We start from the raw sequence: 55014 nt of genomic DNA on the forward strand, positions 1-55014 counted from the left end.
CCTGAGCGTGACCCAGAACGGTTCCAGCTTGCAGTCCGGGCGTGATCTTGCGATCAGCGCAGGCCGCGACCTCACCGCCATCGCCAGCCAGATCGAGGCCAAGCGCGATGTGACGATGTCGGCCACGGAAAACCTGAACCTGCTTTCAGCCGCCAATGAGCAGCACTCGGCGAGCAAGACCAAGAAGGTGACGAGCCAGGAGGATCATGTTCAGCAGGTGTCGACCACCCTGGCCGCTGGCGGCAATGTCACGCTCAAGGCCGGTGAAGATCTGCAATTGATTGCCAGCCGGGTGACGGCGGGGAATGAAGCTTATTTGTATGCCGTGGGTGATGTGAACCTGGATGCGGCCCAGAACAGTGACTACAGCTACTACCGCAAGACCAAGACCAGTAGCTCAGGGCTTTCCAGCACTCAGAAAACACGTATCGACAGCAGCAGTTCAACCACGCAGGAGGGATCCTCCGTCAGTGGCGATAAAGTGGTTGTGCGCGCTGGGCAGGATATCGGCGTTACTGCCAGCAATGTCGTATCCACCCAATCCACCAGCCTGGTCGCTGGGCGCAATGTCGCCATCGACAGTGCTACGCAAACCAGTGAAGAAAGTCATTCGACGTCGAAGAAGAAATCCGGCCTGTTGAGCAGTGGCGGTATCGGCTTCACCTTGGGATCGTCTTCGCTTCAGAACACCTCGACCCGCTCCAGCGAGAATGCCAAGGTCAGTACCATCGGCAGTGTGCTGGGCAACGTCGATATCCAGGCCGGCAAGGACCTGGGCATAAAAGGATCTGACGTCGTCGCCGGCAAGGACATCAACCTCGTTGGGCAGAATGTCAGCATCCTTGCGGCGGAGAATCACAACCGCAGCGAGCAGACCTCCAAGAGCAAGACCAGCGGCCTGACCCTGGCCCTTTCCGGCACCGTTGGCAGCGCTATCGATACGGCGTACCAGACAACCAAGCAAGCCAAGGAGGAAGACGACAGTCGGCTCTCTGCCCTGCAAGGCATAAAGGCCGGCCTGACAGGTATCCAGGCCTGGCAGGCAGCGCAGCAAAATGGCGGGATGAACGCTGACAATGTGGGGCAGTTCGTTGGCATCAGCCTGTCCCTTGGGTCGCAGAAATCCAGTTCCAAGCAAACCCAGGAACAGACAGTGAGCCAGGGGAGCAGCCTGAATGCGGGAGGAAGTCTCAGCATTCTGGCTACCGGCAAGGAGAGTCTTGGAAGCGATGGCGACATCAATGTTCATGGCAGTAAGTTGCAGGCTGCCAAGGACCTCAAACTCGTAGCCAATCGCGATATCAATCTGGATGCTGCGGCAAATACCCAAAGGCTGGATGGCAAGAACAGCAGCAGCGGTGGCGCCGTTGGGGCGAGCATCGGATTTGGCTCCAGTGGTGCCGGGCTGAGCATCTTCGCCAACGGCAACAAGGGAACGGGTAATGAGAAAGGCAACGGTACTACCTGGACCGAAACCACCCTAGACGCCGGTAACCACGCCAGCCTGATCAGTGGCCGGGATGCCACGCTCAAGGGCGCGCAGGTCAACGCCGACAAGATCACCGCCAATGTAGGACGTGACCTCACACTGCAAAGCTTGCAGGACACAGACAACTACAAGTCCAAACAGAGCAATGTCAGCGCAGGGGCGAGCTTTACGATTGGCACGATGACGGGCAGCGGGTCCCTCAGTGTCAGCCAGAGCAAGATCGACTCCAAATACCAGAGCGTGCAGGAGCAAACCGGGCTGTTTGCCGGTAAGGGCGGCTATCAGATTGAGGTAGGCAAGCACACTCAACTTGATGGCAGTGTTATTGCCAGTACAGCAGAAGCCGACAAGAACCGGCTGAGTACTGGCACCTTGGGCTGGAGTGACCTCAAGAACAAGGCCGATTACACAAGCCAGATCCAGAGCGCCAGCGTCAGCAGCGGCAACGGCGGTACGGACGGTTTTATCAGCAATATGCCCAGTGGCACGTTGATCGCCTACAACCACAGTGGCAGTGCCAGCGGCACTACTTCATCGGCGATCTCCAACGGCACTCTGGAAATCCGTGACCCCAGCCTGCAGAAGCAAGACGTAACCACCCTCAGCCATGACGTCGAACATGCCAACGGCAGCATCAGTCCGATCTTCGATAAGGAGAAGGAGCAGAAGCGCCTACGGCAGGTGCAACTGATTGGCGAGATTGGCACTCAGGTAACGGACATCGTTCGTACCGAAGGTCAGCTTAAGGCCGACAAAGATGCGAGCGATGAGCTGGAGAAACTAGGCATCCATCGACCTGGAAAAAATGCCAGCAAAGAGGAGGTCGATAACTACCAGCAGAAGTTGATTGCCACTGATGCGTACCAACGAATCATGGGCAAGTACGGTACCGGTGGTGACTACCAGCGCGTCGCGCAAGCGGTAACGGCGGCCCTGCAAGGGCTGGCAGGCGGGGATATTGGCTCGGCACTTGCCGGTGCCTCCGCACCGTATCTGGCGCAGCTCATCAAGAAAACCACGGGCGACAATACAGCTCTCAACGCCATGGCTCACGCAGTGCTGGGAGCCGCGGTAGCCCAGGCCCAAGGTAACTCGGCAATCGCGGGCGCCGCAGGAGCGGCAGGTGGAGAGCTGGCAGCTCGATTGATCACCCAGCAGTTGTACGGCACCAGCGATACCAGCTCCCTCAGCGAAGAACAAAAGCAGACAGTGGCCGCGCTATCGACGTTAGCCGCTGGGCTCGCGGGGGGAATTGCCAAGGGCGATAGCGCGGGTGCTATTGCGGGTGCTGGGGCTGGCAAGAATGCTGTGGAGAACAACTTATTAGCGAATAAGTACGGCGTCGACAAGTTGAATGAAGCCAGCTTGGTAGCGCTTCATGAAAAACTGGTGGCCGCAAAAATCGGCGGTATGAACGACTTGCAGGACAAGTTTTCTGCCTGTGCTGGAGATGGAGGTTGTGAGCGTGCGGTACGCAATGAGTACCGGCAGCGGGAAAAAGAGTCTGGAGAAAACCTGGTTGCGTTGTATCAGGCAGGAGGACTAAACCAAGAGGAGTTGAATCTTCTTTTTGGAAAATACGCACGCATCATGATGGAGGGTGCGAAAGAAGGGCAATTGAGTTCGGGTTGGGGCGGGATTCTTGGAGATATTTATACCCTCAACGGAAATGACTGGACTCCCATTGGAACCATCAGCAACCCGTATCTGGCTCTGGTCAGAAGCAGTGAGCAGATTGCCGAGTGGAAAAAGCAGGGTTTAAGTGACGAAAAAATTCGTGAGCTATCTCTTAAGGACGGTGTTATCAGTTCGGTCCTGGCTCCCGTAGATGTTAATGGTGTCACGAACCTACTAAATAATGGCGCCTCGAAGGAGGAGCTCGTCCGGTTTGCCATGATTGCCGCTTTTGGCAGGGCGGCCAGTGGTAGCAGTAAGCTTTCAAAGGTTACAGACGGATCGAGTGGATCAGGGGGGAATGTAGGACCTACACTTCCAAAGAATTTTAACGAGTCAGTCCTCGGCCATAACACCCAGATCGGCGTTAGAAACAGTAAAGCGGGTACGATTTCCGGTGCTCACAACAGAGATGCGTTTCTGGAATCGATCGAGTTAACAGGTGCAAAAATCACCAATAAAATCACAGATGCACGTTTTCCTGGCCTTATTGAATATAGCTATCAGTTACCTAGAACTAATACTAAGCGTGAATTAATAGGTGGGTATAAGCCTGTGTCCACAAAAACAACTTACGATCCAAAGGTTTTACCAGATGATAAAGTGGCTGACATGTCTAGTCGTGCGGCAATCCAAGCTGATGCTATATTCAAAGCAAAACCGAATGAGAGAGAGGCTAGCATTAAGATTGATGGCTACTATTTTCAGGTGACACGTAATAGCAGAACTGGAGAAATAACAAACTCTTTCATAACTATCCCTCCTAGGACTAAGTGATGAGTAGCTTGTTTTGGCTTGAAGAACTCAAAAATTCATTTGCCTCTACGGGTTTAAATTATGAAGACCTTTATGAGGTAATAAAGTCTTCTGTAGATAGGGGCAGAATTAATTTTCCTGCGTTTATCTATGAGGCTTCGAAGGGTTTTGGTTTCTCTGTCGCGGAGGGATATTTCTATTCTCTTGATCAAGATTGGGATGATCCTGAAGAATTCAATGAGGTCAGTTTTTTTCTGGGAGAAGCGGAAACTTCAAGTATGCCTGTGGCTGAGTATGTCTTCTTGATGAAGATTGCAGCTGACGTTTACTCTTCTTTCTTTCCTGAACAAAGGGATAGTGTTCTACGTTCCGCTAATAAGCTAGAGGAACGTTACTCATAGGGTGGGAAAATGAGAGAGAGGTTTGCTATGTGCTCTAGATAACTCGAAGAGTTAACCTGCCTAGGCTAAAAAAATACCAGTTTTTGAGAGGATTTTTACAATGCCTTAGAGCATGTTTGATAATTATGAGTTTGTCTCTCTTAGAATGACTGGGCGGCTCATTTATTTTGGAAAGTATGCACGCATCCTGATGGAGGGTGCGAAAGAAAGACAGTTGAATTCGGGCTGGGACGGGATTCTTGGCAATGTTTATACCCTCAACGGAAATGACTGGACTCCCATTGGAACCATCAGCAACCCGTATCTGGCTGTGGTCAGAAGCAGTGAGCAGATTGCCGAGTGGAAAAAACAGGGTTTAAGTGACGAAAAAATTCGTGAGCTATCTCTTAAGGACGGTGTTATCAGTTCGGTCCTGGCTCCCGTAGATGTTAATGGTGTCACGAACCTACTAAATAATGGCGCCTCGAAGGAGGAGCTCGTCCGGTTTGCCATGCTTGCCGCTTTTGGCAGGGCGACCAGTGGTAGCAGTAAGCTTTCAAAGGTTACAGACGGATCGAGTGGATCTGGGGGGCACGCAGCAAAAGGAGGCTCTCCGGGAACTGTTACGTACTTTAGGGTTGAGGGCGGTGGATCTGGTACGAAGACCAGTCAGAACCGCATTATTGCCAATGAAGATGGAACCATCACCATCACCCCAGGCTGCGCAGGGCAAATTTGCGTAAGTGTTGGCAATGCTGATCATGCTACGTACTACTTGACGAACAAGCGACCTGATGGCTCTGTGATAGTTTTTGACGTTGATGCTGGCCTTCATAAGGAAATTATGGAAAAGGTGATACCTCAAAGGCCGGTTCCTGGTATTCCAAGAAACCCTGATGCACCAGAAAGAGTAGATCCGGGTCAGCCAGGTTACTCGCTGGAGTTACCTAAGGTTTGGGAATCGCTGCTCGAAAAAATTCGAGTAATGCGCGTGTTTATACCCAAGATGAATTTCTTAAGGCATTCGGGAAATGACATTAAATCAATCTATTTTCGATGATCTCTGGAGTGGCGAAAAAAGTGTCTGCTTTTTTGTTCATTTGGGGAGATGTTTTTGGATTGTGGATGAAAAATATAATTTCTGTCTTGATGCGGAAAAAGATTATCGTGCTTACCTCGAAAATGGGGATATCACCCAAGAACAGTATGATCTTGCTTGTAAGGAGTTTAGAAGGGGCGTTCTGAGGATGAGTGCGGATAATTTTCCGCAGTATTTATATGACTCAAATGAAAAAATTCTATCTCCGTTTGAGCTTGATGGATTTATTGGGGCTGATGCAGAGCTTTTTAAAAAAGTTGAGATGTACTATTTGACGGGTGAAGTATTGAGTTTTTCTGAATTTGAATGTGCAAGTTTTATTTTTTCACGGCTTCCGAAGTTTTATATAAATTTTGACCGAAAAATATATATGCATCTGGACTATGGGCGCTCTCACGAAGACCTTGCTTATTCAGATTGGACCTCCGAATGTGCAGACTTTAGTTTTTTAATTCCTGATAACGAGCGATACTGGGTAAAGGCAGGTAATGACTATTGGAAACTTCGGTTTTTACAACAATTATAGAAAATTGAACGCCTTAAGATTGTTTAAAGTCAAGGTTGATTGGCGTCTATCTCGCTTTACCTTCCGCAATGCTTTTCTGGCACGACTAGTACCGTGTAGTTGTGCATGAAGCTTTCAGTGTAGTAGGAGCAAAACTGAATAAGTTGCTCTCCAACTCCATCAGTTCCGCCATAGAATAATTCAGAAACTATCAAAGGAGGAGCTCATCCGGTTTGCCATGATTGCTGCTTTTGACAGGGCGGCCAGTGGTAGCAGTAAGCTTTCAAAGGTTATAGACGGATCGAGTGGATCAGGGGGGCAAGCGACAAAAGGGACACAAACCGTAGAAACCGCCTTGCAAGTCCCTGGTAGAGTACAAAGCCGGGTAAATCTAAGGAACGGAAGCCAGGCAGAGGGCGCCGGCTGGAATCATCTGACAAATGAGCACTATTCACTAACAAAAAACAAAAGTCAGTTTACTGTTCCGCAAGAGGAACTACGTCAAATTTTGCAAAGTAAAGAGGTTATTAACACACCAATAACTAAGATTCTGCCGAGTGCTGATGGACCTCGATATGTACGTGAGGTTGACTTGGGGGAAGTATTGGGTCTGATAAGTTTAATAACTTCTCTCCGACATCTAAAATGAGCGTGCTGACGGATGGGGCAGGAAATTTGGTTTCCGCATTCCCAGGAGTGATCAAATGAAATTTGTAGGGAGTGCTGCTGAGAAGGAAATTAGAGCGACTCTCATTTCGTCAGCAGCATATATATTCGAAAATATATTTGTTCTGAAGTTTCTTGAGCGAGTGTTTGGCTCTTTATCGTCTGCTTATGTGCTAAGCCATACTCCCGACCAAGGTGAGGATTTTTATGTGTTTCTAGTAAATTGCTCTGCTGTAGTTAAATTTGAGCTTTCTCGGGGTAATGCTGATGCCGAGCCTGAAAATTTTCCATTGTTGATATTAATAGTTATAAAAAATTAGTTCGGGGGCGTCATGCTCAGTTGAAGTTAGCTGTTGCGATAGAATTGGCAGCGGGAAAATAAGCTAGGTTTAGCGCTGCAAAAGGAACTGTTCAAGAAGCGGGAGCCTTAGTCAGTGCATAAAAGGCGGCTTTGGAGCGTATAGGGAGCAACCCGAAGGGACCTGATTTAACGAGTAAGGCGCCGGGTACGGTACTTGAGCAGCAGGCGGCAAAAGGAACTGCAACGGTTAGAAGTGAGTGGACTCCTGTATTTAAGGATGCTGATACAGGCTTAAATACAATTAATCCCGTTGTCTCCAACAATAGAGGCAGGATTCAGGGGCTGGGTCTTGATCCAGACAAAGGAAAGTTTGTGTTGCATGAAAGTCAGGTGGTAGTTCAGTTGGAGAAGTCCTTGAGTGGGCCCTGAAAAGGGTTGACCCACTGATAGTGTCAGGACAGAAGAACCCCGATTTCGTGTTTGTTGATGGGCCTTATGCAAGAAAGACTGTGGACTTTATGTGGACTGATGGCACAAGGTCTGCTCAGATAAATAAATTCTTCTCAAATAATGCCTCTCAAAATCAGAAGTAACTAGTTGATCGCATTGGGAAGGCAGACATTGTTCCGCTGGACTATAGGAATTTAACCCCTGCTAACCAAAGCATGGTTAATTTATGGATAAAGAATCTTATTCCTGAACAGCAGAGCAAGATTCTTATTTTGAGGTGACCCATGGGTATGTATATTTCTATAGGTGAAGATACTGGCTGGTCTGCTTCTGGCGGGGTTTTTGATTGCATTGTTGAAGCGACAAGAAAGCTGTTCAAAGATGATGAGCAGTGTTGCCTGAAATCAATGTATACGCCGCTTGATGAACAGGGACAAAGTTTCATTGTCTTGGATTATGTTGATGAGAATTGCTTTAACCTGTTTTATTCATATTGCAAGAAAGCAATGGATGATTTTTCTCTTTCGGAGAGAGCGGAGCTTATTACAGAGAGTCGCGTTCCTGGAGTTTTATTTGGGTGGTCTGAAGTTTTAAGGATTATGCGAGAGGACCCTCGATACCAAGAGCTTTTATAAAACTAGCCCCAGTACTGCCGAGGCAATTTATTTTCACAACGGTGTAATTACCAAGCAGCCCTTCAATACTCTGGATTGGGAGCTGCAGAGGATACGAGTCTACTATCTATGCTTGGTAGTATGGTGGGGGATTCTCAAAAGCATAAAGGTATTGTATGGCGAGAGATCCTAAAACAGGTTCTCTTGAACACTTCTTGTATTGCGCGATGGAGCATAGTGTTGGCGCTATTTTTTAATTGGTAAATAATAATGAAAACTCTAGGATTTCTGTATGAGAAATTCTTTTGCAAACCTATAGATGAAGACGGGGCTGTAGAGATAGCTGGATGGCTGGTGATCATTGATTTTAGGCTTTTTCTTATTCCTCTTGAATATTGTGATAACTATAAGTATGGCGAGAAAATTGAGTTTTTTGAGTCGGAGTTTATGCTCTCCATAGTGGATAAGATTCTTCCGTTATGAGGATGGGCAGTTTTATTTTGCATAAGGCAAAAGTTATAGGGTTATTGCTTGGGCCCAGCCCGCCTAAAATAAGCCAGTTAACCTTGTAAAGGGCCGTTTCTGAGCGAGTATAAGATTGGGTCGTCATCTGGCATAAAAATATACGAGTTGGTCTTTGGGAACCGCGAAAGGTAGAGCAAGTGAAGATGATATGCTATCGAATAACTGCAGGTTTACAGCTTCTGAGGGGCGTGTTTTGGGTTATATAGATAGCAGAGGTTTATATCTTTAGGGGAATCATCGGCTGGTCGAAGCCCAGGGAATATATAGAAATACAGGAGGCGCTTTATTTGTTGAGCTGTTGTTGAAAAATGACAGTTGCATTCAAACAGCTAGTGCGACTGCCGGGGCTAGATCTTTGCCGACGAGAAAGTGATGGTTTCATGAAAAAGAACTTAATATACGTTAGGATGTTATCTTTGGCTCTACCATATATAAGGAATATCCAGTCTTTGGGTGAGAGAGCAAAAGGCAAGGACCAGTCATGTTTTTTTGAGGCGGAGTTGGTGCACAACCTTACAAATAGTTTGTTGGATTCTGAATTTTCTGAGCATGGTATATGGTTTCTGAATTATCAAGCTAAGAGCTATTTGGAAAACTGTAGCGACCGGATATCGCCTAATTATCATGAGCACTTGAAAAGCATAAAGTCTCTTTTTGAGCTTGTTCCTGACGAACTTAGAGGTAAGTTGTTATGGGCTGGACCTGAAGATAGATGTTGAATGGTAATAGCTTGACTGGAAAAGAGAAGGGTTTGTTTTCCCTTACAACTGCGTCGCAACTGTCAGGTTATATATCGAAGGTAGACGGCAGGTTCAGAAGCAACTATCGGTTATCACTCCAACGCCGCCCGAGGTGGCGCTGACGACAATGCTCGACGAGCTGCAAACGCCCCATGCCGATCGCTGGCCTGGCGCGCCAGGCGGTTTACGCAGCAGGGCCCGCCATGGGGTATTCGCGTTCCTGGGGTAGCAGGCGCCGCGCCTCTTCCAGGTCGCCAGCCAGCACCCGCTCATGGATGCGATGCGCCAGCGGCGTGACGTCGCTGATGCGCTGGATCCACTGGTTCACGTACAAGCCCACCGCTTCCTGGCCAAGGCCGATCTGGATGGCCCGGTGTTCCTGGGGCCGCAGGTGCAGGTCGCGCTCCGGGTCCCACTGGATGCGCACCGGCGACTGGTCTTTCAACTGCAACCATTGCTCTTTGCTCAGCCCCTCCTCGGCATGGCTCGGGCAGCTGTGGGCCAGGGCCCATTCGAAGCCTTCGCGGCTGATGTCGATGGCCAGGATGCGGCTCTGCCCAGCGTCTTTGAAGCCCCAGCCGGCGCGATACATCATCCAGAGGAAGGAGGGCTTTATCCAGGTCATGCGCTCCATCTTGAACGGTGGCGAGACGAAGGTGCCATGGGCCAGCGCCGCATCGGCAATACTTGCCGAGTAGGCCTGGTAGACGCGCAGGGTATAGGCGTCGTAGACCGCCCGGATCTGGCGCAGGGGGATGTTGTCGGCCGTTGCAGGCATGGTGTTTCCTTGTGAAAACGGACGGCTGAGTGGCCGCCCGTGATGCGCTTGGTGCGCTGCGCCATGCACTGTTGCGCGGCATTTGTGTGCTGGTGCAGCAGGCGCAAGGGTATTCAGCGGGAATGCTGTACCGAAAGAATGTCGCCGGTCGCCGCGTCGATATCCACCCTGAACATCGCCTGGTCGCGTTGCCGGCTGAACATGCAGGTGAAGACGCTGGGCGAATCCTGCGGGAACTGTTCGAACCAGCTGTAGACCCCGGTTTCGAGTTGGCCATCGATCAGCAACTGGTCGGTAATCCGGATCTGTTGCTGGCGGTCGCCGGAAACCACGTAGAGGGTCGCGGCTATGCCCGTGTCGTCATCGTTCCACAGGATGGCGAGGTGTTGCCGATCCGGTACCACGATCGCCAGCAGGCCGCGGCTGTTGACCACGCTAAGGAGCTGTTCCTGCCAGCGCCAGCGTGCCTCGACGACCAGGCAAGGAGACCACCCGAGGGCGATCATCCGGTCCACCGTCATGTTTTCGTCGATGACCTTGCCGTCTTCCCGGATGCGTTCGAAATCACTGATCACAATTTTCACTCCACAGGCAGCACTTCAGGCGTGCCGACTATTTTCAGAAACCTCTCGTCGAGGAACTCCACTTGCTTCACCCCGCCCTTGTAGTTCTCCAGCGGACCGGTGATGCCACTGTGAATCTTTTGCGGGGCGGTGGTTTCGACGGTGATCACATGGGACACATCTGTCTTGAACCGATCGAGGATCACCAGTTTATCCCGGGCATAGGCCTGGCTGGGAATCGCATCGGGGGTGGCGAAGCCGCCGAAGGCCTTTTTGCCCTGCATGATGGCTTCGGCCTGGCCCTTGGCGACCACCATCTGGTATTGCGTTCCCGGTGGCACTATCTCGGTCTTGACCTGGGTTCCTTCCAGCCACGCTGGTAAGTCGCCCTTTTCGATCATCACCTTGTTGACCTCCGCGGCCGTGCGCACTTCCAGTACCTGCGACTGGTTGGCCAGGCGCGCGGCGTTGCGTTCCGCGCTCATCTTGGCCATTTTCGGCCCGGCGCCGAGCAGTGCCAGGCCGGCGATGCCCTGCAGCAGGTCACGGTAGCCCGGGCCGAGCCGGTCACCGATCTGTCCGAGCAATTCCATGCCGCCATAGATTGCAGCCCCCACCGCCACGGTGGTCAACAGGGCTGCCACGCCAGCCATGGCCGCCAGCACCAGGGCTCCTGCGGCAGCGACCAGGCCCAATGCCTCCAGGCCGGTATGCAGCCAACCCTCGATATCCAGCACGAACTCCACCCGCAGCGTCGGGCCGCCGATGAATGTGTTCTGGCTACCGGACTTGATGTGCGCCCCGCAGGTCATCTTGCTGGTCAGGCGCGCCGCCGGCTTGCCGTTGATGTACACGGTGGCGCTGCCTTCGGCGATGGTGACCGGGAACGGCCAGGGCGGATGCCCCAGGGGAAAGCCGCTACAGGAACTCGATACATCCTCACCGGCCCGCATGGCGTTGCGCAGGTTGACGAAGACGTTGGGGCTGCCTCTTATGAGCTCGCCGGTGGTTGGCTCGGGCAAATCGAAGATGGTCGACAGGCCTTTCACCAGCTGGAACATCGACAGGCCGCCAGCGGCGACCGAGCCCGCCAGGATTACCACCGCCAGGCCGCCCGTTGCGGCAGTTGCCGCGACGATGGCTGCACCGATGAGAGCCCCGGCGACCGCGCCGGCGATCATCGCCGCAACTCCGAATCCATGGGCGATTTCATCGCCAAACCGCGCTGCGGCCTGTACATCCATGCTGAGACTCCGCCCTGGGTGCGCCAAGCACCTTTTTGAGCTACTGATTGTCGTGAGCGGCGGATTATCGAAGAGCGGCCCGGGGGGCAGCAAGTCCTGGAAGTTACCCGGCATTCGCCAATGCCGCACACCGTCACACCGGCCAGGGCTCGCCGGGTGGGCAAGGCGTGCCAGCGAGCCAATGTCACAAGCCGCAGCAGGGGATGGCGGAAGATTCACGCCAATGATGAAACCCTGTTCGAAGAGCCCTCAGCGCCTGATTGCTGGCTTGAACTCAGTGTTCTGAGTGGTCGTGGCTGGAAAATTCCACTTTTTTTAATTTACAACCACCCCCGCACTCAAGCTCAATCTCCCACCGCGCCTTGCGTAAAGGGGCGCATTCATTCAAGCCGGCTATAGTCTGGTGCTCACCCCGTTTCCACCCGCAAAAAGGTGCTTTCGTATGTCTCGCTTTGCCTCCCGCAATACTTGGCTGGCCGCTGGTGCCGTGCTGTTGTGCCTGCAACTTCCCGTGCAGGCCCAGGAGCGTTTCACCCTGAATGTGCCCGGGGTGTCGGATGATCGGTTGTTCACCACCGGCAACGCCAGCGATGCCAAGGGCTGTGGCGGGCATAACAACTCCCCGGCGCTGAGCTGGACCGCAGGCCCTGCCGGGACCTTGAGCTACGCCATCGTCATGCACGATCCGGATGGCGCCAAGGGCCAGGGTGTCGATCACTGGGTGCACTACGGCATCAAGGCCAGCACCCGGCAGCTTCCGGCCGGCGCCGGCACCAAGCCGAACCTGGAAGGCCTGGCCGGTATCAACAGCCGCAACAGCACCACCTACATGGGGCCGTGCCCGCCGGTGGGCGACAGCGCTCATCACTACATCATCCAGATCTTCGCCCTGGACCTGCCCCCCGAGGCCTTGCCTGCCGGGCTGACCCGCGCCCAGCTGCTGGAGAAGATCAACGGCCATGTACTGCGCAACAGCAGCGTGGTGCGCCGCTACTCGCGCTGACGAAATTTTTTTCCGGGGGCTTAACCCGAATCGCCAAGGCGCTTCGTCTGAAGAGGGGAATGGATCATTTCTTCCCCGAGGTCAGCCCCCATGTCTCTTCCTCTGCATTTCCTTCGCCCGGCCACCCAGGGTTTCGCCATCGCTGGCCTGCTGCTGGCGATTGCCGGTTGCGGCGTGTCGTCCAAGCCTGATGCCACTGCGGAGGCTGTGGCCCAGGGCGCCCTGCAGGCGGCGCCTGAGGCCCAGTACGAGAGGCTGCGTGCCGATACGTCCCTGGCCAAGCGCGGCCTGCGCCCGGTATCGATGATCGCGCCCATGCCGGCCCCGGCAGAGTACCGCGAGTCATTCCAGGCCTACCGGGACGAGCCGCGCGAGCAATACCAGGCCCTGCCGGACAACCCGATCCACAGCGTGGCCGAGGCCCCGGTATCGACCTTCAGCGTCGACGTGGACACCGGTGCCTACGCCAACGTCCGCCGCTTGCTCAACCAGGGCAGCCTGCCGCCCGAAGGCGCGGTGCGCCTGGAAGAACTGGTCAACTACTTCCCCTACGACTACGCCTTGCCCAGCGATGGCTCGCCCTTCGGCGTGACCACCGAGCTGGCGCCCACGCCGTGGAACCCCCATACCCGCTTGCTGCGCATCGGCATCAAGGCTTCGGATCGCGCGGTGGCCCAGTTGGCCCCGGCCAACCTGGTGTTCCTGGTGGATGTCTCCGGCTCCATGGACCGCCGCGAAGGCCTGCCCCTGGTCAAGAGCACCCTCAAGCTGCTGGTGGACCAACTGCGCGACCAGGACCGGGTATCGCTGGTGGTCTATGCCGGCGAGTCGCGGGTGGTGCTGGAGCCCACCTCCGGCCGCGACAAGGCCAAGATCCGCAACGCCATCGACCAGCTCACCGCCGGAGGTTCCACCGCCGGTGCCTCGGGGATCGAGCTGGCCTACCAGATGGCCCGGCAGGGCTTCATCGACAAGGGCATCAACCGCATCCTGCTGGCCACCGACGGCGACTTCAACGTCGGGGTCAGCGACTTCGACAGCCTCAAGGCCATGGCGGCGCAGAAGCGCAAGAGCGGCGTCTCCCTCACCACCCTGGGTTTTGGCGTGGATAACTACAACGAGCACCTGATGGAACAGCTGGCCGACGCCGGCGATGGCAACTACGCCTACATCGACAACCTGCGCGAGGCGCGCAAGGTGCTGGTGGACCAGCTCAGCTCGACCCTGGCGGTGGTGGCCAAGGACGTGAAGCTGCAAGTGGAATTCAACCCGGCCCAGGTCAGCGAATACCGCCTGCTGGGCTATGAGAACCGGGCGCTCAAGCGTGAAGACTTCAGCAACGACAAGGTCGATGCCGGGGAAATCGGCTCGGGGCATACCGTCACGGCGCTGTATGAAGTTGTCCCGGTGGGCGAGAAGGGCTGGCTGGAGCCGCTGCGTTATGGCCAGGCCAAGACGTCCGCCACCAGCGGCAAGGCCGATGAGCTGGCTATGCTGCGGGTGCGCTACAAGGCGCCGGAAGGGGGCAGCAGCCGGTTGATCGAGCGGCCGATCAGCACCCAGCAGCCGACGGAACTGGCCAAGGCCAGCCCCGACTTGCGGTTTGCCGCCGCCGTGGCGGCGTTCTCCCAGCAGCTCAAGGACGGTCGCTACACCGCGGATTTCAGCCTGGCCGACACCGCCAAGTTGGCCCGGGGCGCCAAGGGCGATGACCCCTACGGGTTGCGTGGTGAGTTCGTACAGCTGGTGGAGCTGGCGCAAAGCCTGCAAACTCAAGCCCCCAAAGACCAGGCGGCCGATGCGACGGGCCAGCATGCCGTGCAAAGCCGCCTTGAGTAGAGCCATGACGAGCAGTGAACAGGAGTTCCAGCGCCCTATGTCTGCTCCCCATCCGTCCCCCGACGCCAGCAGCGACGAAGCGCTGCTGGCGCGTTATCGTGCTGGCGAAAGTGCGGCCTTCGAGCTGTTGTACCAGCGCCATCGCCAGGGCCTGTACCGCTTCCTGCTCGGCTTGTCCGGCAAGGCGGAGCTGGCCGAAGAGGTCTACCAGGAAACCTGGCTCAGCCTGATCCGCAGCACCAGCGGGCCAGCGGGTCGGGCCAGCTTCCGCACCTGGCTGTACCAGATTGCCCGCAATCGGCTGATCGACCACTGGCGCAAGCACGGCGTGCGCAACCCGCTGCACGACAGCTATGACGAACAGCTGCATGCCGAGGCTGACCAGGCCCCCGGGCCCGAGCAGCAATTGAGCCTGTGCCGCGACCGGCAGCGCATCGAGGCGGCCCTGCAAGACCTGCCCGAAGACCAGCGCGAAGTATTCCTGCTGCGGGCCCACGGCGAACTGGAATTGCCGCAGATCGCCAGTCTGACCCAGGCACCCTTGGAGACGGTGAAGAGCCGTTTCCGTTATGCGCTGAAAAAACTGCGTCGGCTCCTGGCCGAGGAGGTACTCACATGACTGACGCCCGACAGACTCCATCCACCGAGGAGCAGATGCTGGCCCATGTGCGCGAGCACAGCGCCATGGAGCCACCGGCCCATCTCGATGCCCTGATCCTGGCTGCTGCCCGCCGCGAGGCTCCCGCCTCCCGTGCCGGGTGGTGGCAGCGCTGGCTGCAGGCCTGCCAGCGTCCGCGTTACCAGGTGGCCTTTGCCAGCCTGTTCGGCGTGGCCTTGATCATCGGTATGGTGCAGCGCACTCCGGAGCAGTACCCGACCCAGGTCTTCGCCCCGGCGCGAGCCCCGGCCCCTGCGGCAGCCAAGGCCAGGCCCCGGACCATGGAACAGGCCGAGATGGCCCCGGCCCCCGCTCCGGAACCGGCACCGGCCGAGGTATCCGGTGCCCTGAGCGCTCCCGCCCCGGCGGCGCCCACCAGCAGCTTCGCCATGGCGCCGCACATGGACCGGCTCGAGGAACGGCTCGCGCAATCGGACGTCCCCACCGAGGCCCATGCATCGCACCTGGCCAAGCGCATGGCCGCGACGCTCGGCCCGAGCCCCGGCGAGCGGCTGGACCCGGTGTTGAAGGAGGTGGTGCGCCTGTGGGACAGCGGCCACAACCGCGAGGCGGCCGAGCTGTTGCTCAAGCTCTACGCCGCCTACCCGGACGAGGACCTGGACGGCCGCTTGCACGCCTTGCGTCGGCGGTGAGGCACAAGGATTGGCCCTCAAGGCGGAAAACGCGCACTATCGTGGCCGTTTCCAGAACTTGAGAGGCCGTCCATGGCACCTCGCATCGACCGCATTGCGGCAATGTTGAACTGCCCGATCAAGGGCGCACAGATCCGTCAGGCCATCAAGGAGAGTCGCAAGGACTTCGACCTTGAACAGGCCGAAGAGGACGATGCCGAAGCGCTGGCGCCGCAGGCCCAGGCAGACCCGCCGAAGGCCGACGAGGCTCCATGAGCCCGGCGGCCTGATCCGTCAGGCGTAAGGCGTGGCGGGCAGGTCGAGGAACTCGGCGCAGGCGCCGTCCGCGCTCATGCGCCGGGCCCGCTCCGGCAGCAGCCGATGGTGGTTTTCCACTTGCCAGCGATACCAGCCCAGGCGTTGGACGATCCGCCGCTTGCAGGCCGGCGGCAGTTGCCCCAGCAGGTCGGCGCTGCCAGGCGCCAGGCGGGCTCGGGTCGAGTAGTAGTTGAACAGGTTTTCCCGCAGGCCGAAGCAGTCTTCCAGGGTGTGCTCGATGCTGTAGGCGTACAGCTCGAAGCTGGCACTGAGCTGCTGCGCGCCGTCGGCGTTGTCGCGCAGGTAGCTGAAGATTCCCGGCCAGTTGATGCAGTACAGGTGCTCATCCCAATCGCCGTCCCGGGTCAGGTACTGGCCCTGGCCACGAAAGAACTGCAGCACTTCCTGGCGCTCCAGCGCCTCTTCAAAGTGGCTTTTCATCGTGTGTTCCCTTGACCTGGGCAATGCTCACAGATAGCGCCACGCATTCGATCACGCTGTCGAAGCCGATCTCCAGGCGCACGTAGTAACCGGGGTTCAAGCGCGTGAGCTGGGTGCGCATGGGCCCATCGAAGCGTGTGCCGCTCATGGCCAGCTCGCTGATGCCCAGGATCTCCAGCACCAAGCGGCAATGGCTTGGCCCTGGCGAGCTGTTCCAGCTGGCGGGCAGCAGTTGGCGGGGCAGCTCCCCGGACAGGGCCAGGTGCAGTCGCTCGCCGTGGAACTGTGGGCCGGGCGTCTGCAGTTCGTAGGGCGTGGCGGCGAGGCCGAATTGCGCTTTCCAGGCCTCGGGGTTATCGACACTGAACAGCCAGTCGCGGCTGCCGCGATCGCGTTCGGCAATCTCCTGGCATTGCTTGAGCGAGGGCAGCTGCGCACGGGCCAGGTCGTCGTGCCACAGCTCGCGGGCAGCACGCAGCAGGCGCTGGAAAAAATCGCGGCTATCGATCACTTGCTCCGGCCAACCGCTGGGCCACTGCGGGTCCTCGTAGTCGTCCTCGGGCGGTTCCCAGACCTGCCCGAAGTCGTAGTGCTCATCCGCCACGGCCGCTTGCAGCGCCAGGACCCGCTGCTGTCGATGGCGGAAGTTCTCGCGCACATCGTCCCGCGCCAGGCAATAGCGGCGGATCAACTGCTCACGGTCGTCGGGATCATTGGGGTCATAGCGGCTCAACTCGGCATCCAGCGCCTCGGGCATGCGGTAGCCGGTGAAACAGGCGATCCAGCGCTGCAAGGTTGGCTGGTACGGTTGGTCGAGCAAGGGGTGGCGCAGCATCGGGACCTCCTGTCCTGGGGGCGAGGAATGTAGCAAGTTGCCCACCGCCTGGGCAGGCCCGGCTGGCGATGCCCTTGTCGTCCGGTCTTGGCCGGGCCAACAAAAAAGCCCCGGGCCATGGGCCTGGGGCTTTCTCGTTGAAGCTGGCGCACTCGGCGGGATTCGAACCCACGACCCCTGCCTTCGGAGGGCAGTACTCTATCCAGCTGAGCTACGAGTGCAGTGCGGGCGACATCATACCTATGTCGACCCAAGGCGTCCACGCTGGTTTTCATGCGCGTGTGGTTGTCGGTCGCGATCCCCGGAAACCCCGGGGCTAGCGGTAGTTTTTCCCGCTGAATCGTCCTCGCGCGTCCGCGCACCCTGCAGCCATGTCCGTGCGATCACGGGGCACAGGGAGGTGCGGGGATGAACTGTTCCATGCAAGGGGAGCTGTCGGCGGCGTTGGCGGACCATCTGTTCGAGTCCAGTTGGCGGGCGGTGCTGCCCGGTTTGCAGCGCCGAGCCCGGCAACTGGCCCGAGGCAATGCCGATGGCGCCCAGGAATGGCTGGCCGCCACGGCGATCAAGGCCTTGCTGTTCTTTCGCCGGTCGCCGGAGCGGATCCGCGATCCCCAGGGTTTCCTGTTCCTGGTCCTGGAGCATGTGTTCCTCGACAGCTGCCGGCGGCGGACCCGGGAACAGCGCTTGTTCGTCGACCTGAGCGATGTCGAGCAAGACCCCTTGCAGCAACTGGAAGCCCCGCAGATCTCGGTGCTCGAGCATGTGGAACTGCAAGAAACCCTGGCCCAGCTCAGCCGACGGGTAGCCAGGTTACCCCTCAAGAAGCGCAGGCTGTTTGAACTGAAGTTCGTCCAGGATCTGCCCTACCCGCACATCGCCGCCGAGCTGGGCATCAACCAGCCCCTGGTCCGCAAGCATGTGCAGTTGCTGCGCGAGCAGCTGCGCTGAAGCTCGACGAGGATTCACAACAGGCACGCCGGAGCGTTTTCTTTCAATGAGCCTGTTTTCGACGCTGTAGCCGGCGCCGCCGCCCCTGCGGTGGGCCATTCCATCTAAGGAGAGATGTATGCCAGATCCCATGGTCAACTCGCAGATCACCGATGCCGTCACCCAGACCAACGTCAAGGTGGTGGCCGAGGCTCCCGCCCAGTCCATTGCTTCGCTGTACCAGGTGGCCAGTCATTCCGCGGGCTTGTCGTTGCAGAACGCGGTCAACAGCCAGCAGGCGCTGAACCAGATCTCCAACGCGGTGGTGTCCAAGGCCGTTGCCTTGATCATGGCGATCGGCGAGTAGGGCTGATGGCCCGGGAGAAGCGTCATGGCTTGGTTCAAAAAGAAAACCCCTCGTGCGGATGAAGTCGGTGCAACCCCCGATCCCGTGATAACGCAAGAGCCGGGTCCGCAAAAAGAGCCGGACCCGGCGCCGCAACCTGAACCGACCCCGCACGTTTCGCCGCCCACGGGCGGCGACAAAGTCTCGATCATGACGATGTTGAACGATCAGTTGCTCAAGAAGGCCAACAATCCGGATACCGGCAACACGGCTGCCTTGAACAGCCAGATCGTGCAGGCGGTGCAGTTCACCAATGCGGAGGCCTTCAGCTATGCCCCGGCGCAGATCGCCGTGCCTCCGGACATGATGATCAGCCAGGCGGCCGGCCTGGTGGCGCAGTCCGCCGCCGGATACTTCGATGGGGTCAGCAAGCTGGCCCTGGCGGCCCAGGCGGTGCTGATCAAGCAGATGACCGAAAACATCGTCAAGGAAAACGTCACCGGGGCCGCCGAGGATGCCCTCGGCGTGCTGGCCACCGACTTGATGGTGGGGGCGGCGGCGGCAGTGGCTGCCGCGGCCGGGGCCATGGAAGCCGACGCCGCGGCCGGGGCCATCGACAAGATCGACGCCAGCATCGCCAAGTACGCCGATACCCTGGCCAACCGTTCGGCATCCTGAACACCGCTCCCCGGGCGTACAAGTCGTCCGGGGAGTTTGTACTTGGGGCCCGCGTGGGCTCTTTTTCATCCCGGGCGCTGAAGTCCGACCAAGCCGACAGCCAGTGTTTCAGCGCCGTTCATCGACAAGGAGCATGAGATGGCGAATGAAGACCTTGATCCGCTGGCAACGATCCAGCGTTTTGCCGAAGCCTACCTGAACCGCCCGCTGACCCAGGTCGAGAGCCAGGTGCTCGATGCGTTCGTGCGCGACAAGCCCCTGGACTTTTCCGTGAGTGCCCAGCAGAGCGTCGAGCAGGCCCGCCGACGTGCCATGGAACTGATCCAGTCCGACAGTCAGCGCACCCGCAGCATTCTCGATCAGGTGACCAGCGCCAGGGCCAACGACAGGGCCGATCCCCAGGCCCGCGAATTGGTGCTCTCGCAGTTGCTGGCGGCCATCGCGGCCCAGGGCCAGGCGTCACCGCCCCCACCACCGGCGCCCGCCGGCCCGCTGGACGATCCGGCGCTCAAGGCGCTGATCCGCGACCTGGTACAGGCCGAGGTCAAGAGCGTGCTGGAAAAACAGCTGGCCGAACTCACGCGCAAGGTCGAGGAGGCACTCAAACAGGTGAGTCCGGCATCGCGCTGAACCGGCTCGAACCTGATGGCCGAGGCCGGTTCACAGTCTCCAGGCTGCCACGTTCACTCAATGACACGGAATGCTCCGTGTACCAAACAAAGGAAGTTGAGCCATGCCACTTGTAAATGAACAAATCACCGATGCCGTCACCCAGACCAACGTCAAGGTCGTCGCCGAAGCGCCGGCCATGGCAATGGGCACCATCTACCAATCCATGGCCCAGGCCACCGCGATCCTGTTCCAGAACTCGGTCTCGGCGCAGCAGCAGCAAAACACCCTGGCGCAGGCCGCGACCAACCAGGGCGTGATGCAGATCTACAGCGTCGACACCACCGCCGGTGCCGCGGCTACCGAGAAGGTCGCCCAGGGCGGGGTCGCCGACAACCTCACCAGCCTGCTGACGGTGCTCAAGTCCTTCCAGCCTTGAGGGCCTGACGGCTTAGTCCCGAGTTGATTCTTCCTGCTGAAAAAATGGAGTTTTTATGAGCACAGTTAGTCCGCAAATCACCGATGCCGTGACCCAGAGCAACGTCAAGGTCGTCGCCGAGGCCCCGGCTGTCTCCATGGGTACTGTCTACCAGTCCATGGGCCAGTCCGTGGCCATCCTGTTCCAGAACTCGGTCTCGGCGCAGCAGCAGCAAAACACCCTGGCGCAAGCCGCGACCAACCAGGGCGTGATGCAGATCTACACCGTCGATACCACCGCCGGTGCGGCCACTGCCGAGAAAGTCGCCCAGGGCGGCGTGGTCGACAACCTCGCCAGCCTGTTGACCGTGCTCAAGTCGCTCAACAGCTGATTGTCCCCCTGGCAACATGCCAGCGCCCCCGCTGCCAGCAGGCAGCGGGGGCGCTGTCTTTATGGCGTGGCGATGACGTTGATCCGAAAGTTTTCGCCTTGGGGACGTTTACGTTCTTTTTTTCGAACGGCCTATTGTCCTTTTACCCCCTTTGCTCCTAGGATTCGTTTGAGATTTCAAACGCTCTTGCCTGAATGTCCAGGCGCACGTCTATCCTTGTGTGCGACATTTTTCATGCTTCGACCCAGTGAACGATTTTCCTGACGGCAGCTTTGCCTCGGATCGTTGAATGCGCTGCCGCGCTCAATGGCCGACCAGGCGCCTTTTTTACAATCACAATTTGCCCCGCGTATGCGCGGTGCTGTTAAGGAAGCCGACATGCAGCTCAAAGACGCCCAGTTGTTCCGCCAACAAGCCTATATCGATGGTGCTTGGGTGGATGCGGACAGCGGCCAGACGATCAAGGTCAACAACCCCGCCACCGGTGAAATCCTCGGCACCGTGCCGAAGATGGGCGCCGCCGAAACCCGCCGCGCCATCGAGGCCGCCGACAAGGCCCTGCCGGCCTGGCGTGCCCTGACCGCCAAGGAGCGCGCCACCAAGCTGCGCCGCTGGTATGAGCTGCTGATCGAAAACCAGGACGACCTCGGTCGCCTGATGACCCTGGAGCAGGGCAAGCCACTGGCCGAGGCCAAGGGCGAGATCGCCTACGCGGCGTCCTTCATCGAGTGGTTCGCCGAAGAAGCCAAGCGCATCTACGGCGATGTGATCCCCGGCCACCAGCCCGACAAGCGCCTGATCGTGATCAAGCAGCCGATCGGCGTGACCGCGGCCATCACCCCGTGGAACTTCCCGGCGGCGATGATCACCCGTAAAGCCGGCCCGGCCCTGGCCGCCGGTTGCACCATGGTGATCAAGCCCGCTTCGCAAACCCCGTTCTCGGCTCTGGCCCTGGTTGAGCTGGCCCACCGTGCCGGCATCCCGAAGGGCGTGCTGAGCGTGGTCACCGGCAGCGCCGGCGACATCGGTGGCGAGCTGACCAGCAACCCGATCGTGCGCAAGCTGTCGTTCACCGGCTCCACCGAGATCGGTCGCCAACTGATGGCCGAATGCGCCAACGACATCAAGAAGGTGTCCCTGGAACTGGGCGGCAACGCGCCGTTCATCGTGTTCGACGACGCCGACCTGGATAAGGCGGTCGAGGGCGCGATCATTTCCAAGTACCGCAACAACGGCCAGACCTGCGTCTGCGCCAACCGCCTGTACATCCAGGATTCGGTCTACGACGCCTTCGCCGAGAAGCTCAAGGCCGCCGTGGCCAAGCTGAAGATCGGCAACGGCCTGGAAGAGGGCACCACCACCGGCCCGCTGATCGACGAAAAAGCCGTGGCCAAGGTCCAGGAACACATCAAGGATGCCCTGGACAAGGGCGCCACCCTGCTGGCCGGCGGCAAGCCCATGGAAGGCAACTTCTTCGAGCCGACCATCCTGGTCAACGTGCCCAAGGGCGCGGCCGTGGCCAAGGAAGAAACCTTCGGTCCGTTGGCGCCGCTGTTCCGCTTCAAGGACGAGGCCGAAGTCATCGCCATGTCCAACGACACCGAATTCGGCCTGGCCTCCTACTTCTATGCCCGCGACCTGGGGCGCGTGTTCCGTGTGGCCGAGGCCCTGGAATACGGCATGGTCGGGGTCAACACCGGCCTGATCTCCAACGAAGTGGCGCCGTTCGGCGGCATCAAGGCCTCGGGCCTGGGCCGCGAGGGTTCCAAGTACGGGATCGAGGATTACCTGGAAATCAAATACCTCTGCCTGGGTATCTGATCCGGTTTCAAGCGCGCGGGGCACGAGAGCGCTGTCCCCGCGCGCAGTTTTAAAACCGCACTATTCAAGGTGGCCCGGGACCACGGCGGCAGTCGATCATCGCATGCTGCCACCGTTGCCTCCCCGCCCCGCAACCCTTGAACCGCACCGCGGCCGCCGCGGTGAATGAGGACATTATGAGCAAGACCAACGCATCCCTGATGAAACGCCGTGAAGCCGCCGTACCGCGTGGCGTGGGCCAGATCCACCCGATCTTCGCCGACAGCGCGAAGAACGCCAGCGTCATTGACGTCGAAGGCCGCGAGTTCATCGATTTCGCCGGCGGTATCGCCGTGCTCAACACCGGTCACGTGCACCCGAAAGTCATCGCCGCGGTGACCGAGCAGTTGAACAAGCTGACCCACACCTGCTTCCAGGTCCTGGCCTACGAGCCCTACGTTGAGCTGTGCGAGAAAATCAACGCCAAGGTGCCAGGCGATTTCGCCAAGAAAACCCTGCTGGTGACCACCGGTTCCGAAGCCGTGGAAAACGCCGTGAAGATCGCTCGCGCCACCACTGGCCGTGCCGGCGTGATCGCCTTCTCCGGCGCCTACCACGGTCGCACCATGATGACCCTGGGCCTGACCGGCAAGGTCGTGCCGTACTCGGCCGGCATGGGCCTGATGCCAGGCGGCATCTTCCGCGCCCTGTACCCTAACGAGCTGCACGGCGTGAGCATCGACGACTCCATCGCCAGCATCGAGCGCATCTTCAAGAACGACGCCGAACCGCGTGACATCGCCGCGATCATCATCGAGCCGGTACAAGGCGAAGGCGGTTTCTACGTCGCGCCGAAGGAATTCATGAAGCGCCTGCGCGCCCTGTGCGACCAGCACGGCATCCTGTTGATCGCCGACGAAGTGCAGACCGGCGCTGGCCGTACCGGCACCTTCTTCGCCATGGAGCAGATGGGCGTCGCCGCCGACCTGACCACCTTCGCCAAGTCCATCGCCGGTGGTTTCCCGCTGGCTGGCGTATGCGGCAAGGCCGAGTACATGGACGCCATCGCCCCAGGCGGCCTGGGCGGCACCTACGCCGGTAGCCCGATCGCCTGCGCCGCGGCCCTGGCCGTGATGGAAGTGTTCGAGCAAGAGCACCTGCTGGACCGCTGCAAGGCCGTGGGCGAGCGCCTGGTGACCGGCCTCAAGGCCATCCAGGCCAAGCACCCGGCAGTGATCGGTGAAGTCCGTGCCCTGGGCGCGATGATCGCGGTCGAGCTGTTCGAGAACGGCGACAGCCACAAGCCGAACGCCGCCGCCGTGGCCCAGGTTGTGGCCAAGGCCCGTGACAAGGGCCTGATCCTGCTGTCCTGCGGCACCTACGGTAACGTCCTGCGGGTGCTGGTGCCGCTGACCGCGCCGGATGCGCAACTGGACAAGGGCCTGGCCATCATCGACGAGTGCTTCGCCGAGCTGTGATGCCCGCCTGAGCTGATCGATAAAAAAACCCGCTTCGGCGGGTTTTTTTCATTGCGCCGTGGTCTATAGGCGGATTTGCGCTGTATGGAAGCCTGCGCATTGACTAAGGTGCAAGGGATTGCCTAGGGAGCGTGCCGCATGACCGCTGTTGATCTACCTGCTGTACCCCGCGTGCTGATCGCCGAGGCCGATCCCTGGTCCCGCGACCTGCTCGAGCAAGTGCTGCTTAACGTGCGTTGCGATGCTCGCCTGGATCTGTGCGCCGATGGCCAGGAAGCCATGGACCTGCTCGATGCCAAGCCCTACGACCTGGTCATCGCCGACTGGGAACTGCCAGGCATCGACGGCCTTTCGCTGCTGCGTGCCATGCGCCAGCGCAAGCGCAACCCACCGCAGCCGTTCATCCTCCTCAGCGTGCGCAGCGATAGCGCCAGCGTGCGCGAGGCGCTGCCCCTGGCACCCACGGCCTACCTGACCAAGCCCCTGAACATGGAGGGCCTGACCCAGCGCCTGCAGGGCTTGCTGCTGGACGCTGGCCAGCAAGTGTCCTGCGAGGTTCCGAGCCTGGCGCCCGGTACGACCTTGTACAGCTTTCTCGAACATCGCCGCGAACTGGCCGATGGCGCACCCCTGCTGACCGACGTGCAACTGGCGATCAAGCGCAGCCTGCACCCCGAGGGCCTGGACCTGCGGCTGCTGGAAGAGGAAATCCGCACCGATCCGCAAGTCACCGCCGTGCTGATCGCCGCCGCCAACAGCGCCGCCCAGCACCATGGCGACGGCGTGCAGAGCCTGTCCCAGGCCCTGCAGCGGCTCGGCACCGGGCAGAGCATGAACCTGATTCTCGGCCTGACCCTCAAGCGCAGCGCCCGCCTCAGCGATCCGGCCCTGGCCGACTATGCCGAGCGCTACTGGGGGCTGTCGCTGCACACCGCGGAGTATGGCCGGACCCTGGCGCGCCTGTTGGACCTGGACCAGGAGCGTTGCTACTGCGCCGGCCTGCTGCACCGCTTGGGCGACCTGGCGTTGCTGCGCTGCCTGCAGGAGTGGAAGCAGGCCGGCGGCGAACTGGACGACCAGGAAGAGATCGGCGATGCCCTGGAGCGCTTTGGCGCCGCCTACGGTTCGGCCCTGCGCACCCGCTGGCGCATGCCCCTGGAACTGCGCGAGCTGATCGCCGCGGTCTACCAGCTCGGCGGTGGCGTCTATTCCCGCGAAGCCCTGGCGATGAACCTGGCGGGCCAACTGGCGCACCTGACACCCACCGAGGGTGTCGAGCAAGTGGCTCGGAGCAAGACCGCGCGGCTGCTGAAGATCGGCCTGCCGGAGCTGAGCCGCCTGCGCAAGGGTTGAGTGAAGTCAGTTGCCCATAAGCTCGAACAGCGCGAACCACCCATCGACCGTCTGGTCTTCGGCCAGGAAGGCCAGGTAGAAGAACGGCCAGGCGGCCAGCAGGTTCATCAGCTGCGCTGGATGCGGCCCAAGCTTGACAGCCAGGGCCAGCCCGAACACCACCAGGGCCACGCCGATCAGCAAGCACAACAGGCGCTTGCCCCGACAACCATTGCGTTTGCTGTTGATGCGCTTGAGCAACTGTTCTTCGTTCATCGGGCCGTGCGTCCGGCGCGGGCCGCCATTGCCATGGGGCCGCAGTCTAGCCCGGCCCGGACGGCGAATCAGCCACTGACGATGCGGTTCTTGCCCTGGCGCTTGGCCTCGTACATCGCCGCGTCGGCCCGGGCGAACAGGTTGTCCAGGCTCTCATCCTCCGGCAACAGACTGGTCAGGCCCTGGCTGACCGTGATGCTGAAGGCCTGGCCCTGGTGGCTGAAGTGCTGGCGCTGGATCTCCCGTTGCAGGCGTTCGGCCACCTGGTGCGCCATGTCGGCGGCGCAGCCGGGGAACAGCGCGGCGAATTCCTCGCCGCCGATACGCCCGAACAGGTCGCCCCGGCGCAGGGCGGCGCGTCCGCTCTCGGCGATGCGTTGCAGGACGATGTCGCCCTCGGGGTGGCCGTAGGTATCGTTGATCACCTTGAAATCATCGATGTCCAGCAACAGGAAGGACAGGGGCGTGCCTCGCAGTCGCGCCTGTTCGAACTCGCGATTGGCGCACTCGAAGAAATGCCGGCGGTTGCTGCTCTGGGTCAGCGCGTCGGTGGTGGCCAGGCGCTGCAACTCGCTCTCCAGTTGCTTCTTTTCGCTGATGTCCTCGGCGATCCCCACCACGATCAGGCGCTGTCCGGGTTCGGCATTGCGGTTGATGAAGCACTTGTCGCTGAGCCAGCGCACCTGGCCCGTGGCGTCGATGATGCGGTACTCGCGGTCTTCCACCGCGCCTTTTTCCACGACCTGGGCCAGGCTGCGCTCGGCGTATTCCAGGTCGTCGGGGTAGATGCTGTCGCGCCACTGGTTGTAGTCCGCCAGCAGCAGGCCGGCGGGGCGGCCGAAAATGCGCTCGTAGGCCGGGCTGACATACAGCACCTGGCGGCTTTCCCAGTCGAAGGCCCAAAGCACCGCGTTGACGCTGACCAGCAGCGAGTTGAACAGCTGCTCGCGCTCGGTCAGGCGGGCGACTTCGCCCTGGGCATGCATCAGGGCCATGAGGGTTTGCGCGGCCTCGGGCCACAGGGGAAGCGAAGATGGAATATCCGGATTCTTGTTGACCATCGGCACTGTTCTCGAAGGGTGTGCCGCGCGGTGTTCGACAGCGACTACAACCAGGCTCGCCTGGGTGGCGAAGTGTTGCTTGAGATAGAGGATGGAACGCTAAGTTCCCGTGCGGCCCGGCGATACGCCGGGCGGTCGGCTGGGGTGGTTCAGGCGAGGCTGGCGAGGGCCAGCTCCCTCGCCACGAAGGTGGCGAGGCAAGCGGGTCAGGCGGCGCTGGGGCGCAGGGAGTAGGTCTTGAGCTGGCTGGCGAAGTCGCGCAGGGACTGGATGCCGCTGGCCTCGGCTTCGTGGACCCAATCCTTGATGGCGGCCAGCATGTCGTGGCCATTGGAGCTGGTCTTGACCCAGATCTGTTGCAGGGCCAGGCGCTTCTCGTAGATCACCTTCAACGCCTGGCTGTGTTCCAGCATGTTCTGGATACGCAGGTGGTGGCGATCTTCCAGCAGGCTGGTTTCCCGGGACAGCAAGCGCTTGGCGCGGTGGAACTGATGGCGTACCGAGTGATCGACCTTGGCCAGTTCCTGCTTGACCAGCGGGCCGATCACCAGCTTGCGGTACTGGGCCATGATCTGGAAGCGGTTGTTGAGGATGGCCATGGCGGTGTCCATGTCCAGGTGGCCCTTGCCTTCGACCCGGTGGGCGATGGGCGCCACCCGCTGGACCTTGGCCAGGCCCAGCAGGCTGAAGAGCTTGATCCAGCCCCAGCCCATGTCGAACTCCCACTTCTTCACCGACAGCTTGGCCGAGTTGGGGTAGGTGTGGTGGTTGTTATGCAGCTCCTCGCCGCCGACGATGATGCCCCAGGGCACCAGGTTGGTGGCCGCGTCGCGGCATTCGAAGTTGCGGTAGCCCACCGCATGGCCCAGGCCGTTGATCACGCCGGCGGCCCAGAATGGAATCCACATCATCTGCACCGCCCAGATGGTGATGCCGATGGTGCCGAACAGCAGCAGGTCGATCACCGCCATCAGCGCCACGCCGCCGAGCTTGTAGCGGCTGTAGAGGTTGCGCTCGATCCAGTCTTCCGGGCAGTTCTTGCCGTAGATACGCAGGGTCTCGGGGTTGCGCGCTTCCTCGCGGTACAGCTCGGCGCCCTTGCGCAGCACGGTGGACAAGCCCTTGATCACCGGGCTGTGGGGGTCGTCGACGGTCTCGCACTTGGCGTGGTGCTTGCGATGGATCGCGGTCCATTCGCGGGTATTCTGCGCGGTGGTCAGCCACAGCCAGAAACGGAAGAAATGCTTGAGGCCGGCATTGAGCTCCAGGGAGCGATGCGCGGAATAACGGTGCAGATAGACCGTGACCGCAACGATGGTCACGTGGGTCATCAACAGGGTGACTGCCACCAGTTGCCAGGCGGACAAGCCAAGTAAACCTTCATACCACATAGGCGATAAGGCCCTCGATAGAGAAAAAACAGCCCAGGCATTATCACCATGCCCGGTGAGAAAACCAGTCGCCCTTTCAGATAAGAGTGGCGGGATGTTTCTTCCTCTATAATCCCAAACTTTTCGTGTGGAAATAGACGGGCTTATGTCGGTTTCTTATCGCAATGGCTTGCGTGCTGCGCTGCTCTACCTGCTGCTGTCCATGGCCTGGCTGCAGCTCAGTGGCTATTTATTGAGCAGTTTCTTCGATGGATCGATCGACCAGGCCCTGTGGCAGCAAACCAGCTGCTATGCCTGGGCCGTGGTCAGCGCGGTGCTGATCTTCTTTGCCCGGGCGCGCTTGCTACGCGTGCTGGGCGCCGACCGCTGGTTGCGCCACCAGCAGAAGGACCGTGAGCGCCTGCGCCAGGCCGCGGCGGTGTTCGACTGTACCCGCGAAGGGGTACTGGTGAGCGACACCCAGGGCCAGATCGTCCACGTCAACCGCGCCTTCATGGAGATCACCGGCTACCAGCGCGAGGAAGTGCTGGGGCGCCAGCCGAGCATGTTCAAGTCCGGCCATCATTCGGTGGACTTCTACCAGGCGATGTTCGGCGCGTTGCGCCAGAGCGGCGAGTGGAGCGGGGAAATCTGGAACCGACGCAAGAGCGGGGAAATCTATCCGCAGTGGCAGACCATCCGCGCGATCCGCGACGAGCAGGGCGAGCTCACCCACTATGTGGCGGTATTCTCCGACATCAGCGCGATCAAGGATTCCGAGCACGAGCTGGCGCACCTGGCCCACCACGATCCGCTGACCGACCTGCCCAACCGCCTGTTGCTCACCGACCGCGCCGAACAGGCCCTGGCCTCGGCGCAGATCCACAAGCGCGGCTGCGCCATGCTGATGATCGACCTGGACCACTTCAAGATGGTCAACGACAGCCTCGGGCATAACGTCGGCGACCAGTTGCTCAAGGCGTTTGCCCAACGCTTGCGCGACATGTTCGGCCCCGGAGTGACCCTGGCGCGCCTGGGCGGCGACGAGTTCGCCGTGCTGGCCGAAAGTTGCCCGCAATTGGTGCAGGCGGCCGCCCTGGCCCAGCGCATCCTCGATGGCCTCAAGGAACCGTTCCAGCTGGACGGCCACCAGGTGCTGATCAATGCCAGCATCGGCATCAGCCTGTTTCCCAGCGATGCCCGCAGCGCCAGCCAGTTGCTGCGCAACGCCGATGCCGCGCTGTTCAAGGCCAAGAGCGCCGGGCGCAATGGCTATGCCTTGTACACCGAGGAACTCACCGCCCATGCCCAGCAGCGGGTGGAGACGGCCTTCGAGTTGCGCCGCGCCCTGGACCGCCAGGAGCTACGGGTCTACTACCAACCGGTGCACGACCTGGCCACCAGTCGCCTGGTGGGCGTCGAAGCCCTGGTGCGCTGGCAGCACCCGCACCGCGGCCTGGTGCCGCCGGCGGAGTTCATCCCCATCGCCGAACGCACCGGGATGATTGCCGAGATCGATGCCTGGGTCATGGGCGAGGCATGCCGGCAGATGTGCCAGTGGCAGGCCGAGGGCGTGGTGCTGTCGTTCATCGCGGTGAACGTCTCGACCCGCCTGTTCGCCCGCAGCGAGCTGTACCAGCAGGTGGCCCAGGTGCTGCACGACACCGGGCTGGACCCGGCCTACCTGGAGCTGGAGGTCACCGAAAGCGCGCTGATGGACGACCCGGAAGTGGCCCTGGAGCAGATGCACCGCCTGCGCGAGCTGGGCATCCGCCTGGCCATCGACGATTTCGGCACCGGTTATTCGTCGTTGCTGCGGCTCAAGCGCCTGCCGGTGCAGAAGCTCAAGATCGACCAGGGCTTCGTCGCCGGCTTGCCGTGGGACGAGGACGATGCGGCGATTTCCCGGGTCATCGTGGCACTGGCCCAGAGCATGGGCATGCAGGTCCATGCCGAAGGTATCGAACAGATGGAGCAGGCCCGCTTCCTCCTGGACCAGGGCTGCGATCTGGGCCAGGGCTACTGGTTCGGCCGGCCAATGCCGGCCTCCTTGCTGGACTGGGACAACGCCCCGCAGATCCTCTGACGCGCCTGATGCAGCTGGCGGGCGCTGCGCCTCCGGTCGCAGCCTCGTTGCACTCGACAGCGGCTACAGGCGCTTCGCGTAGCGGTCGCAAGAGGGCGGGCATGGTCTCAGGGGGCCCGTAACTGCGCGCCCCGCCGAATAATTTCCACTGGTTATATAAACATTCTTAAATAGTATTTTTAAGAATATCCCTGCCTATCTACTATTGCTCCACGCCACCCGCAGTGCCGCCACTGCACGGCACATCCCACTCAGGAGCATCACCATGAGCGCATCTCTACGTAGCGTCGACGGACAGGACGAAGCAACCATCTTGCGTGAAATTCAAAGTGCACTGCGGGACCTGCGCTTCGGAGCGGTGGAAATCACCGTGCACAACGCCCAGGTCGTGCAGATCGAGCGCAAGGAAAAATTCCGCCTGCAGCAACCCGGCAACAAATCCAGCTGAATCAAATCACCCTCTCGCAAGCGAGAGGCCCGACTGGTCAACCGGAGGGCGTCACCCATGACCCCCAGTTCGTACCCCAGCGTTCATCCGCGAATGCGAGCCTGATTCGCCATAAGAAAAATGCCAGCACATTAGAAAATCTCGGGAGCTCTACCATGTCGTCGATTCGCCGTTATGCCCTGGCTGCCCTCGCCAGTGCCGTTTTTGCCGGTTCCGCCGTAGCCAAGGACTATGAGCTGCTCAACGTGTCCTACGACCCGACCCGCGAGCTGTACCAGGACTACAACGCCGAGTTCGTAAGCTTCTGGAAGAAGGAGCACCCCGGCGACAACGTGAAGATCCAGCAATCCCACGGTGGCTCGGGCAAGCAGGGCCGGGCGGTGATCGATGGCCTGCGCGCCGACGTGGTGACCCTGGCCCTGGCCGGCGACATCGACGAAATCGCCAAGCTCGGCAAGACCCTGCCGGCGGACTGGCAGAAGCGCCTGCCCGACGCCAGCACACCCTACACCTCGACCATCGTGTTCCTGGTGCGCAAGGGCAACCCCAAGGGCATCAAGGACTGGGGCGACCTGATCAAGAAGGACGTCTCGGTGATCACCCCCAACCCGAAGACCTCCGGCGGCGCTCGCTGGAACTTCCTGGCCGCCTGGGCCTACGGCCTGAAGGCCGGGGGTAGCGAAGCCAAGGCCAAGGAGTACGTGCAGGAGCTGTTCAAGCACGTACCGGTGCTGGATACCGGCGCCCGTGGCTCGACCATCACCTTCGTCAACAACGGCCAGGGCGACGTGCTGCTGGCCTGGGAAAACGAAGCCTTCCTGGCGCTCAAGGAAGAAGGGGGCGCCGACAAGTTCGACATCGTCGTGCCGTCGCTGTCGATCCTCGCCGAACCGCCGGTGGCGGTGGTGGACAAGAACGCCGAGAAGAAGGGCAACACGGCGATCGCCGAAGCCTACCTCAAGCATCTGTACAGCCCGGCCGGCCAGGAGATCGCGGCGAAGAACTTCTACCGTCCACGGGACAAGGACGTGGCGGCCAAATACGGCCAGCAGTTCCCGAAACTGGAGCTGGTGACTATCGACAAGGACTTCGGCGGCTGGAAAACTGCCCAACCGAAATTCTTCAATGACGGTGGCGTGTTCGACCAGATCTACCAGGCCCAGTAACAGGAGGAGCCACTCTAACCGCCGTCGCCTGGAGCCCCGGAATCACTTCGGGGCTTCGTGCGTTTCACCTGCGTTCAACCAAGGACTCTTATGTCGCGTCGTATCTCCCCCGTCATACCCGGCTTCGGGCTGACGCTGGGCTACACCTTGGTGTACCTCAGCCTGATTGTGCTCATCCCCCTGGCGGCGATGTTCGTCCATGCCGCACAACTCACCTGGGACCAGTTCTGGGCCATCGTCTCGGCGCCCCGGGTGCTGGCGGCCCTCAAGCTCAGCTTCGGCACCGCCTTGTACGCGGCAGTCATCAACGGCCTGATCGGCACGCTGCTGGCCTGGGTCCTGGTGCGCTACAGCTTCCCCGGACGGCGGATCATCGATGCGATGATCGACCTGCCCTTCGCGTTGCCCACCGCGGTGGCGGGCATTGCCCTGACCGCGCTGTACGCGCCCACCGGGCTGGTGGGCCAGTTCGCCACCGACCTGGGCTTCAAGATCGCCTACACGCCCTTGGGCATCACCCTGGCGCTGACTTTCGTCACCCTGCCGTTCGTGGTGCGTACCGTACAGCCGGTACTGGCGGACATCCCCCGCGAAGTGGAAGAAGCCGCCGCCTGCCTCGGCGCCAAGCCCTGGCAGGTGTTCCGCCACATCCTGGTGCCGGCGTTGCTGCCGGCCTGGCTGACCGGTTTTGCCCTGGCCTTCGCCCGGGGCGTGGGCGAGTACGGCTCGGTGATCTTCATCGCCGGCAACATGCCGATGAAGACCGAGATCCTGCCGCTGCTGATCATGGTCAAGCTCGACCAGTACGACTACACCGGGGCCACCTCCATCGGCGTGCTGATGCTGGTGGTGTCCTTCATCCTGTTGCTGCTGATCAATCTGCTGCAGCGGCGTATCGAAACCCCATAAGGAGGCGCGAACCATGTCCCAATCGTCCATCGCCGCCTCGTCGGCCAACGCCGCCCGCCGTGGCAGCGCCACTTCGCGGCGGGTATTGATTGGCCTGGGCTGGCTGATCTTCGCCCTGTTCCTGCTGCTGCCGCTGTTCATCGTCGTGTCCCAGGGGCTCAAGCTTGGCCTGGGTGCATTCTTCGCGGCGATCTTGGAGCCCGACGCCCTGTCGGCGCTCAAGCTCACGGTGATCGCGGTGCTGGTCTCGGTGCCGTTGAACCTGGTGTTCGGGGTCAGCGCCGCCTGGTGCGTGAGCAAGTACTCGTTCCGTGGCAAGAGCCTCCTGGTGACCCTGATCGACCTGCCGTTCTCGGTGTCGCCGGTGATCGCCGGCCTGGTCTACGTGCTGATGTTCGGCGCCCAGGGGCTGTTCGGCCCGTGGCTGTCGGAGCACGACATCCAGATCGTGTTCGCCCTGCCGGGCATCGTCCTGGCCACCATCTTCGTCACCGTGCCCTTCGTCGCCCGCGAGCTGATCCCGCTGATGCAGGAGCAGGGCACCCAGGAAGAAGAGGCCGCGCGCCTGCTGGGGGCCAACGGTTGGCAGATGTTCTGGCACGTCACCGTACCCAACATCAAATGGGGCCTGATCTACGGCGTGGTGCTCTGCACCGCCCGGGCCATGGGCGAGTTCGGCGCGGTGTCGGTGGTCTCCGGGCACATCCGCGGAGTCACCAACACCCTGCCGCTGCACGTGGAGATCCTCTACAACGAGTACAACCACGTCGCGGCCTTCGCCGTGGCCAGCCTGTTGCTGATCCTTGCGTTGTTCATCCTGCTGCTCAAGCAGTGGAGCGAATCCCGAATCAACCGCCTGCGCGCCAGCGCCGCGGAGGAATAAGACATGTCGATCGAAGTCCGTAACGTCAGCAAGAACTTCAACGCCTTCAAGGCCCTGGACAGCATCAACCTGGATATCCACAGCGGTGAGCTGGTGGCGCTGCTCGGCCCTTCGGGCTGCGGCAAGACCACCCTGCTGCGGATCATCGCCGGCCTGGAGACGCCCGATGCCGGCAACATCGTGTTCCACGGCGAGGACGTCTCCGGCCACGATGTGCGCGATCGCAACGTCGGGTTCGTGTTCCAGCACTACGCGTTGTTCCGCCACATGAGCGTGTTCGACAACGTCGCCTTCGGCCTGCGCATGAAGCCCAAGAACCAGCGCCCCAGTGAAAGCCGGATCGCCGAGAAGGTCCACGAATTGCTGAACATGGTGCAGCTGGACTGGCTCTCCGATCGCTATCCGGAGCAGCTCTCCGGCGGCCAGCGCCAGCGTATCGCCCTGGCCCGGGCCCTGGCGGTGGAGCCCAAGGTGCTGCTGCTGGACGAGCCCTTCGGCGCGCTGGATGCCAAGGTGCGCAAGGAGCTGCGCCGCTGGCTGGCGCGGCTGCACGAAGACATCAACCTGACCTCGGTGTTCGTCACCCACGACCAGGAAGAGGCCATGGAAGTGGCCGACCGCATCGTGGTGATGAACAAGGGCGTGATCGAGCAGATCGGCTCACCTGGCGAGGTCTACGAGTATCCGGCCAGCGATTTCGTCTATCACTTCCTCGGCGACTCCAACCGCCTGCGCCTGGGGGAGGACAACCATGTGCTGTTCCGGCCCCATGAAGTGTCGCTGTCGCGTGCGGAGCTGGAGGATCACCACGCCGCCCAGGTCCGCGATATCCGCCCGCTGGGCGCCACCACCCGGGTGACGCTCAAGGTCGAGGGCCAGGATGAACTGATCGAGGCCGAAGTGGTGAAGGACCATGACAGCCTGGTGGGCCTGGCCAAGGGCGAGACGCTGTTCTTCAAGCCCAAGGTCTGGCAGAAGGTCGCCAATCTCTAAAAGCCGAGAAGCATCGCGGGCAAGTCGGATCGCCGCCCGCTCGCTCCTACAGAAGCAGAATGCGTGCTTCTGTAGGAGCGGAGCTTGCCCGCGATTGCGATCTAGATCGCGGCACGCTTCGGATTGACCCGCACACCCCCCGCCCGTGCCTCGATCTGCTGCTTGAGGTCATGGCGCAGGCCCAGCAGGAAGGCCAGTTCGGCCACCACGAACAGCGGGCCGATGATCAGCCCGGAGACGTCATCGACGAAGGCCGGCTTGCGCCCTTCGTAGTAATGGCCGACGAACTGGATCACCCAGCCCACCACGAACAGGCCCAGGCCACTGGCCAGCCAGACCAGGGTGCTCTGTTGCGCCAGTGCCTGGCCAGCCCACACCGACAAGCCCATCAGCACGCTCATCAATAACCCCAGGCGCAGTTCCAGGCGCAGGTAGTACACCGCCGCGAACAGGGCCAGCAGCAGCGCCGGCGAAAGCGTCAGCCCGGCCACCGGCCAGGCCGGGCGGGACAGCAGTACGGCCACGGCAACCACGATCATCGGGATGCCGATGAAGTGGCTGGCGATATTGCGTGGGTCGCGGTGATAGGCCGCGTATTGACTCAGGTGATCGACGAGGCTTTTCATTGTTGTTCCTCCGTTGGGTGGCCGGATCATGCCGCACGCCCGATCACGGCTCTGTCGGCTAGGCGACAATCAAGGCGATGCCCTGGGGAAAACACGGTCCATGGATATGCAGCAATGGCGCGAATGCCTGATGGCCGGCCAGTGGTTCAGCCACTTGCCGCCCTCTCTACAGGATAGCCTGCTCGACAATGCCCGCCTGCGGCGGCTGGCGCCGGGGCAGTACCTGTTTCGTCGTGGCGATCCACCCTGCGGCCTGTATGCGGTGGTCGAGGGCGTGGTGCGGGTCGGCGCGGTCAGCGCGCAGGGCAAGGAGGCCTTGCTCAGCCTGATGGAGGCACCCCACTGGTTCGGCGAGATCTGCCTGTTCGACGGACAGCCGCGTACCCACGATGCCTGCGCCGAGGGTGCCTGCACCTTGCTCCAGGTACCCCAGGCGAGCCTTGCGCGGCTATTGGACGAGCAACCCGTCTACTGGCGCCAGTTCGCCCTGTTGATGAGCCACAAGTTGCGCCTGGCCTTCATCAACCTGGAGCAATTGAGCCTGATGCCGGCCCCGGCGCGGGTGGCCAACCGCCTGCTGGCGATGGCCGCCGGTTATGGCGAAGTGACCCAGAGCCGGCGCCTGCTGCAACTGCCCCAGGAACAGCTGGCGCTGATGCTCTCGCTGTCGCGCCAGACCACCAACCAGATCCTCAAGGACCTGCAGCACCAGGGCATCCTGCGGCTGAGCTATGGCGAGATCGAGATCCTCGATGCCGAACGCCTGCGTGCCCTGGCCAGTTCCGTGTAGCCGCTGCCGCAGGCTGCGCACGGCTCGCCATCTGGCGGTGCCTGGTTCCATGCAGGTCAGGGACGGTTCGGGGTCAGCGCAGGCCGTCGCGGAATTGTCCGGGGGTCATGCCGGTCCAGCGCTTGAAGGCCCGGCTGAAGCTGCTGGCGTCGGCGAATCCCAGCAGGTAGCTGATTTCGCTGAGGGAGCAGGCCGGGTCGCGCAGGTGCAGCAGGGCGAGGTTTTCCCGGCACTCGTTGAGCAGGGTGTCGAAGCGCGTGCCTTCGTCCGCCAGGTGCCGTTGCAGGCTGCGCAGGCTCAGGTGCAGGGCCTGGGCCACGCGCTCGGCGGCCGGCTCGCCGTCGGGCAACTGGGCCTCGATCACTTCGCGCACCTTGCGCTCCCAGGTCAATGGCCGTAGCTGCGCCAGGGCGCGCTTGAGCACTTGCTCGTTGTGTTCGGCCAGTTCCGGGTTGGCATCGTCCAGGTGGCTTTCGAAATCCTGCACGCGAAACTCCAGGCAGTCCTCGCTGGCCGCGAAGTGCACCGGGCAGCGGAACACCCGGTGCCATTGGCTGGGGTCCTCGGGCTGCGGCCGCCGCAGGTACACGGCCAGCGGCGCGTATTCACGGCCCAGGCGGCTGCGGCAGGTGCGCACGTGGATCGCGGCGAACGCGTCGATGGCCTCGAACGCCGGCTGCTGGGCGCCTTCGGGCATCTTCAGGACGAAGCGGTAGCGGTCCTGCTCGCGGATCAACTGCGGGACCAGGGCATCGCTGACCACCTGGTGATAGCGCAGGATGCGCTCGAACACCTCGCGCAAGCTGCCGCTGGCCACCAGCGCATACCCCAGGGCGTGGAAGGTGGTGGGGCTGACGAAGCGCGACACCCGCAAGCCGATGGCTGGATCGCCGCTGGCCTGTACCGCCAGTTGCCACAGACGAGTGGTGGCCGACAGCGGATAGCGGGCGTTGGGATTGTCCATCAATTGGGGGTCAAGCCCGGCCTCGCGGCACAGGGCCGCGCTATCCAGGTCCAGGGCATTCAGCTGCTTGCGCAGGGCGCGGGTCCAGCTGGCGAGAGAGGTGGCTTCGGTCATGCGATTGGCGCGTCCGGTCAACAGGTTGGCGTTCACGGCTAGCGCCCAGGGCCAGGGCCCGGGGCAGGATGCACACATCACTGACCCAGAGGATGGAATCATGCAGGGTACTTGCGCAAGCCCCGAACGGATGGACGCACAACAGCGCGCGGCGCACATTCGCGAAGTGGTCGTGGCCCGGGGCGATGAACTGCGCCGGCGCTATCCGCTCCTGCGTCACCAGGACGCCCTGGGCGCGACGATCCTGGCCTTCGCCCTGGCCGGCATGGTCGGCTGCGCCGCGCTCTATCTCAACGGTCACCTGGCCTGGTGGGCCTGCCTGCTGCTCAATGCGTTCTTCGCCTCGCTGACCCACGAGCTGGAGCACGACCTGATCCACAGCATGTATTTCCGCAAGCGGCGGGTGCCCCACAACCTGATGATGGGCCTGGTCTGGCTGGCTCGCCCCAGCACCATCAACCCCTGGATACGCCGCCAGTTGCACTTGAACCACCACAAGGTCTCGGGCTCCGCGGGCGATGTCGAAGAGCGTGGCATCACCAACGGCGAGTCGTGGGGCATCGCGCGACTGCTGATGGTGGGCGACAACATGATCTCGGCCTTCGTCCATACGCTCCATGTGCCGGGCTGGAAGGCCAAGCTCAAGCGTTTCGCCCGGCTGATGGCAGCCTATGCTCCCCTGGCGCAGTTGCACTGGGGCGCCTGGTATCTGTTTCTCGGCTTCCATGGAGCCAATGGCGTCGCCGCGTTGCTGGGCACTTCCATCGAGTGGTCGGCCAGCACCCTGGCGCTGATGCAGGTGATCGACATCGCCGTGGTGGTGATCGTCGGCCCGAACGTGCTGCGGACCTTTTGCCTGCACTTCGTCAGCTCCAACATGCACTACTACGGCGATGTCGAGCCGGGCAACGTGATCCAGCAGACCCAGGTCCTCAACCCTTGGTGGATGTGGCCGCTGCAAGCGTTCTGCTTCAACTTCGGCAGTACCCACGGCATCCACCACTTCGTGGTCAAGGAGCCCTTCTACATCCGCCAGATGACCGCGCCAGTGGCCCACCGGGTGATGGCGCAGATGGGCGTGCGTTTCAACGACCTGGGCACCTTCGGCCGGGCCAACCGGTTTACCCGTAAGGAACAGCAGGCGCCGCAGGCGCTGGGTGCCGAGGCTTGAGGTGTGATGGTTGAGGCCATCGCGGGCAAGCCAGGCCGGTAGGCGCGAGGCTTGCCCGCGATGGCGATTGCCCGGCCGCGATCAATCCGGCTGGAACGGCGACTCGCTGAGGATCACCCCGGTCTCGTCCACGTAGCGCTGCCATTCCTGCAACAGGGTTTGCAGCTTTTGCGGGTGGCTGCTGGCCAGGTCGTGGATCTCCCCCGGGTCGCGCCCCAGGTCGTACAACTGCCAGGTGGCCGGGCCCACGGGGCCTGGAATGTACACCGCCTTCCATTGCCCCTGGCGGATCGCCCGGCGGCCGAACAGCTCCCAGCCGGTGACCGTGTGCTCGTCATGCACCTGCGCCGTCTCGCCGGACAGGAATCCCAGCCACGACTTGCCCCGCAGCGGTGCGATATCGCGCCCGCGCCAGCGCTTGCCCGGATGGCGCACGCCGGCCAGGTCCAAGAGGGTCGGGGTAATGTCCATCACCGTGCCGAAGCCATGGCTGACCTGCCCCTTGAGCGGCAGCTGCGGGTAGTGCAGCAACGCCGGCACGCGAATCCCGCCCTGGGTGGTGAAGGCCTTGAACAGTCGCGACGGCGCGGTGGCGGCCTGGGCCCAGGCCGGTCCGTACCAGACATAGGAATTGGCCCGGCCGATATTCTGAAGGCTGTTGTCGTAATGCTGGTCCAGGTAGCTCAACAGCTGCGGGCCGAACTTGGGGAAGGCTTCCAGCAGAGCCCCTTCGGCTCCGTTGTCGGACATGAACAGGATCAGCGTGTTGTCCAGCTGGCCCTGCTGGCGCAGGTAATCCACCACCCGGCCGATGTTCCAGTCCATGCGCTCCACCATGGCCGCATACACCTCCATGGCCCGGGCCGAGCGCTGGCGCTGATCGTCGCTGAGGGCGGCCCACTCGGCGTCCAGGCCGATCAGCGGGTGCGGCTCGACCTGGGCGTCCACCAGCCCCAGGGCCTTGAGCTTCTCCAGCCGTTCCAGGCGCAGGGCCTCAGGACCGGCGTCGTAGCGCCCGCGGTACTTGGCGACGATCTCTTCAGGGGCCTGTAACGGCCAATGGGGTGCCGAGAACGGCAGGTAGGCGAAGAACGGCCGGCTCTGGTCGCGCTCCTTGAGGTATTGCAGGAGCTTGTCGCCGAAGGCATCGGAGGAATAGAACCCCTGGGGCAGCCCGTCGAGGAAGCGATCGTCCTCGATGTACAGCGCCGGGGTGGATTTGAGCAGGCCCGGGGTGTGTTCGTCGTAGGTGGGTTCGAAACCATAGTGGTTGGCGGCCCCGGGCAGCAACGCGAACGAACGCTCGAAGCCCCGGGCGTGGGGCGCGCGGTCCAGGGTCAGCCCCAGGTGCCACTTGCCGCTCATCAGGGTCTGGTAGCCGGCTTCGCGCAGCAGCTCGGGCAGGGCCGCCACCCGGTCGTTGAGGTGGCCCTCGTACCCTGGCTTGCCGATCAGCTCCGGGGTCAGGGCCTCGGCCATGGTGCCGATCCCGGCGATATGGTGGTCGGTGCCGGTGAGCAGCATGGAGCGGGTCGGCGAGCAGGTCGGGGCGGTATGGAAGTCGGTCAGGCGCAGGCCGTTGAAGGCCAGGGCATCGAGGTTCGGCGTGGCGATCTCGCCCCCGAAGGCGCCGAGGTCGGAAAAGCCCAGGTCGTCGGCCAGGATCACCAGGAAATTGGGACGTTGCGGCATCGAGTCACTCCTGTTCAGCAAGCAATGAAGGTCAAGGGCAGGTCGCTGATCCGTACCGGTGGCGGGGCCTGGTAGTGATCGTCGCTGGTCAGTTCGTGCAGCAGTTCCTCGCGCAGCTGGTGGAAGTCGAAGCGGCTGCGCTGGCGCGGATGGGGCAGGGCGACCTCGACCACGCGCTTGATCCGCCCCGGGCGTGGCTCCATCACCACCACCCGGTCGGCGAGGAAGATCGCTTCCTCGACATCGTGGGTCACCAGTACCGTGGTGATCCGTGCCCGCTCGCGGATCGCCAGCAGCTCATCCTGCATCTGCTGGCGGGTCAGCGCGTCGAGGGCGCCGAAAGGTTCGTCCAGCAACAGGATGCGCGGGCTGGCCACCAGCCCCCGGGCGATGGCCACCCGCTGCGCCATGCCGCCGGACAGTTGGTGCGGATAGGCCTTGGCGAAGTCCTCGAGGCCCACGAGCTCGATGAAGCTGGCGATGCGCCGTTGGCGCTCGGCGGCGCCCAGGGGCTCGTTGACCAGGCCCAGGCCGATGTTCTCGGCCACCGTCAGCCAAGGGAACAACCGGTGCTCCTGGAACACGATGCCGCGTTCGCTGCCGATGCCGCTGACGGCCTTGCCGTCGACGCGTATCTGGCCACGGAACTCAGTGTCCAGGCCGATCAGCAGGCGCAACAGGGTGGACTTGCCACAGCCGCTGGAGCCGACGATGGCGACGAATTCGCCCTCGGCGATGTCCAGGTTGAATTCGCGGATCGCTTCCAGCTCGCCACCGGCGACGGGAAAGCTCTTGCCTACGTGTTCGAAGCTGACCAAGGGTGCGTTCATGCGTGTCTCCAGCGGGTGGCGTGGCGTTCCAGCCATTGCCCAAGGAAGTTGATAAGGGCGCCGGTCAGGCCCACCAGCAGCATCCCGGCCATGATCAGGTCCATGCGCAGCAACTGCTGGGCGCTGATCATCTGGCTGCCGATCCCACCGTCGGACGGCATGAAGTACTCAGCGCCGATGGTGCCCAGCCAGGCGTAGATCAGGCTCACCCGCAGGCCGGCGAAGATCCCCGGCGCGGCCCCGGGCAATACCAGGCGCCGCAGGCGCTGCCAGAGACCCAGGCGCAACACTTGGGCAGCCTCCGCCAGTTGTGGCGAGAGCTGGGCGACGCTGCGTTGGGTGGCGACGAACAGCGGGAAGAAGGCGGCCAGGGCGACGAAGACCCACTTGGCCAGCTCGCCCAGGCCGAACCAGGCGGTAAGCAGCGGCACCCAGGCGAAGATGGCGATCTGGCGCAGGGCGGCCAGGGTCGGCCCCAGCAGGCGCTCGCTCAAGCGCGACAGGCCCAGCAGCAGTCCCAACCCCAGGCCCAGGCTGGCGCCCAGCAACAGGCCGGCCAGGGTGCGCCCCAGGCTCAGGCCCAGGCCGCCCAGCAGGCTGCCGTCGAGCAGGCCGTCGACGGTGGTGGCCAGCACCGCCAGGGGGCTGGGCAGGATGTTGGCGTCCAGCCACTGGCGTTCGCTCGCCAACTGCCATAGGGCCAGCAGCGCCAGGGGCAGCAGCCAGGGTTGCAGGCGCTGCCAGCCCTGGTGGCGCGGGCCACGGCGAAACTCGGCGGTGGCCGGGTGCGGCCAGTACACCAGCTTGCGGTCCAGCCAGCCGATGCCGCGATCCATGGCCATGCCCAGCACGCCGATCACCAGGATGCAGACGAAGACGATATCCAGCATGAACAGCTGCCTGGCCCAGACCATCAGGTAGCCGATGCCTTCGCTGGAGGCCAGCAGCTCCACCGCCAGCAATGAGGTCCAGCCGGTGGCCAGGGCCAGGCGTACGCCCGCCATGAAGGCCGGCAGTGCGGCGGGCAGCACCAGGCGCCGCAGCAGCAGGATCGGTGGCAGGCGCAGCACGATGGCCGCTTCGCGCAGCCGCGGTTGCGCGTCGCGCACGCCCACCAGGGTATGCAGGGTCACCGGGACCACTACCGCCTTGAGCAGCACCACCAGCTTGAGCAGTTCGCCGATGCCGAAAAACACCATGAACAGCGGCACCCAGGCCAGGGTCGGGATCTGCGCCAGGGCACCGAAGGTGGGAAACACCAGGCGCTCCAGGCGGCGGCTGAAGCCCATGGCGCCACCCAGCAGGGCGCCGATGCCGATCCCGACCAGCAGGCCCCAGCCCAGTCGTTGCAGGCTGATCGCCAGGTGGCTCCAGAGCTCGCCGGCGGCCAGCTCCCGGGCGCTGTTCCAGACCAGTCCCGGCGTCGGCAGGATCTGCTCGCTCATCCACTGGTTGCGGCTGGCCAGCCACCACAGGCCGAACAACCCCAATGGCAGCAACCAAGGCAGCAGGCGGTGGACCGCCGGCCAAGGTTGGCGTGGGTCGGAGGGGGCCCACAGGGGCAGGCTGAGCAGGGAAACACGGGCCATGGGTGACCTCCGTCGTCGGGTGCGGCATGGCATGGGACGGGCCACGTCCAGGCGTGGCGAAACCGATCGCTCCTACAATATGCATTTGTGTTCTATTAATAATCACATCAATGCTATTGAGCGATAAGAGAGGCCATTTAAGGCTTCCCATCGCCACGCATCCAATGCATTTGGAGAATATTTTCCATGCATTTTCCGCATGTTCCCGGGGGAGCCCCGTACTGACTGATTTATTTCTTTTTGTTATTAAAATGTGAATTTTTAGTATTTAAATGCCTTGCCCTGCTGGGCCTACCTTGGGCTCCTCAACGCCTTTGCCCTCCAGGAGCCGTCCCCATGAACCTTCCCTTCAAACGTGTGATCAGCCTGTTGGCCGCGCCGGCCCTGGCCGGGCTGCTGGGCTACCTGCCGCTGCTGGCCCAGGCTGGCGAACTCAAGGAAATCCGCATCGCCGTGCCCGACCTCAGCGCCGGTACCCAGCACAGCTCGGGCGGAGTGGTGGATGTGCTGCGCCACCAGCAGATCCTGGAGAAGGCCTTCGCCGACCAGGGCATCAAGATCCAGTGGAATTTCTTCAAGGGCGCAGGGCCGGTGATCAACGAAGCCTTCGCCAATGGCCAGGTGGACCTGGCCTACCTCGGCGACCTGGCGGCCATCATCGGCAAGTCCAATGGCCTGGATACCCGCCTGCTCAGCGCCACGGCCCGTGGGGTCAAGCATTACCTGGGGGTTGCGCCGGGATCGGGGATCAAGACCCTGGAAGATCTCAAGGGCAAGCGCGTGGCGGTGTTCCGTGGCACCGCCACCCAATTGTCGTTCGATGCGGCCCTGGCCAGCCGGGGCCTGAGCGAAAAGGACCTGAAGGTGGTCAACCTCGACTTCAATGCCGCCGTGGCGGCGCTGGCGGCTGGGCAGATCGACGCCTCCTGGGGCAGCACCGGGCTGTCCGCCCTGCGCAGCAAGGGCCTGGCCGAACTGCCCTTGAGCACCAAGGACCTGGGCGACGCCGGCAGCGTGCAGGCGGTGCTGGTGGGCTCGGGCAAGTTCGTCGACGAGCATCCCGAGGCGGTGGAAAAGCTGCTCAAGGCCCAGCAACAGGCGGTGCAATGGCTGACCCAGGACAGCAACAAGGAAGCCTATATCCAGCTGGTGTCGGGGCTGGCCAGCTATCCACCGGTGATTCTCCAGGACGACCTCAAGGACCAGCGCCTGAGCGAGATCTTCCCCTCGACCCTGGACCCGGTGTTCCTCGGCCGGTTGCAGGATTCGGTAGACCTGGCGGCCAAGCAGCGGCTGATCCGCAAGCCGTTCAAGGTCAGCGAGTGGGTGGCGCCGCAACTGGCCGCCGCCGGCCTGTAGCACCCGGTCGCAGCCTCGCGCTGCTCGTCAGCGGCTACAGGGCGATGGCGACTTGCTGTTGGTCCACGCTCACCAGCACTTCGATCATCTTGCGGGCCGCTGGCGACAGGCGAAAACCACTGCGGCTGACGATGCCGCAGCGGGCGTTCAGGCTGTCGATGTTCTGCGGCAGGTTGCGCCAGTGCAGCAGGGCCAGCGAACCCTGGGCGATATCCTCGGCGAACGCCTCGGCGGTGCCCACGCCAATGGCATTGGACTGGCGGACGATCTTCACCAGCGCCGGGAAATGCTCGGTCTCGATGGTCGGTGAAAAATCGATGCGCCCGCTCAAGTTGGCCAGCAACTTGCGAATGCCCGGCGGGATCAGGGTGGTGGCCAGGGGGTAGTCGAACATGTCGTTGGTGGACAGGCTCTCCTTGGCCAGCAACGGATGCCCGGGACGGCAGAAGAACACCCCGCGTTTGGGCGTCAGGGCCTGGGTCTGGTAGTTGGGATCGGCCTCGAAGTGGCGGATGTCGGCGATGAAGAACTCGATCTCCTCGCGGTTGAGGCTGCGGCTGAGTTTTTCCCAGTTATCCACGGCAAAGCGGGTACGCACCCGCGGGTGGGCGCTGGTGAACTGCGCCACGGCGTCGGGCACCAGCTTCACCGCGGGCGCCGGGCCGCAGCCGAAGCGCACCTCGCCGGCATCGAGCTTGGTCATCTGCGTCACTTCACTGCTGAGCAGGGCCGCACCCTGCACCAGGCTCAAGGCATGCTGCAGCACCACCTGGCCCTCGGGCGTGGGGCGCAGGTCCTTGTTGCCCCGGTCCACCAGCACGCAACCGAACTCCTGCTCCAGGCCCTGGATACTGCGGCTGAAGGCCGGCTGGGTGATGCCCATGGCATCGGCGGCGCGGACAAAACTGCGGTGCTCGTTGAGGGCGATGAAGTAACGCAATTGGCGAAGATCCATATGCTTTCCCGGCATCCGAAAAATAGCTCGAAGGCATTTGCGACGAGTGAGGAATGAGGTTTTAAATGCAAGCTCTTATTCCGTCAACGAAGCATGTGTTTATCTATTAGATCTAAAGTGAATATAGATAGAGCGTTGTTTCGCGGCGGTTCCTACCGTGAGCAGTCCACCGAGGGTGTCTTCGATGAGCAATGCCGCTTTAGCTGTCAAACCCGTTGTCCAGGCCCTTGAAATCCACCCAGTGGCCGGCCGCATCGGCGCCGAGATCCGTGGTGTGCAACTTTCCGGCGAGCTCGATGCCGCCACCGTGCAGGCCATCGAGCAGGCGCTGGTGCAGTACAAGGTGATCTTCTTCCGTGGCCAGACCCACCTCGACGACCAAAGCCAGGAAGCCTTCTCCCACCTGCTGGGCGAACCGGTGGCCCACCCCACCGTGCCGGTACGCGACGGCACCCGCTACCTGATGGAGCTCGATGGCGCCCAGGGCCAGCGGGCCAACTCCTGGCACACCGACGTGACCTTCGTCGACGCCTACCCCAAGGCCTCGATCCTGCGCTCGGTGGTGGCCCCGGCGTTCGGCGGCGACACCGTGTGGGCCAACACCGCCACCGCCTACGACGAGCTGCCGCAAGAGCTGCGGGCCTTGGCGGACCAGCTGTGGGCGGTGCACAGCAACGAGTACGACTATGCCTCGGTCAAGCCCGACGTCTCGGCGGAACGGCTGGAGCGCTACCGCAAGATCTTCACCTCCACGGTGTTCGAGACCGAGCATCCGGTGGTCCGCGTGCATCCCCAGAGCGGCGAGAAGAGCCTGGTGCTGGGGCATTTCGTCAAGCGCATCAAGGGCTATTCCCAGGCCGATTCGGCGCACCTGTTCAACCTGCTGCAAAGCCATGTCACGCGCCTGGAGAACACCGTGCGCTGGCGCTGGAACGCCGGCGACGTGGCGATCTGGGACAACCGCTCGACCCAGCACTACGCTGTCGACGACTACGGCAGCCAGGAGCGCGTGGTGCGCCGGGTGACCCTCAAGGGCGACGTCCCGGTGGGCGTCCACGGCCAGCGCAGCCAGACCACCAAGGGGGCTTGAACGCCCTCGACGGTTGCAGGTCACCACCAAACCTGTCGCGGCCGAGCGTGCGAGGCTGCGCAGGGCCCGAAGGCCACACAATCGCCGCAGCGGCTTCGGGACGGTGGCGGATTGGCGTTTTTTTCGCGGGCAAGTCGGATCGCCGCCCGCTCGCTCCTACGCAAGAACGCGTATGCCTTTGTAGGAGCGAGGCTTGCCCGCGATGAGGTCCTTGAAGTCAGCGCCTCACCACACACCGATCTGCACCAGCTTCTCCGCCTCCGGCTCGCCATAACGAAACCGCTGCCCGCGCAAGTCGATCTCGGCGTGGCTGATGGTGGTCCGCCGCTTCAACCCGCGCAGCCATTCCAGCAGGTAGCCCAGGTGTTCTTCGCGCACCGGCGCATAGGCCGGATCGGCCCCCAGATCGTGCAGTTCCTGCGGGTCGTTCTGCAGGTCGAACAGCTGCGGACGGAAGCCGTCGTAGGCCAGGTACTTCCAGCGTTCGCTGCGCACCATGGTCATGCGGCAACGGTCGATGGGCTGGCCCAGGCGCTCCCGGGCCGGGGCCTGGAAGGCATAGTCGTATTCGCTGATGGCGTAGCGGCGCCAGGGCGGCGTGGCGCCATGCAGCAGCGGGATCAGCGAGCGGCCCTCCAGGCGGTGCTCGGCGCCCGGCAAGCCCAGGGCTTGGAGGAAGGTCGGCAGGGCATCGATGGTTTCCACCAGGCGCGCATCCACCGTGCCCCGGGTGCCGTGCGCCGCAGGCCGTGGATCGCGGACGATCAGCGGCACGCCCACCGCCGGCTCCAGCAGGAATTCCTTTTCCCCCAGGTAGTGATCGCCGAGGAAGTCGCCATGGTCGCTGGTGAAGACGATCAGGGTGTCGTCCCAGCGTCCGCTGCTGTGCAGCACATCGAACAGCCGGCCGAGCTGGTCGTCCACCTGCTTGATCAGGCCCATGTAGGTGGGCACCACGTTGGCGCGCACCTCGTCGCGGGAGAAGTTCAGGCTTTCTTCGTGCTGGCGGAAGGCCTGGTACACCGGGTGGTCGCTGGCTTCCTGCGGCGCGGCCCGCACCGGCGCCAGTACCTGCCCTGCACCGTAGAGCGCGTGGTAGGGCGCCGGGGCGATATAAGGCCAGTGCGGCTTGATGTAGGACAGGTGCAGGCACCAGGGACGCTCGCCTTGTTCGCGGATGAAATCGATGGCGCGGTCGGTGGTGTAGACGGTTTCCGAATGCTCTGCGGCGACCCGCGCCGGCAAGTGCGCGTGGCGCATCTGCCAGCCGCTGAGGATCTGCCCCTGCTCGCCGGCCGCGGCGTTGGCCCAGTCATGCCAGGGGTTGCGCCCGGCGTAGCCACGCTCGCGCAGGTAGTGGGTGTAGGGCGCGGACTCGCGCTTGTCGTCGAACAGCGGGTCGTCGGGGTAGATGCCGTCGTGGCGGAACCAGGGCTCGAAGCCTACCTCGTTCAACTGTTCGGCCTGGGGGCTGTCGGCGGCGATGGCCAGGCGCTGCTGGGCATCCAGGTTGGGCGTGGCGTGGGTCTTGCCCACCAGCGCGGTGCGGATGCCGTGGGGGCGCAGGTAGTCGCCCAGGGTCAGTTCCTCAAGCGGCAGGGGCACGGCGTTCCACGCCACCTGGTGGCTGCTGACGTAGCGCCCGGTGTAGGCCGACATCCGCGACGGGCCGCAGATGGTGCCTTGGGTGTAGGCGCGGCTGAAGCGCACCCCGGCGGCGGCCAGGCGGTCGATGTTGGGGGTGTGCAGGTGCGGGTGGCCGTAGCACGACAGGTAATCCCGGCGCAGTTGGTCGCACATGATGTAGAGCACGTTGCGCACGGGTTGGGGAGTAGGGGACATGGGCTTCACCGATCGAAAGACAGGTGAGGGTTTTCGCCTTCGCCGGGGGATGCCGGCAAGCGCATTTGCCGCATGCTTTTCATGCGGGTTATGCATGGGCCTTGAGGATGCCATCGCGAGCAAGCTTCGCTCCTACACAAGCGTGCGCAATCTTCCTCTGTAGGAGCGGAGCTTGCCCGCGATTGGGCCGGATCAGACCGCGAAGTTCTCCAGCGAGCACAGCTCCTCATCCTGTGCGTCGAGGTGCTTGATCTCCTCGATCATCGCCTGGGCCAGCGGCGACAGCCGATACCCGGCGCGGCTGACGATGCCGTAGCGGGTGTAGAGCTCTTCCAGGTCGTCGGCCAGCCCCTCGATTTTCAGGCACACCAGCTCGCCCTTGGCCTGGTGCAGGGCATCGCTGTAGGAGCCGACGATGCCGATGGCGTCCGAGCGCAGCACCACCCCCAGCAGGCTGTAGCTGTTCTCGCATTCCACATTGGGCGTGAAGTCCGGCTTGCCACTGAGATCGACAATGACCTTGCGCAGGTTCGGCGGGCGGATGGTCACCGCCAGCGGATAGCTCATCAGCTCGCTGGCGCTGACGCTGTCACGCCCGGCCAGGGGGTGGCCGGCGCGACAGCAGAAATGCCATTTGCGTGGGCGCAGGCGCTGGGTCAGGTAGTCCGGGTCGGCCTCGAAGTGCCGGGTGTCGGCGACGAAGAACTCGAACTCCTCGCACAGCAGGCGCTTGCCCAGGCTCTGCCAATCCTCCACCTGGAACTGCACCCGGGCCTTGGGGTAGCGCCCGATGAAGCTGCCGATGGCCCGGGGGATCAGCCCGGCCGCCGGTGCCGGGCCGCAGCCGAAGCGCAATTCCCCGGCTTCCAGGCCATTGAACTGGCTGATTTCGTTGGCCATCTGCTGGGCGCCGCTGACCAGCCGCCGCGCGTGTTCCAGCAGCAGTTGGCCCTGCTTGGTCGGCGCCAGGTCCTTGCGCCCACGGTCCACCAGCTGGCAACCGACGCTGTGCTCCAGCGCCTGGATGCTGCGGCTGAAGGCCGATTGCGAGAGGTTCACCGTGGCCGCGGCCGCGACGAAGCTGCGCTGCTCGGCGAGGGCGATGAAGTGGCGGAGCTGGCGCAGGTCGATATGCATTTTTCACATAAAAAATATCGGGGAAATGCATTGGCTATGCATTAGGTCGACTCCTTATAAAGGCAATCTCTTATGCAGTAAATCTTTGTAAAAACATAAATAAATAACTTTAGAGAATATACGAGCTGTATGTTTTCTGACCAGGAGCCGCCCATGAGCCCGTTGTCCATCGCTTCACCCCTCACGCCTCGGCGGCTCAAGCGCCTGCCCCTGGCCCTGTTGCTGGCCGGCAGCGCCAGCTGGACACCGACCTGGGCCGAAGAGGCCCAGGCGCCGGAAACCGCGCCGGCCAAGAGCAGCGCCAACAAGGCCAAGGCCGACGACGGCCAGTTGCAGACGGTGACCGTGACTGCCCGGCGCCGCGAGGAAAGCTCGCAGAACGTGCCCACGCCCATGAGCGTGATCGGCGGCCAGGCCCTGGAGAGCCAGCGGGTCTATCGCATCCAGGACCTGCAGCAACTGGTACCCAGCGTCAACGTCGCCTACATGCATGCGCGCCAGTCCAGCGTGTCGATCCGCGGCCTGGGCAACAACCCGGCCAGCGACGGCCTGGAAGGCAGCGTCGGGCTGTACATCGACAACGTCTACCTGGGGCGGCCGGGGATGGCGGTGTTCGACCTGATGGACATCGAGCAGCTGGAAGTGCTGCGTGGTCCCCAGGGCACCCTGTTCGGCAAGAACACCACCGCCGGGGTGATCAACATCAGTACCCGCGCGCCGAGCTTCACCCCCGAGCGCAGCATCGAGACCTCCCTGGGCGAGGATGGCTACTTCCAGACCAAGGGCACCCTTTCCGGGCCATTGACCGATGAGCTGGCCGGGCGTTTCTCGGCCTATCGCACCCGCAGCGGCGGCGATATCAAGAACGAGCACGACGGCCACGACCTCAACGGCGGTTCGCGCCAGGGCTTTCGCGGCCAGTTGCTGTACAAGCCCAACGAGAGCTTCAACCTGCGCTGGATCGGCGACTACAACGAAGAGGATTCCAGCGCCGGCACCCGGGTGCTGTACAGCACCGGGCCGACCATCAACGGCAGAAATGTCTATGAGTCGCGCGCGGCGGCGGCCGGCGCGACCCTGGTCAACGGCAGCCACCGCAAGGTCAACCTGGACAACGACCAGCACGTCACGGTGTTCCAGGGTGGCACCTCCCTGGAGGCCAACTGGACCCTGCCCAGCGACTTCACCCTGACCTCGGTCAGCTCCTACCGCTGGTGGAACTTCACCCCGCGCAACGACGATGGCCTCAACGTGCCGGCCACCTACAACGCCGGGGTCTCGGTGGAAGATAAGCAGTGGTCCCAGGAGTTTCGCCTGGCCTCGCCCAGTGGCGGGTTCTTCGACTACGTGCTGGGGGCCTACTACTTCGGCTCGGACCTGGATAACAAGTCCTTCGCCTACTACGGGCCCAAGGCCGATATCTGGAACGGTACGCCCACCGGGGCGCTGAACGACGTCACCAGCATCGGCAAGGGCAAGATCCGCACCGACAGCTTCGCCCTGTTCGCCCAGGGCACCTGGCACCTCACCGAGCGCCTGGATTTCACCGCTGGCCTGCGGGGCACCTACGAGGAAAAAACCGCCTCGGTCGGCCGCGACGCACCGTTGGGTGGCGTCGCGGTCACCGGTGCCGCGGCCAATGCCCGGCGCGGCCGGGCCGGGGCCTACGATTCCGGCGACCTGAACCAGTACAGCACCAGCCCTTCGGGCCTGCTCAACCTGAGCTACCGCTTCAGCGACGACCTGCTGGGCTATGCCACCTTGTCCCACGGCGAGAAATCCGGCGGGGTCAACCTGGCGGTAGGCTCGGCGCCCACCGCCGGCGCCGACTCGTTGCTGATCGGCACCGAGCGCGCCAACAACGCCGAGCTGGGCTTCAAGAGCACCCTGTGGGACCGGCGCCTGCAGCTCAATGCCAACCTGTTCTGGACCCAGGTCAACGGCTACCAGACCAACGCCTACGACTATGGCAACCGCGTGCAGTACCTGACCAACGCCGGTTCGGTGCGCTCGCGCGGGGTCGAGGTGGAAAGCACCCTGGTGCCGCTGCGCGGCCTGACCCTGAACCTCAACGGCTCCTACAACGACGTGCGCTACCTGTCCTACAAGGATGCCCCATGCCCGCCGGAGGTCAGCTTGCGTCCCGGGGCGCCGGCGTCCTGCGATCTCACCGGACACCAGGTGGTGGGTGCTTCGAAATGGATCGCCAACGCCAACGGCGAATACAAGTGGAACCTGGACAACGGCCTGGAGGAGTACGTCACCGCCAGCTATGCCTTCCGTTCCAAGGCCGTGGGCACGGTGGAGGATTCCCAGTACGGGCAGATCCCCAGCTACGCCGTGGTCAACCTGTCCACCGGCCTGCGGGGCAACTACGAGCAGGGCCAGTGGGATGTCTCGCTGTGGCTGAAGAACGCTTTCGACAAGACCTACTACACCACCCTCTGGACCGGCGGCAACGGTGGTTACGAGGGTCTTTTGGGCACGCCGCGAACCCTGGGCGTGACCGGTCGCTACGACTTCTGAAGTCCGCTTTCGCACCTGGCGCCGGGACTGTCGGCGCCTTTCAATCCGAACAGGAGTGCCTGCCATGCCACGCGCCACAACCCCCTTGGTCTTGTTCACCACCACCTTGCTGGCCGGAGCGCTGCACGCGGCGCCCAGCGTCTACCCCACCGGCGTGACCCGCTACGACCCGGCCAAGGCCTATAACCAGTACGTGATCTTCAGCGGTGCCGACAAGCAGACCCACTTGATCGACATGAACGGCAACGAGGTCAGGAACTGGCCCCAGGCCGGTTTTCCCTCGGCCATCATCGACCCGCAACTGGTGGGCGGCGAGCGTGGCCGGGTGCTGTTGCAGCTCAAGGACAAGGACCCCGGCCCGCTCGGCTCGGCGGGCAACGGCCTGGGCAACCAGAGCGTCGGCGAGCTGGACTGGAACGGCAAGCGGGTCTGGCAATGGGGCGACCAGGCCCCGGGCGGCGCGGCCCAGCAGCACCATGACCTGCGCCGGTTGAGCAATGGCAACACCCTGGTGCTGGCCAACAAGGTGCACAAGGTGGCGGGCTTCAAGGTGCCCCAGGTGATCGATGATGCGATCTACGAAGTCAGCCCCGACGGCCAGGTCAAATGGCAGTGGCTGGCCTCCGAGCACCTCAAGGAGTTCGGTTTCACCCCCGCCCAGTTGCAATTGGTGCGCGGCACCAGCAACCCGGACTACCTGCACATCAACAACCTCAGCGTGGTGGGCCCCAACCGCTGGTTCGACGCCGGTGACAAACGCTTCGCCCCGGACAACCTGCTGATCGACTCTCGCAACGCCAACTTCATCGCCATCATCGACAAGCACAGCGCCAAGGTGGTCTGGCGCCTGGGGCCGAACCTGGCGCCGATCGAGCCCAAAAGCGCCGGCAAACTGCCGCGCCCGGTGGACCAGTTCGTCGGCCAGCACGATGCCCATATCATTCCCGCCGGCCTGCCGGGGGCCGGCAACCTGCTGGTGTTCGACAACCAGGGCACGGCCGGCTACCCCTCGGTACCCCTGGGGCTGATCGCCGGCTCCCGGGTGCTGGAGATCGATCCGATCAAGCGTGAAATCGTCTGGCAATACAGCGCCGCCAGTTCCAGGCAACCGGGCTGGGCCTTCTACAGCTCGTTCATCAGCAGCGCGCGGCGCCTGCCCAACGGCAACACCCTGATCGACGAGGGCATGAACGGGCGTTTCTTCCAAGTCACCGCCGCTGGCGAGATCGTCTGGGAATACGTCAGCCCCTACCTGGGCAAGGCCCCGGGCAGCGAGGCGGTGAGCAACTGGGTGTATCGTGCGCTGCCGGTGAACTACGACTGGGTGCCGGAGGGTACGCCGCGTTCGCAAACCGCCGTGCAGGCGCCAGAGCCGCAGTTGAAACAGGCCAGCGCCGGGATCTGACCCCGCAAGCTCGCCCCTGGCGAAGGCGCCTGCCCGCTCAGAAGTAGAAGTACAGGCCGGTGTCCCGCTCCAGGGCCAGCCGATTCAGGGCGATCAGCCTGTGGATAAGTTCATCCCCGGCGGTCGCGGCCTGGGTGAGGATCGCCAGCGCCGTGGCGAGGTCGGCCTGGCCCTGGATCGAGGCGTCTTCGTAGTCGTCGATCAGGATGCCCAGGGCGCTGTTCAAGCTCGGCAGCAGGTCGCTGCGAGACAGGCTCGCCCACTGCTCTGGGGACAGGGCCAGTTCCTCCAGGTCGCCCGGCCGGCACTGGTCCAGGTCCAGGCGTTGCAGGGCGCCCTGGCTGGTGGGTACGACTATCCATCTACGCGGTGTGTTCATGGCTGCCACAACTCGACGAAGGCCTGGAAGTCGGCGGCCACCGGGTAGCGGTTGGCGCTGTCGGGGTCGAAGATTTCCACCGCCACGCGCGGGCTGTTGAAGTCCAGGCAGACCAGCAAGCCGCCGGCATCCCGGGCAATCGCCAGGCAGCCGGCGGCGAGCCCCGGCACGCGGCCAGGGCTGGCGTACCAGGGCAGGGTCCAGGGGGCGTCGTTCAGGCTGAAAGCGAAGAATTCGCTGATGCAGGCGTAGCCGTTGCCATAGGCGAAGGTGCCGATTCCTGGCGTGGCGGCCTCGGCGTAGCGCACCAGTTCCAGGTACAGCGGCGGTAACTCGACGCCCAGGCGTTGCTGCACCTGGGCGATCAGGTGTTCGTCCACCGTCGATCCGGGTTCTATTTCCCAGGCGTTCCAATCCAGGGTCATGCTCGACATGCACCTTGTGCTCAAGGGCCGTGCCCGCCGATGGGGGACGGCATCGAGGGGCGATTGTAGGCGCGCCGCCTGGTGCGCGGTAGGCGCTTATTTGCAGCTCTGGCCTTCGGGCAGGGTCACGCTGTAGTGGCGCTGGACCCGGTTGCGAAAGTCCAGGTTGTCCAGGCTCTCCTGCACCAGCAAATCCTCGATCTTGGCGTCCTGGCAATCCTCGTTATAGGACGAGGCCCGCAGTACGAACACCGTGCGCCGGCTCTGCTCGTCCTTGGCCTTGATGTTGAAGGTCGAGAGGGTGGTGTAGGCGGTGCGCTCCGAGGAGCCGACGGCGCGGTAGGACATGGTCGGGGTGCTGGTGCACACGGTCTGCTGGTGCTTGCCGGGCATGCACGTGGTCTTGGTACTGCTGGGCACCGAGGCGTAGTCGGTGGCGGTGTAGCGGTAGCTGGTCCTTTTGCTGCCCACATCCAGGGCGATGTTCAGGCGAAACGGTGGATGATCCTTCGGCAATGCCGACTCGGTATACACCTTGGTGAAGCCCATGCCATGCAGGGCGGCGACCATGTCGCGCAGGTAGTAGCTGGCCTTGAGGGCCTGGGCATCCTTGGCGCCGTTGACGGTCACCAGTACCGGGGCGTGGCGATCGAAGTAGTAGTCTTGGGCTGGGGTGGCGTCGATCGCCACGTCGAGTTTATTGGCGCAGCCGGTCAACAGGGAGACGAGCAGCAACAGCGGGTAGAGCAGAGTACGAGTCATGAGTCAGCCAGTGGATAACAGGAGGGCTTGGAACAGGCTTTAACGGTCTGGACTCGAGCAAACACACGCGAAGGGGGGAGACGCAGTCTCAGTCTGCCTGGTACTCCAGCAAGTCGCCGGGTTGGCAGTCGAGTGCGGCGCAGAGTTTGTCGAGGGTCTCGATTTTCATCCCCTTGACCTTGCCATTTTTCAGCAACGACAGATTGGCCTCGGTAATGCCCAGGATGGCGGCCAGCTCTTTCGAGCGAATCTTGTTTTTAGCCATGACAACGTCAAGCCGAACGATAATGGTCATCTCATTGGTCTATATGTAGTGACTGTGCTCATCACTGAGGATTTTCGCGTCGCGCATGATAATGGAAAACGAGCACAGCAAGATTCCTTTGACCACTTCGTACGCGGCGTAGGACGAGAAGCCAGCGGAGATCTGCAGGATGCGTTCGCCGGGCGGCAGGTCGATGGACAGGGCCAGGCCTTGCAGGGTCTCCATCATCGGGAAAGTGGCCGGGGCGATGATCCATAGCATGCCTACGCGCCAGAGGATGCGGATGTTGCGATCGCTCCAGGTTTCTCCCCGGGACAGGCGCATGAAGAACACCCCGGTCAGCCACAGGGCGAAGCTCGACAGCAGCAATGGCAGGAAGTCCAGGATCACCAGCAGGGCGAAGCTCAGG

General features: G+C 62.2%; 54 protein-coding genes, 1 tRNA gene and 1 pseudogene (2 of these 56 running past the window's edge). 34 read left to right on the forward strand and 22 right to left on the reverse strand.

Annotated features, from left to right (window positions below; all coding sequences use genetic code 11):
* From ACK6AU_RS01970 to ACK6AU_RS02005, 8 genes and pseudogenes are all read left to right on the forward strand, one after another.
* A protein-coding gene (locus tag ACK6AU_RS01970) for a hemagglutinin repeat-containing protein (protein ID WP_409297469.1) crosses the window boundary here: on the forward strand, positions 1 to 3940 show its end. It extends 5246 nt beyond the left edge of the window; only the last 3940 of its 9186 coding nucleotides appear in the window; its start codon lies off the left edge, out of view; the stop codon is at positions 3938 to 3940.
* Complete coding sequence (locus ACK6AU_RS01975) at positions 3940 to 4320, forward strand: hypothetical protein (RefSeq protein WP_124345442.1); 381 nt, start codon at positions 3940 to 3942, stop codon at positions 4318 to 4320. Before ACK6AU_RS01970 ends, ACK6AU_RS01975 begins: the two co-directional genes overlap by 1 nt.
* Positions 4321 to 4432: 112 nt before the next feature.
* Positions 4433 to 5359 carry a hypothetical protein gene (locus ACK6AU_RS01980; RefSeq protein WP_409297471.1) on the forward strand — a complete coding sequence of 309 codons (927 nt, stop codon included), beginning with the start codon at positions 4433 to 4435 and terminating at the stop codon, positions 5357 to 5359.
* Positions 5331 to 5924 (forward strand): hypothetical protein, encoded by a 594-nt coding sequence (locus ACK6AU_RS01985; RefSeq protein ID WP_404696198.1) that lies wholly within the window; start codon positions 5331 to 5333, stop codon positions 5922 to 5924. Before ACK6AU_RS01980 ends, ACK6AU_RS01985 begins: the two co-directional genes overlap by 29 nt.
* 683 nt (positions 5925 to 6607) lie before the next feature.
* Positions 6608 to 6889, forward strand: a complete 282-nt coding sequence (locus ACK6AU_RS01990) for a hypothetical protein (RefSeq protein WP_409297474.1) — start codon at positions 6608 to 6610, stop codon at positions 6887 to 6889.
* 406 nt (positions 6890 to 7295) lie between these two features.
* Positions 7296 to 7601 (forward strand): annotated as a pseudogene (locus ACK6AU_RS01995) (hypothetical protein).
* Positions 7602 to 7604: 3 nt separating this feature from the next.
* Positions 7605 to 7955 (forward strand): hypothetical protein, encoded by a 351-nt coding sequence (locus ACK6AU_RS02000; protein ID WP_409297476.1) that lies wholly within the window; start codon positions 7605 to 7607, stop codon positions 7953 to 7955.
* A gap of 249 nt (positions 7956 to 8204) precedes the next feature.
* Positions 8205 to 8417, forward strand: a complete 213-nt coding sequence (locus tag ACK6AU_RS02005) for a hypothetical protein (RefSeq protein ID WP_409297478.1) — start codon at positions 8205 to 8207, stop codon at positions 8415 to 8417.
* Between the two features lie 966 nt (positions 8418 to 9383).
* On the opposite strand, the gene ACK6AU_RS02010 is transcribed toward ACK6AU_RS02005, so the two are convergent.
* The 3 genes from ACK6AU_RS02010 to ACK6AU_RS02020 form a co-directional block, all read right to left on the reverse strand.
* Positions 9384 to 9977: a DUF4291 domain-containing protein gene (locus ACK6AU_RS02010; protein ID WP_409297480.1), complete on the reverse strand. Its 594-nt coding sequence runs from the start codon at positions 9975 to 9977 to the stop codon at positions 9384 to 9386.
* Positions 9978 to 10090: 113 nt separating this feature from the next.
* Positions 10091 to 10552 carry a hypothetical protein gene (locus tag ACK6AU_RS02015; RefSeq protein ID WP_022643471.1) on the reverse strand — a complete coding sequence of 154 codons (462 nt, stop codon included), beginning with the start codon at positions 10550 to 10552 and terminating at the stop codon, positions 10091 to 10093.
* 5 nt (positions 10553 to 10557) lie between these two features.
* Positions 10558 to 11784 carry a PAAR domain-containing protein gene (locus ACK6AU_RS02020; RefSeq protein WP_409297482.1) on the reverse strand — a complete coding sequence of 409 codons (1227 nt, stop codon included), beginning with the start codon at positions 11782 to 11784 and terminating at the stop codon, positions 10558 to 10560.
* Positions 11785 to 12226: 442 nt separating this feature from the next.
* On the opposite strand from ACK6AU_RS02020, the gene ACK6AU_RS02025 reads away from it, so the two are divergent.
* The 5 genes from ACK6AU_RS02025 to ACK6AU_RS02045 all read left to right on the forward strand — a co-directional run bounded on the left by ACK6AU_RS02025 (position 12227) and on the right by ACK6AU_RS02045 (position 16192).
* Positions 12227 to 12787 carry a YbhB/YbcL family Raf kinase inhibitor-like protein gene (locus ACK6AU_RS02025; protein ID WP_185701654.1) on the forward strand — a complete coding sequence of 187 codons (561 nt, stop codon included), beginning with the start codon at positions 12227 to 12229 and terminating at the stop codon, positions 12785 to 12787.
* A gap of 90 nt (positions 12788 to 12877) precedes the next feature.
* On the forward strand, positions 12878 to 14626 hold the full coding sequence (locus ACK6AU_RS02030) for a vWA domain-containing protein (RefSeq protein ID WP_409297485.1): 1749 nt from the start codon (positions 12878 to 12880) through the stop codon (positions 14624 to 14626).
* A gap of 37 nt (positions 14627 to 14663) precedes the next feature.
* Positions 14664 to 15245 (forward strand): RNA polymerase sigma factor, encoded by a 582-nt coding sequence (locus tag ACK6AU_RS02035; protein WP_185701684.1) that lies wholly within the window; start codon positions 14664 to 14666, stop codon positions 15243 to 15245.
* On the forward strand, positions 15242 to 15937 hold the full coding sequence (locus ACK6AU_RS02040; RefSeq protein WP_409297487.1) for a hypothetical protein: 696 nt from the start codon (positions 15242 to 15244) through the stop codon (positions 15935 to 15937). Before ACK6AU_RS02035 ends, ACK6AU_RS02040 begins: the two co-directional genes overlap by 4 nt.
* Before the next feature lie 72 nt (positions 15938 to 16009).
* A complete protein-coding gene (locus ACK6AU_RS02045) occupies positions 16010 to 16192 on the forward strand; it encodes a hypothetical protein (RefSeq protein WP_185701651.1) in 183 nt (60 codons plus the stop codon).
* 18 nt (positions 16193 to 16210) lie between these two features.
* On the opposite strand, the gene ACK6AU_RS02050 is transcribed toward ACK6AU_RS02045, so the two are convergent.
* The 3 genes from ACK6AU_RS02050 to ACK6AU_RS02060 all read right to left on the reverse strand — a co-directional run bounded on the left by ACK6AU_RS02050 (position 16211) and on the right by ACK6AU_RS02060 (position 17731).
* Positions 16211 to 16675, reverse strand: a complete 465-nt coding sequence (locus ACK6AU_RS02050) for a hypothetical protein (protein ID WP_409297489.1) — start codon at positions 16673 to 16675, stop codon at positions 16211 to 16213.
* Positions 16659 to 17510, reverse strand: a complete 852-nt coding sequence (locus ACK6AU_RS02055) for a hypothetical protein (protein ID WP_409297491.1) — start codon at positions 17508 to 17510, stop codon at positions 16659 to 16661. The genes ACK6AU_RS02050 and ACK6AU_RS02055 overlap by 17 nt, the downstream gene beginning before the upstream one ends.
* 144 nt (positions 17511 to 17654) lie before the next feature.
* Positions 17655 to 17731 (reverse strand) — tRNA-Arg (locus ACK6AU_RS02060).
* Positions 17732 to 17918: 187 nt separating this feature from the next.
* Between ACK6AU_RS02060 and ACK6AU_RS02065 the strand changes: the two genes are divergently transcribed.
* The 9 genes from ACK6AU_RS02065 to ACK6AU_RS02105 all read left to right on the forward strand — a co-directional run bounded on the left by ACK6AU_RS02065 (position 17919) and on the right by ACK6AU_RS02105 (position 25513).
* Positions 17919 to 18461 (forward strand): RNA polymerase sigma factor, encoded by a 543-nt coding sequence (locus tag ACK6AU_RS02065; RefSeq protein WP_260498102.1) that lies wholly within the window; start codon positions 17919 to 17921, stop codon positions 18459 to 18461.
* Positions 18462 to 18579: 118 nt separating this feature from the next.
* Entirely contained in the window at positions 18580 to 18807 is a 228-nt protein-coding gene (locus ACK6AU_RS02070) for a RebB family R body protein (RefSeq protein ID WP_031321382.1), read from the forward strand.
* Between the two features lie 24 nt (positions 18808 to 18831).
* A complete protein-coding gene (locus ACK6AU_RS02075) occupies positions 18832 to 19464 on the forward strand; it encodes a hypothetical protein (RefSeq protein ID WP_185701648.1) in 633 nt (210 codons plus the stop codon).
* A 138-nt stretch (positions 19465 to 19602) separates the two neighbouring features.
* The gene (locus ACK6AU_RS02080) at positions 19603 to 20094 is read left to right on the forward strand and encodes a hypothetical protein (protein WP_185701647.1); all 492 of its coding nucleotides are present in this window, start codon (positions 19603 to 19605) and stop codon (positions 20092 to 20094) included.
* 103 nt (positions 20095 to 20197) lie between these two features.
* Complete coding sequence (locus ACK6AU_RS02085; RefSeq protein ID WP_409297494.1) at positions 20198 to 20512, forward strand: RebB family R body protein; 315 nt, start codon at positions 20198 to 20200, stop codon at positions 20510 to 20512.
* A 55-nt stretch (positions 20513 to 20567) separates the two neighbouring features.
* Positions 20568 to 20882 carry a RebB family R body protein gene (locus ACK6AU_RS02090; RefSeq protein ID WP_085598080.1) on the forward strand — a complete coding sequence of 105 codons (315 nt, stop codon included), beginning with the start codon at positions 20568 to 20570 and terminating at the stop codon, positions 20880 to 20882.
* A 378-nt stretch (positions 20883 to 21260) separates the two neighbouring features.
* A complete protein-coding gene (gene gabD / locus ACK6AU_RS02095; protein WP_185701597.1) occupies positions 21261 to 22703 on the forward strand; it encodes an NADP-dependent succinate-semialdehyde dehydrogenase in 1443 nt (480 codons plus the stop codon).
* A gap of 176 nt (positions 22704 to 22879) precedes the next feature.
* Entirely contained in the window at positions 22880 to 24160 is a 1281-nt protein-coding gene (gene gabT / locus ACK6AU_RS02100; RefSeq protein ID WP_185701596.1) for a 4-aminobutyrate--2-oxoglutarate transaminase, read from the forward strand.
* A 138-nt stretch (positions 24161 to 24298) separates the two neighbouring features.
* Positions 24299 to 25513, forward strand: a complete 1215-nt coding sequence (locus tag ACK6AU_RS02105; RefSeq protein ID WP_185701595.1) for a response regulator — start codon at positions 24299 to 24301, stop codon at positions 25511 to 25513.
* A 6-nt stretch (positions 25514 to 25519) separates the two neighbouring features.
* On the opposite strand, the gene ACK6AU_RS02110 is transcribed toward ACK6AU_RS02105, so the two are convergent.
* The 3 genes from ACK6AU_RS02110 to desA form a co-directional block, all read right to left on the reverse strand.
* Positions 25520 to 25768: a hypothetical protein gene (locus tag ACK6AU_RS02110; RefSeq protein WP_185701594.1), complete on the reverse strand. Its 249-nt coding sequence runs from the start codon at positions 25766 to 25768 to the stop codon at positions 25520 to 25522.
* 68 nt (positions 25769 to 25836) lie between these two features.
* Entirely contained in the window at positions 25837 to 26829 is a 993-nt protein-coding gene (locus ACK6AU_RS02115) for a GGDEF domain-containing protein (protein ID WP_409297498.1), read from the reverse strand.
* Between the two features lie 206 nt (positions 26830 to 27035).
* The gene (desA, locus tag ACK6AU_RS02120) at positions 27036 to 28220 is read right to left on the reverse strand and encodes a delta-9 fatty acid desaturase DesA (RefSeq protein WP_185701592.1); all 1185 of its coding nucleotides are present in this window, start codon (positions 28218 to 28220) and stop codon (positions 27036 to 27038) included.
* Between the two features lie 145 nt (positions 28221 to 28365).
* On the opposite strand from desA, the gene dibA reads away from it, so the two are divergent.
* From dibA to ACK6AU_RS02150, 6 genes are all read left to right on the forward strand, one after another.
* The gene (dibA, locus tag ACK6AU_RS02125) at positions 28366 to 30285 is read left to right on the forward strand and encodes a phosphodiesterase DibA (protein WP_409297500.1); all 1920 of its coding nucleotides are present in this window, start codon (positions 28366 to 28368) and stop codon (positions 30283 to 30285) included.
* Between the two features lie 265 nt (positions 30286 to 30550).
* Positions 30551 to 30733, forward strand: a complete 183-nt coding sequence (gene oscA / locus ACK6AU_RS02130; protein ID WP_185701590.1) for a sulfur starvation response protein OscA — start codon at positions 30551 to 30553, stop codon at positions 30731 to 30733.
* Between the two features lie 155 nt (positions 30734 to 30888).
* Positions 30889 to 31899 (forward strand): sulfate ABC transporter substrate-binding protein, encoded by a 1011-nt coding sequence (locus ACK6AU_RS02135; RefSeq protein ID WP_185701589.1) that lies wholly within the window; start codon positions 30889 to 30891, stop codon positions 31897 to 31899.
* Between the two features lie 90 nt (positions 31900 to 31989).
* A complete protein-coding gene (gene cysT, locus ACK6AU_RS02140; RefSeq protein ID WP_185701588.1) occupies positions 31990 to 32808 on the forward strand; it encodes a sulfate ABC transporter permease subunit CysT in 819 nt (272 codons plus the stop codon).
* A 13-nt stretch (positions 32809 to 32821) separates the two neighbouring features.
* Positions 32822 to 33691, forward strand: coding sequence for a sulfate ABC transporter permease subunit CysW (gene cysW / locus ACK6AU_RS02145; RefSeq protein ID WP_085598086.1), 870 nt, complete (start codon positions 32822 to 32824; stop codon positions 33689 to 33691).
* A gap of 3 nt (positions 33692 to 33694) precedes the next feature.
* Complete coding sequence (locus ACK6AU_RS02150; protein WP_185701587.1) at positions 33695 to 34684, forward strand: sulfate/molybdate ABC transporter ATP-binding protein; 990 nt, start codon at positions 33695 to 33697, stop codon at positions 34682 to 34684.
* Between the two features lie 101 nt (positions 34685 to 34785).
* On the opposite strand, the gene ACK6AU_RS02155 is transcribed toward ACK6AU_RS02150, so the two are convergent.
* Entirely contained in the window at positions 34786 to 35310 is a 525-nt protein-coding gene (locus tag ACK6AU_RS02155; RefSeq protein ID WP_409297504.1) for a DUF962 domain-containing protein, read from the reverse strand.
* A gap of 100 nt (positions 35311 to 35410) precedes the next feature.
* Here ACK6AU_RS02155 and ACK6AU_RS02160 point away from each other — a divergent pair, with 100 nt between their 5' ends.
* Complete coding sequence (locus ACK6AU_RS02160; protein ID WP_409297506.1) at positions 35411 to 36100, forward strand: Crp/Fnr family transcriptional regulator; 690 nt, start codon at positions 35411 to 35413, stop codon at positions 36098 to 36100.
* Between the two features lie 73 nt (positions 36101 to 36173).
* On the opposite strand, the gene ACK6AU_RS02165 is transcribed toward ACK6AU_RS02160, so the two are convergent.
* Positions 36174 to 37178 carry an AraC family transcriptional regulator gene (locus ACK6AU_RS02165; RefSeq protein ID WP_409297552.1) on the reverse strand — a complete coding sequence of 335 codons (1005 nt, stop codon included), beginning with the start codon at positions 37176 to 37178 and terminating at the stop codon, positions 36174 to 36176.
* A gap of 100 nt (positions 37179 to 37278) precedes the next feature.
* On the opposite strand from ACK6AU_RS02165, the gene ACK6AU_RS02170 reads away from it, so the two are divergent.
* The gene (locus ACK6AU_RS02170; RefSeq protein ID WP_185701584.1) at positions 37279 to 38349 is read left to right on the forward strand and encodes a fatty acid desaturase; all 1071 of its coding nucleotides are present in this window, start codon (positions 37279 to 37281) and stop codon (positions 38347 to 38349) included.
* Positions 38350 to 38430: 81 nt separating this feature from the next.
* Here ACK6AU_RS02170 and ACK6AU_RS02175 read toward each other — a convergent pair whose 3' ends face one another.
* Genes ACK6AU_RS02175 through ACK6AU_RS02185 form a run of 3 tightly spaced genes read right to left on the reverse strand, consistent with a single transcriptional unit; the run spans position 38431 to position 42460 of the window.
* Positions 38431 to 40041: an arylsulfatase gene (locus ACK6AU_RS02175; protein WP_185701583.1), complete on the reverse strand. Its 1611-nt coding sequence runs from the start codon at positions 40039 to 40041 to the stop codon at positions 38431 to 38433.
* 14 nt (positions 40042 to 40055) lie between these two features.
* A complete protein-coding gene (locus ACK6AU_RS02180) occupies positions 40056 to 40871 on the reverse strand; it encodes an ABC transporter ATP-binding protein (protein WP_185701582.1) in 816 nt (271 codons plus the stop codon).
* On the reverse strand, positions 40868 to 42460 hold the full coding sequence (locus ACK6AU_RS02185; RefSeq protein WP_409297509.1) for an ABC transporter permease: 1593 nt from the start codon (positions 42458 to 42460) through the stop codon (positions 40868 to 40870). The genes ACK6AU_RS02180 and ACK6AU_RS02185 overlap by 4 nt, the downstream gene beginning before the upstream one ends.
* 336 nt (positions 42461 to 42796) lie before the next feature.
* On the opposite strand from ACK6AU_RS02185, the gene ACK6AU_RS02190 reads away from it, so the two are divergent.
* Positions 42797 to 43819 (forward strand): ABC transporter substrate-binding protein, encoded by a 1023-nt coding sequence (locus ACK6AU_RS02190; protein WP_185701580.1) that lies wholly within the window; start codon positions 42797 to 42799, stop codon positions 43817 to 43819.
* 34 nt (positions 43820 to 43853) lie between these two features.
* Here the strand turns inward: ACK6AU_RS02190 and ACK6AU_RS02195 are convergent, their stop codons facing one another.
* On the reverse strand, positions 43854 to 44774 hold the full coding sequence (locus ACK6AU_RS02195; RefSeq protein ID WP_409297511.1) for a LysR family transcriptional regulator: 921 nt from the start codon (positions 44772 to 44774) through the stop codon (positions 43854 to 43856).
* A gap of 184 nt (positions 44775 to 44958) precedes the next feature.
* On the opposite strand from ACK6AU_RS02195, the gene ACK6AU_RS02200 reads away from it, so the two are divergent.
* Positions 44959 to 45864 carry a TauD/TfdA family dioxygenase gene (locus tag ACK6AU_RS02200; RefSeq protein WP_185701579.1) on the forward strand — a complete coding sequence of 302 codons (906 nt, stop codon included), beginning with the start codon at positions 44959 to 44961 and terminating at the stop codon, positions 45862 to 45864.
* Between the two features lie 225 nt (positions 45865 to 46089).
* On the opposite strand, the gene ACK6AU_RS02205 is transcribed toward ACK6AU_RS02200, so the two are convergent.
* Both ACK6AU_RS02205 and ACK6AU_RS02210 read right to left on the reverse strand, forming a co-directional pair.
* Complete coding sequence (locus ACK6AU_RS02205; protein WP_409297514.1) at positions 46090 to 47706, reverse strand: alkaline phosphatase family protein; 1617 nt, start codon at positions 47704 to 47706, stop codon at positions 46090 to 46092.
* Between the two features lie 192 nt (positions 47707 to 47898).
* Complete coding sequence (locus ACK6AU_RS02210) at positions 47899 to 48843, reverse strand: LysR family transcriptional regulator (protein ID WP_409297516.1); 945 nt, start codon at positions 48841 to 48843, stop codon at positions 47899 to 47901.
* Positions 48844 to 48996: 153 nt separating this feature from the next.
* Here ACK6AU_RS02210 and ACK6AU_RS02215 point away from each other — a divergent pair, with 153 nt between their 5' ends.
* The gene (locus tag ACK6AU_RS02215; protein WP_409297518.1) at positions 48997 to 51369 is read left to right on the forward strand and encodes a TonB-dependent receptor; all 2373 of its coding nucleotides are present in this window, start codon (positions 48997 to 48999) and stop codon (positions 51367 to 51369) included.
* Between the two features lie 64 nt (positions 51370 to 51433).
* A complete protein-coding gene (locus ACK6AU_RS02220) occupies positions 51434 to 52774 on the forward strand; it encodes an aryl-sulfate sulfotransferase (RefSeq protein ID WP_185701575.1) in 1341 nt (446 codons plus the stop codon).
* Positions 52775 to 52811: 37 nt separating this feature from the next.
* On the opposite strand, the gene ACK6AU_RS02225 is transcribed toward ACK6AU_RS02220, so the two are convergent.
* The 5 genes from ACK6AU_RS02225 to ACK6AU_RS02245 form a co-directional block, all read right to left on the reverse strand.
* Positions 52812 to 53153, reverse strand: coding sequence for a hypothetical protein (locus ACK6AU_RS02225; RefSeq protein WP_409297520.1), 342 nt, complete (start codon positions 53151 to 53153; stop codon positions 52812 to 52814).
* Positions 53150 to 53578 (reverse strand): SMI1/KNR4 family protein, encoded by a 429-nt coding sequence (locus tag ACK6AU_RS02230; RefSeq protein ID WP_409297522.1) that lies wholly within the window; start codon positions 53576 to 53578, stop codon positions 53150 to 53152. The genes ACK6AU_RS02225 and ACK6AU_RS02230 overlap by 4 nt, the downstream gene beginning before the upstream one ends.
* Before the next feature lie 96 nt (positions 53579 to 53674).
* A complete protein-coding gene (locus ACK6AU_RS02235; protein ID WP_185701572.1) occupies positions 53675 to 54340 on the reverse strand; it encodes a hypothetical protein in 666 nt (221 codons plus the stop codon).
* A gap of 88 nt (positions 54341 to 54428) precedes the next feature.
* Positions 54429 to 54635: a helix-turn-helix transcriptional regulator gene (locus ACK6AU_RS02240; protein ID WP_022643915.1), complete on the reverse strand. Its 207-nt coding sequence runs from the start codon at positions 54633 to 54635 to the stop codon at positions 54429 to 54431.
* A 9-nt stretch (positions 54636 to 54644) separates the two neighbouring features.
* Positions 54645 to 55014: the 3' portion of a hypothetical protein gene (locus tag ACK6AU_RS02245; protein ID WP_409297525.1), read on the reverse strand. The gene runs 209 nt beyond the window's last position; only the last 370 of its 579 coding nucleotides appear in the window; the start codon falls outside the window, past its right edge — the gene reads right to left on this strand; the stop codon is at positions 54645 to 54647.

Origin of the sequence: Pseudomonas sp. KCJK8993 (assembly GCF_046230915.1) — a bacterium.
In the GTDB taxonomy this organism is placed as follows: Bacteria; Pseudomonadota; Gammaproteobacteria; order Pseudomonadales; family Pseudomonadaceae; genus Aquipseudomonas; species Aquipseudomonas piscis.

Bases quoted from the DNA above. Each gene is read 5' to 3' on its own strand.
- ACK6AU_RS01975 (WP_124345442.1), top strand. From the start codon at position 3,940: ATGAGTAGCTTGTTTTGGCTTGAAGAACTCAAAAATTCATTTGCCTCT.
- ACK6AU_RS01980 (WP_409297471.1), top strand. From the start codon at position 4,433: ATGTTTGATAATTATGAGTTTGTCTCTCTTAGAATGACTGGGCGGCTC.
- ACK6AU_RS01985 (WP_404696198.1), top strand. From the start codon at position 5,331: ATGACATTAAATCAATCTATTTTCGATGATCTCTGGAGTGGCGAAAAA.
- ACK6AU_RS01990 (WP_409297474.1), top strand. From the start codon at position 6,608: ATGAAATTTGTAGGGAGTGCTGCTGAGAAGGAAATTAGAGCGACTCTC.
- ACK6AU_RS02000 (WP_409297476.1), top strand. From the start codon at position 7,605: ATGGGTATGTATATTTCTATAGGTGAAGATACTGGCTGGTCTGCTTCT.
- ACK6AU_RS02005 (WP_409297478.1), top strand. From the start codon at position 8,205: ATGAAAACTCTAGGATTTCTGTATGAGAAATTCTTTTGCAAACCTATA.
- ACK6AU_RS02010 (WP_409297480.1), bottom strand. From the start codon at position 9,977: ATGCCTGCAACGGCCGACAACATCCCCCTGCGCCAGATCCGGGCGGTC.
- ACK6AU_RS02020 (WP_409297482.1), bottom strand. From the start codon at position 11,784: ATGGATGTACAGGCCGCAGCGCGGTTTGGCGATGAAATCGCCCATGGA.
- ACK6AU_RS02025 (WP_185701654.1), top strand. From the start codon at position 12,227: ATGTCTCGCTTTGCCTCCCGCAATACTTGGCTGGCCGCTGGTGCCGTG.
- ACK6AU_RS02030 (WP_409297485.1), top strand. From the start codon at position 12,878: ATGTCTCTTCCTCTGCATTTCCTTCGCCCGGCCACCCAGGGTTTCGCC.
- ACK6AU_RS02035 (WP_185701684.1), top strand. From the start codon at position 14,664: ATGTCTGCTCCCCATCCGTCCCCCGACGCCAGCAGCGACGAAGCGCTG.
- ACK6AU_RS02040 (WP_409297487.1), top strand. From the start codon at position 15,242: ATGACTGACGCCCGACAGACTCCATCCACCGAGGAGCAGATGCTGGCC.
- ACK6AU_RS02045 (WP_185701651.1), top strand. From the start codon at position 16,010: ATGGCACCTCGCATCGACCGCATTGCGGCAATGTTGAACTGCCCGATC.
- ACK6AU_RS02050 (WP_409297489.1), bottom strand. From the start codon at position 16,675: ATGAAAAGCCACTTTGAAGAGGCGCTGGAGCGCCAGGAAGTGCTGCAG.
- ACK6AU_RS02055 (WP_409297491.1), bottom strand. From the start codon at position 17,510: ATGCTGCGCCACCCCTTGCTCGACCAACCGTACCAGCCAACCTTGCAG.
- ACK6AU_RS02065 (WP_260498102.1), top strand. From the start codon at position 17,919: ATGAACTGTTCCATGCAAGGGGAGCTGTCGGCGGCGTTGGCGGACCAT.
- ACK6AU_RS02070 (WP_031321382.1), top strand. From the start codon at position 18,580: ATGCCAGATCCCATGGTCAACTCGCAGATCACCGATGCCGTCACCCAG.
- ACK6AU_RS02075 (WP_185701648.1), top strand. From the start codon at position 18,832: ATGGCTTGGTTCAAAAAGAAAACCCCTCGTGCGGATGAAGTCGGTGCA.
- ACK6AU_RS02080 (WP_185701647.1), top strand. From the start codon at position 19,603: ATGGCGAATGAAGACCTTGATCCGCTGGCAACGATCCAGCGTTTTGCC.
- ACK6AU_RS02085 (WP_409297494.1), top strand. From the start codon at position 20,198: ATGCCACTTGTAAATGAACAAATCACCGATGCCGTCACCCAGACCAAC.
- ACK6AU_RS02090 (WP_085598080.1), top strand. From the start codon at position 20,568: ATGAGCACAGTTAGTCCGCAAATCACCGATGCCGTGACCCAGAGCAAC.
- gabD (WP_185701597.1), top strand. From the start codon at position 21,261: ATGCAGCTCAAAGACGCCCAGTTGTTCCGCCAACAAGCCTATATCGAT.
- gabT (WP_185701596.1), top strand. From the start codon at position 22,880: ATGAGCAAGACCAACGCATCCCTGATGAAACGCCGTGAAGCCGCCGTA.
- ACK6AU_RS02105 (WP_185701595.1), top strand. From the start codon at position 24,299: ATGACCGCTGTTGATCTACCTGCTGTACCCCGCGTGCTGATCGCCGAG.
- ACK6AU_RS02110 (WP_185701594.1), bottom strand. From the start codon at position 25,768: ATGAACGAAGAACAGTTGCTCAAGCGCATCAACAGCAAACGCAATGGT.
- ACK6AU_RS02115 (WP_409297498.1), bottom strand. From the start codon at position 26,829: ATGGTCAACAAGAATCCGGATATTCCATCTTCGCTTCCCCTGTGGCCC.
- desA (WP_185701592.1), bottom strand. From the start codon at position 28,220: ATGTGGTATGAAGGTTTACTTGGCTTGTCCGCCTGGCAACTGGTGGCA.
- dibA (WP_409297500.1), top strand. From the start codon at position 28,366: ATGTCGGTTTCTTATCGCAATGGCTTGCGTGCTGCGCTGCTCTACCTG.
- oscA (WP_185701590.1), top strand. From the start codon at position 30,551: ATGAGCGCATCTCTACGTAGCGTCGACGGACAGGACGAAGCAACCATC.
- ACK6AU_RS02135 (WP_185701589.1), top strand. From the start codon at position 30,889: ATGTCGTCGATTCGCCGTTATGCCCTGGCTGCCCTCGCCAGTGCCGTT.
- cysT (WP_185701588.1), top strand. From the start codon at position 31,990: ATGTCGCGTCGTATCTCCCCCGTCATACCCGGCTTCGGGCTGACGCTG.
- cysW (WP_085598086.1), top strand. From the start codon at position 32,822: ATGTCCCAATCGTCCATCGCCGCCTCGTCGGCCAACGCCGCCCGCCGT.
- ACK6AU_RS02150 (WP_185701587.1), top strand. From the start codon at position 33,695: ATGTCGATCGAAGTCCGTAACGTCAGCAAGAACTTCAACGCCTTCAAG.
- ACK6AU_RS02155 (WP_409297504.1), bottom strand. From the start codon at position 35,310: ATGAAAAGCCTCGTCGATCACCTGAGTCAATACGCGGCCTATCACCGC.
- ACK6AU_RS02160 (WP_409297506.1), top strand. From the start codon at position 35,411: ATGGATATGCAGCAATGGCGCGAATGCCTGATGGCCGGCCAGTGGTTC.
- ACK6AU_RS02165 (WP_409297552.1), bottom strand. From the start codon at position 37,178: ATGACCGAAGCCACCTCTCTCGCCAGCTGGACCCGCGCCCTGCGCAAG.
- ACK6AU_RS02170 (WP_185701584.1), top strand. From the start codon at position 37,279: ATGCAGGGTACTTGCGCAAGCCCCGAACGGATGGACGCACAACAGCGC.
- ACK6AU_RS02175 (WP_185701583.1), bottom strand. From the start codon at position 40,041: ATGCCGCAACGTCCCAATTTCCTGGTGATCCTGGCCGACGACCTGGGC.
- ACK6AU_RS02180 (WP_185701582.1), bottom strand. From the start codon at position 40,871: ATGAACGCACCCTTGGTCAGCTTCGAACACGTAGGCAAGAGCTTTCCC.
- ACK6AU_RS02185 (WP_409297509.1), bottom strand. From the start codon at position 42,460: ATGGCCCGTGTTTCCCTGCTCAGCCTGCCCCTGTGGGCCCCCTCCGAC.
- ACK6AU_RS02190 (WP_185701580.1), top strand. From the start codon at position 42,797: ATGAACCTTCCCTTCAAACGTGTGATCAGCCTGTTGGCCGCGCCGGCC.
- ACK6AU_RS02195 (WP_409297511.1), bottom strand. From the start codon at position 44,774: ATGGATCTTCGCCAATTGCGTTACTTCATCGCCCTCAACGAGCACCGC.
- ACK6AU_RS02200 (WP_185701579.1), top strand. From the start codon at position 44,959: ATGAGCAATGCCGCTTTAGCTGTCAAACCCGTTGTCCAGGCCCTTGAA.
- ACK6AU_RS02205 (WP_409297514.1), bottom strand. From the start codon at position 47,706: ATGTCCCCTACTCCCCAACCCGTGCGCAACGTGCTCTACATCATGTGC.
- ACK6AU_RS02210 (WP_409297516.1), bottom strand. From the start codon at position 48,843: ATGCATATCGACCTGCGCCAGCTCCGCCACTTCATCGCCCTCGCCGAG.
- ACK6AU_RS02215 (WP_409297518.1), top strand. From the start codon at position 48,997: ATGAGCCCGTTGTCCATCGCTTCACCCCTCACGCCTCGGCGGCTCAAG.
- ACK6AU_RS02220 (WP_185701575.1), top strand. From the start codon at position 51,434: ATGCCACGCGCCACAACCCCCTTGGTCTTGTTCACCACCACCTTGCTG.
- ACK6AU_RS02225 (WP_409297520.1), bottom strand. From the start codon at position 53,153: ATGAACACACCGCGTAGATGGATAGTCGTACCCACCAGCCAGGGCGCC.
- ACK6AU_RS02230 (WP_409297522.1), bottom strand. From the start codon at position 53,578: ATGACCCTGGATTGGAACGCCTGGGAAATAGAACCCGGATCGACGGTG.
- ACK6AU_RS02235 (WP_185701572.1), bottom strand. From the start codon at position 54,340: ATGACTCGTACTCTGCTCTACCCGCTGTTGCTGCTCGTCTCCCTGTTG.
- ACK6AU_RS02240 (WP_022643915.1), bottom strand. From the start codon at position 54,635: ATGACCATTATCGTTCGGCTTGACGTTGTCATGGCTAAAAACAAGATT.